This is a genomic window from Nitrosococcus wardiae (assembly GCF_004421105.1).
GTDB lineage: Bacteria > Pseudomonadota > Gammaproteobacteria > Nitrosococcales > Nitrosococcaceae > Nitrosococcus > Nitrosococcus wardiae.
The window spans coordinates 1,890,001-1,945,170 of the sequence record NZ_CP038033.1 but is presented as its reverse complement, the minus strand read 5'-3'; the positions used below and the strand labels follow the sequence as shown (position 1 = coordinate 1,945,170).

At 50.7% G+C, this 55,170-nt stretch carries 70 protein-coding genes (2 of these 70 cut by a window edge); 8 read left to right on the top strand and 62 right to left on the bottom strand.

Annotated features, from left to right (window positions below; genetic code table 11):
- Window positions 1-152, top strand: partial view of a [protein-PII] uridylyltransferase gene (glnD, locus tag E3U44_RS09495; protein ID WP_134357907.1) — the 3' portion only. The gene continues 2,536 nt to the left of window position 1, outside the view; only the last 152 of its 2,688 coding nucleotides appear in the window; its start codon lies beyond the left edge, outside the window; the stop codon is at window positions 150-152.
- Window positions 153-221: 69 nt separating this feature from the next.
- Here the strand turns inward: glnD and E3U44_RS09490 are convergent, their stop codons facing one another.
- The 25 genes from E3U44_RS09490 to E3U44_RS09370 all read right to left on the bottom strand — a co-directional run bounded on the left by E3U44_RS09490 (window position 222) and on the right by E3U44_RS09370 (window position 26,683).
- Window positions 222-713, bottom strand: coding sequence for a phosphatidylglycerophosphatase A family protein (locus E3U44_RS09490; protein WP_134357906.1), 492 nt, complete (start codon window positions 711-713; stop codon window positions 222-224).
- A 2-nt stretch (window positions 714-715) separates the two neighbouring features.
- The gene (thiL, locus tag E3U44_RS09485; RefSeq protein ID WP_134357905.1) at window positions 716-1,675 is read right to left on the bottom strand and encodes a thiamine-phosphate kinase; all 960 of its coding nucleotides are present in this window, start codon (window positions 1,673-1,675) and stop codon (window positions 716-718) included.
- Between the two features lie 49 nt (window positions 1,676-1,724).
- Window positions 1,725-2,177 carry a transcription antitermination factor NusB gene (gene nusB / locus E3U44_RS09480; RefSeq protein WP_134357904.1) on the bottom strand — a complete coding sequence of 151 codons (453 nt, stop codon included), beginning with the start codon at window positions 2,175-2,177 and terminating at the stop codon, window positions 1,725-1,727.
- Window positions 2,174-2,671: a 6,7-dimethyl-8-ribityllumazine synthase gene (gene ribH, locus E3U44_RS09475; RefSeq protein ID WP_134357903.1), complete on the bottom strand. Its 498-nt coding sequence runs from the start codon at window positions 2,669-2,671 to the stop codon at window positions 2,174-2,176. Before ribH ends, nusB begins: the two co-directional genes overlap by 4 nt.
- A gap of 61 nt (window positions 2,672-2,732) precedes the next feature.
- Window positions 2,733-4,073 (bottom strand): 23S rRNA (uracil(1939)-C(5))-methyltransferase RlmD, encoded by a 1,341-nt coding sequence (gene rlmD / locus E3U44_RS09470; RefSeq protein WP_134359753.1) that lies wholly within the window; start codon window positions 4,071-4,073, stop codon window positions 2,733-2,735.
- 79 nt (window positions 4,074-4,152) lie between these two features.
- Window positions 4,153-4,923, bottom strand: coding sequence for a 3'-5' exonuclease (locus E3U44_RS09465; RefSeq protein WP_134357902.1), 771 nt, complete (start codon window positions 4,921-4,923; stop codon window positions 4,153-4,155).
- A gap of 11 nt (window positions 4,924-4,934) precedes the next feature.
- Window positions 4,935-5,543 carry a YdbL family probable chaperone protein gene (locus E3U44_RS09460; protein WP_134357901.1) on the bottom strand — a complete coding sequence of 203 codons (609 nt, stop codon included), beginning with the start codon at window positions 5,541-5,543 and terminating at the stop codon, window positions 4,935-4,937.
- Between the two features lie 14 nt (window positions 5,544-5,557).
- Window positions 5,558-7,561, bottom strand: coding sequence for a translocation/assembly module TamB domain-containing protein (locus E3U44_RS09455; protein WP_134357900.1), 2,004 nt, complete (start codon window positions 7,559-7,561; stop codon window positions 5,558-5,560).
- 121 nt (window positions 7,562-7,682) lie between these two features.
- Window positions 7,683-8,591, bottom strand: coding sequence for a cysteine synthase CysM (cysM, locus tag E3U44_RS09450; RefSeq protein ID WP_240761790.1), 909 nt, complete (start codon window positions 8,589-8,591; stop codon window positions 7,683-7,685).
- A 116-nt stretch (window positions 8,592-8,707) separates the two neighbouring features.
- Entirely contained in the window at window positions 8,708-9,127 is a 420-nt protein-coding gene (acpS, locus tag E3U44_RS09445; RefSeq protein WP_134357899.1) for a holo-ACP synthase, read from the bottom strand.
- Window positions 9,124-9,864: a pyridoxine 5'-phosphate synthase gene (gene pdxJ / locus E3U44_RS09440; protein ID WP_134357898.1), complete on the bottom strand. Its 741-nt coding sequence runs from the start codon at window positions 9,862-9,864 to the stop codon at window positions 9,124-9,126. Before pdxJ ends, acpS begins: the two co-directional genes overlap by 4 nt.
- A complete protein-coding gene (recO, locus tag E3U44_RS09435; protein WP_134357897.1) occupies window positions 9,851-10,600 on the bottom strand; it encodes a DNA repair protein RecO in 750 nt (249 codons plus the stop codon). Before recO ends, pdxJ begins: the two co-directional genes overlap by 14 nt.
- Window positions 10,601-10,607: 7 nt before the next feature.
- On the bottom strand, window positions 10,608-12,110 hold the full coding sequence (gene lysS / locus E3U44_RS09430) for a lysine--tRNA ligase (protein ID WP_134357896.1): 1,503 nt from the start codon (window positions 12,108-12,110) through the stop codon (window positions 10,608-10,610).
- Between the two features lie 75 nt (window positions 12,111-12,185).
- A protein-coding gene (gene prfB / locus E3U44_RS09425) for a peptide chain release factor 2 (protein WP_134357895.1) occupies window positions 12,186-13,284 on the bottom strand; the annotation gives its coding sequence in 2 pieces (ribosomal slippage) (window positions 12,186-13,208 and window positions 13,210-13,284; 1,098 coding nt in all).
- A gap of 124 nt (window positions 13,285-13,408) precedes the next feature.
- Window positions 13,409-14,125, bottom strand: a complete 717-nt coding sequence (locus E3U44_RS09420; protein ID WP_134357894.1) for a peptidoglycan DD-metalloendopeptidase family protein — start codon at window positions 14,123-14,125, stop codon at window positions 13,409-13,411.
- Between the two features lie 159 nt (window positions 14,126-14,284).
- Window positions 14,285-14,863, bottom strand: coding sequence for a YqaA family protein (locus E3U44_RS09415; RefSeq protein ID WP_134357893.1), 579 nt, complete (start codon window positions 14,861-14,863; stop codon window positions 14,285-14,287).
- The gene (locus E3U44_RS09410; RefSeq protein WP_134357892.1) at window positions 14,863-15,522 is read right to left on the bottom strand and encodes a protein-L-isoaspartate(D-aspartate) O-methyltransferase; all 660 of its coding nucleotides are present in this window, start codon (window positions 15,520-15,522) and stop codon (window positions 14,863-14,865) included. The genes E3U44_RS09415 and E3U44_RS09410 overlap by 1 nt, the downstream gene beginning before the upstream one ends.
- Window positions 15,519-16,280, bottom strand: a complete 762-nt coding sequence (gene surE, locus E3U44_RS09405) for a 5'/3'-nucleotidase SurE (protein WP_134357891.1) — start codon at window positions 16,278-16,280, stop codon at window positions 15,519-15,521. Before surE ends, E3U44_RS09410 begins: the two co-directional genes overlap by 4 nt.
- A gap of 539 nt (window positions 16,281-16,819) precedes the next feature.
- Window positions 16,820-17,890 (bottom strand): molybdopterin oxidoreductase family protein, encoded by a 1,071-nt coding sequence (locus tag E3U44_RS09400; protein ID WP_338040796.1) that lies wholly within the window; start codon window positions 17,888-17,890, stop codon window positions 16,820-16,822.
- Window positions 17,891-17,895: 5 nt separating this feature from the next.
- Window positions 17,896-18,936: an NAD(P)H-dependent oxidoreductase subunit E gene (locus E3U44_RS09395; RefSeq protein WP_240761789.1), complete on the bottom strand. Its 1,041-nt coding sequence runs from the start codon at window positions 18,934-18,936 to the stop codon at window positions 17,896-17,898.
- 344 nt (window positions 18,937-19,280) lie between these two features.
- Window positions 19,281-20,168, bottom strand: a complete 888-nt coding sequence (galU, locus tag E3U44_RS09390) for a UTP--glucose-1-phosphate uridylyltransferase GalU (protein ID WP_134359750.1) — start codon at window positions 20,166-20,168, stop codon at window positions 19,281-19,283.
- Window positions 20,168-22,069, bottom strand: a complete 1,902-nt coding sequence (locus E3U44_RS09385) for a polysaccharide biosynthesis protein (protein ID WP_134357890.1) — start codon at window positions 22,067-22,069, stop codon at window positions 20,168-20,170. The genes galU and E3U44_RS09385 overlap by 1 nt, the downstream gene beginning before the upstream one ends.
- 34 nt (window positions 22,070-22,103) lie before the next feature.
- On the bottom strand, window positions 22,104-24,347 hold the full coding sequence (gene parC / locus E3U44_RS09380) for a DNA topoisomerase IV subunit A (protein ID WP_134357889.1): 2,244 nt from the start codon (window positions 24,345-24,347) through the stop codon (window positions 22,104-22,106).
- Window positions 24,344-26,230 (bottom strand): DNA topoisomerase IV subunit B, encoded by a 1,887-nt coding sequence (parE, locus tag E3U44_RS09375; protein ID WP_134357888.1) that lies wholly within the window; start codon window positions 26,228-26,230, stop codon window positions 24,344-24,346. Before parE ends, parC begins: the two co-directional genes overlap by 4 nt.
- Window positions 26,231-26,425: 195 nt before the next feature.
- On the bottom strand, window positions 26,426-26,683 hold the full coding sequence (locus tag E3U44_RS09370) for a DUF190 domain-containing protein (protein ID WP_276321986.1): 258 nt from the start codon (window positions 26,681-26,683) through the stop codon (window positions 26,426-26,428).
- A gap of 160 nt (window positions 26,684-26,843) precedes the next feature.
- Here E3U44_RS09370 and crcB point away from each other — a divergent pair, with 160 nt between their 5' ends.
- The 4 genes from crcB to E3U44_RS09350 all read left to right on the top strand — a co-directional run bounded on the left by crcB (window position 26,844) and on the right by E3U44_RS09350 (window position 30,694).
- Window positions 26,844-27,554, top strand: coding sequence for a fluoride efflux transporter CrcB (gene crcB / locus E3U44_RS09365; protein ID WP_240761788.1), 711 nt, complete (start codon window positions 26,844-26,846; stop codon window positions 27,552-27,554).
- On the top strand, window positions 27,530-27,844 hold the full coding sequence (locus E3U44_RS09360; protein ID WP_134357887.1) for a DUF190 domain-containing protein: 315 nt from the start codon (window positions 27,530-27,532) through the stop codon (window positions 27,842-27,844). The genes crcB and E3U44_RS09360 overlap by 25 nt, the downstream gene beginning before the upstream one ends.
- A 376-nt stretch (window positions 27,845-28,220) precedes the next feature.
- Window positions 28,221-29,651 (top strand): glutamate-cysteine ligase family protein, encoded by a 1,431-nt coding sequence (locus tag E3U44_RS09355; RefSeq protein WP_134357886.1) that lies wholly within the window; start codon window positions 28,221-28,223, stop codon window positions 29,649-29,651.
- 35 nt (window positions 29,652-29,686) lie between these two features.
- Entirely contained in the window at window positions 29,687-30,694 is a 1,008-nt protein-coding gene (locus E3U44_RS09350; protein WP_134357885.1) for a M14 family metallopeptidase, read from the top strand.
- A 50-nt stretch (window positions 30,695-30,744) separates the two neighbouring features.
- Here the strand turns inward: E3U44_RS09350 and cysN are convergent, their stop codons facing one another.
- From cysN to E3U44_RS09330, 4 genes are all read right to left on the bottom strand, one after another.
- Window positions 30,745-32,007 (bottom strand): sulfate adenylyltransferase subunit CysN, encoded by a 1,263-nt coding sequence (gene cysN, locus E3U44_RS09345; RefSeq protein WP_240761787.1) that lies wholly within the window; start codon window positions 32,005-32,007, stop codon window positions 30,745-30,747.
- 25 nt (window positions 32,008-32,032) lie between these two features.
- A complete protein-coding gene (cysD, locus tag E3U44_RS09340; protein WP_134357883.1) occupies window positions 32,033-32,938 on the bottom strand; it encodes a sulfate adenylyltransferase subunit CysD in 906 nt (301 codons plus the stop codon).
- A gap of 67 nt (window positions 32,939-33,005) precedes the next feature.
- Window positions 33,006-33,719, bottom strand: a complete 714-nt coding sequence (locus E3U44_RS09335) for a phosphoadenylyl-sulfate reductase (protein WP_134357882.1) — start codon at window positions 33,717-33,719, stop codon at window positions 33,006-33,008.
- Window positions 33,720-33,743: 24 nt separating this feature from the next.
- Window positions 33,744-34,544, bottom strand: coding sequence for a sulfite exporter TauE/SafE family protein (locus E3U44_RS09330; protein WP_134357881.1), 801 nt, complete (start codon window positions 34,542-34,544; stop codon window positions 33,744-33,746).
- A 108-nt stretch (window positions 34,545-34,652) separates the two neighbouring features.
- Here E3U44_RS09330 and cysB point away from each other — a divergent pair, with 108 nt between their 5' ends.
- Window positions 34,653-35,573 carry an HTH-type transcriptional regulator CysB gene (cysB, locus tag E3U44_RS09325; RefSeq protein ID WP_134357880.1) on the top strand — a complete coding sequence of 307 codons (921 nt, stop codon included), beginning with the start codon at window positions 34,653-34,655 and terminating at the stop codon, window positions 35,571-35,573.
- On the opposite strand, the gene mtnA is transcribed toward cysB, so the two are convergent.
- The gene (gene mtnA, locus E3U44_RS09320; RefSeq protein WP_420812611.1) at window positions 35,570-36,619 is read right to left on the bottom strand and encodes an S-methyl-5-thioribose-1-phosphate isomerase; all 1,050 of its coding nucleotides are present in this window, start codon (window positions 36,617-36,619) and stop codon (window positions 35,570-35,572) included. The genes cysB and mtnA overlap by 4 nt on opposite strands.
- Window positions 36,620-36,687: 68 nt before the next feature.
- Entirely contained in the window at window positions 36,688-37,173 is a 486-nt protein-coding gene (locus E3U44_RS09315; RefSeq protein WP_134357879.1) for a hypothetical protein, read from the bottom strand.
- A 60-nt stretch (window positions 37,174-37,233) separates the two neighbouring features.
- Here E3U44_RS09315 and E3U44_RS09310 point away from each other — a divergent pair, with 60 nt between their 5' ends.
- A complete protein-coding gene (locus E3U44_RS09310; protein WP_134357878.1) occupies window positions 37,234-38,562 on the top strand; it encodes a TRZ/ATZ family hydrolase in 1,329 nt (442 codons plus the stop codon).
- Window positions 38,559-39,269 (top strand): bifunctional 2-polyprenyl-6-hydroxyphenol methylase/3-demethylubiquinol 3-O-methyltransferase UbiG, encoded by a 711-nt coding sequence (ubiG, locus tag E3U44_RS09305; protein WP_134357877.1) that lies wholly within the window; start codon window positions 38,559-38,561, stop codon window positions 39,267-39,269. The genes E3U44_RS09310 and ubiG overlap by 4 nt, the downstream gene beginning before the upstream one ends.
- Window positions 39,270-39,291: 22 nt before the next feature.
- On the opposite strand, the gene E3U44_RS09300 is transcribed toward ubiG, so the two are convergent.
- The 31 genes from E3U44_RS09300 to fusA form a co-directional block, all read right to left on the bottom strand.
- Entirely contained in the window at window positions 39,292-40,044 is a 753-nt protein-coding gene (locus tag E3U44_RS09300) for an SAM hydrolase/SAM-dependent halogenase family protein (protein WP_240761816.1), read from the bottom strand.
- A 182-nt stretch (window positions 40,045-40,226) separates the two neighbouring features.
- Window positions 40,227-40,604: a 50S ribosomal protein L17 gene (rplQ, locus tag E3U44_RS09295; RefSeq protein ID WP_134357876.1), complete on the bottom strand. Its 378-nt coding sequence runs from the start codon at window positions 40,602-40,604 to the stop codon at window positions 40,227-40,229.
- A gap of 36 nt (window positions 40,605-40,640) precedes the next feature.
- Complete coding sequence (locus E3U44_RS09290) at window positions 40,641-41,639, bottom strand: DNA-directed RNA polymerase subunit alpha (RefSeq protein WP_134359743.1); 999 nt, start codon at window positions 41,637-41,639, stop codon at window positions 40,641-40,643.
- Between the two features lie 93 nt (window positions 41,640-41,732).
- Window positions 41,733-42,359 carry a 30S ribosomal protein S4 gene (rpsD, locus tag E3U44_RS09285; RefSeq protein ID WP_134357875.1) on the bottom strand — a complete coding sequence of 209 codons (627 nt, stop codon included), beginning with the start codon at window positions 42,357-42,359 and terminating at the stop codon, window positions 41,733-41,735.
- Window positions 42,360-42,374: 15 nt separating this feature from the next.
- The gene (rpsK, locus tag E3U44_RS09280; RefSeq protein ID WP_134357874.1) at window positions 42,375-42,758 is read right to left on the bottom strand and encodes a 30S ribosomal protein S11; all 384 of its coding nucleotides are present in this window, start codon (window positions 42,756-42,758) and stop codon (window positions 42,375-42,377) included.
- Window positions 42,759-42,778: 20 nt separating this feature from the next.
- Window positions 42,779-43,135: a 30S ribosomal protein S13 gene (gene rpsM / locus E3U44_RS09275; RefSeq protein WP_134357873.1), complete on the bottom strand. Its 357-nt coding sequence runs from the start codon at window positions 43,133-43,135 to the stop codon at window positions 42,779-42,781.
- 105 nt (window positions 43,136-43,240) lie between these two features.
- A complete protein-coding gene (gene rpmJ / locus E3U44_RS09270) occupies window positions 43,241-43,354 on the bottom strand; it encodes a 50S ribosomal protein L36 (protein WP_013033354.1) in 114 nt (37 codons plus the stop codon).
- A gap of 25 nt (window positions 43,355-43,379) precedes the next feature.
- Window positions 43,380-44,741 carry a preprotein translocase subunit SecY gene (secY, locus tag E3U44_RS09265; protein WP_134357872.1) on the bottom strand — a complete coding sequence of 454 codons (1,362 nt, stop codon included), beginning with the start codon at window positions 44,739-44,741 and terminating at the stop codon, window positions 43,380-43,382.
- Window positions 44,742-44,743: 2 nt separating this feature from the next.
- The gene (gene rplO, locus E3U44_RS09260; protein ID WP_134357871.1) at window positions 44,744-45,178 is read right to left on the bottom strand and encodes a 50S ribosomal protein L15; all 435 of its coding nucleotides are present in this window, start codon (window positions 45,176-45,178) and stop codon (window positions 44,744-44,746) included.
- A 1-nt stretch (window position 45,179) separates the two neighbouring features.
- Window positions 45,180-45,371, bottom strand: a complete 192-nt coding sequence (rpmD, locus tag E3U44_RS09255; RefSeq protein ID WP_134357870.1) for a 50S ribosomal protein L30 — start codon at window positions 45,369-45,371, stop codon at window positions 45,180-45,182.
- Window positions 45,371-45,880 carry a 30S ribosomal protein S5 gene (rpsE, locus tag E3U44_RS09250; protein ID WP_134357869.1) on the bottom strand — a complete coding sequence of 170 codons (510 nt, stop codon included), beginning with the start codon at window positions 45,878-45,880 and terminating at the stop codon, window positions 45,371-45,373. The genes rpmD and rpsE overlap by 1 nt, the downstream gene beginning before the upstream one ends.
- 12 nt (window positions 45,881-45,892) lie before the next feature.
- Window positions 45,893-46,246, bottom strand: a complete 354-nt coding sequence (rplR, locus tag E3U44_RS09245; RefSeq protein ID WP_134357868.1) for a 50S ribosomal protein L18 — start codon at window positions 46,244-46,246, stop codon at window positions 45,893-45,895.
- Between the two features lie 21 nt (window positions 46,247-46,267).
- Entirely contained in the window at window positions 46,268-46,801 is a 534-nt protein-coding gene (gene rplF / locus E3U44_RS09240; protein WP_134357867.1) for a 50S ribosomal protein L6, read from the bottom strand.
- A gap of 14 nt (window positions 46,802-46,815) precedes the next feature.
- A complete protein-coding gene (gene rpsH / locus E3U44_RS09235) occupies window positions 46,816-47,208 on the bottom strand; it encodes a 30S ribosomal protein S8 (protein ID WP_134357866.1) in 393 nt (130 codons plus the stop codon).
- 42 nt (window positions 47,209-47,250) lie between these two features.
- The gene (gene rpsN / locus E3U44_RS09230) at window positions 47,251-47,556 is read right to left on the bottom strand and encodes a 30S ribosomal protein S14 (RefSeq protein ID WP_134357865.1); all 306 of its coding nucleotides are present in this window, start codon (window positions 47,554-47,556) and stop codon (window positions 47,251-47,253) included.
- Between the two features lie 24 nt (window positions 47,557-47,580).
- On the bottom strand, window positions 47,581-48,120 hold the full coding sequence (gene rplE / locus E3U44_RS09225) for a 50S ribosomal protein L5 (protein ID WP_134357864.1): 540 nt from the start codon (window positions 48,118-48,120) through the stop codon (window positions 47,581-47,583).
- A 58-nt stretch (window positions 48,121-48,178) separates the two neighbouring features.
- Window positions 48,179-48,499 (bottom strand): 50S ribosomal protein L24, encoded by a 321-nt coding sequence (gene rplX / locus E3U44_RS09220; protein WP_134359742.1) that lies wholly within the window; start codon window positions 48,497-48,499, stop codon window positions 48,179-48,181.
- 11 nt (window positions 48,500-48,510) lie between these two features.
- Entirely contained in the window at window positions 48,511-48,879 is a 369-nt protein-coding gene (gene rplN, locus E3U44_RS09215) for a 50S ribosomal protein L14 (protein ID WP_013033343.1), read from the bottom strand.
- 41 nt (window positions 48,880-48,920) lie between these two features.
- Window positions 48,921-49,187, bottom strand: coding sequence for a 30S ribosomal protein S17 (gene rpsQ, locus E3U44_RS09210; RefSeq protein WP_206054938.1), 267 nt, complete (start codon window positions 49,185-49,187; stop codon window positions 48,921-48,923).
- Between the two features lie 2 nt (window positions 49,188-49,189).
- Window positions 49,190-49,384: a 50S ribosomal protein L29 gene (gene rpmC, locus E3U44_RS09205; protein ID WP_134357862.1), complete on the bottom strand. Its 195-nt coding sequence runs from the start codon at window positions 49,382-49,384 to the stop codon at window positions 49,190-49,192.
- Window positions 49,384-49,797: a 50S ribosomal protein L16 gene (gene rplP, locus E3U44_RS09200; protein WP_134359740.1), complete on the bottom strand. Its 414-nt coding sequence runs from the start codon at window positions 49,795-49,797 to the stop codon at window positions 49,384-49,386. Before rplP ends, rpmC begins: the two co-directional genes overlap by 1 nt.
- An 11-nt stretch (window positions 49,798-49,808) precedes the next feature.
- Window positions 49,809-50,480, bottom strand: a complete 672-nt coding sequence (gene rpsC, locus E3U44_RS09195; protein WP_134357861.1) for a 30S ribosomal protein S3 — start codon at window positions 50,478-50,480, stop codon at window positions 49,809-49,811.
- Between the two features lie 12 nt (window positions 50,481-50,492).
- Window positions 50,493-50,825 carry a 50S ribosomal protein L22 gene (gene rplV, locus E3U44_RS09190; RefSeq protein WP_134357860.1) on the bottom strand — a complete coding sequence of 111 codons (333 nt, stop codon included), beginning with the start codon at window positions 50,823-50,825 and terminating at the stop codon, window positions 50,493-50,495.
- Window positions 50,826-50,842: 17 nt separating this feature from the next.
- Entirely contained in the window at window positions 50,843-51,115 is a 273-nt protein-coding gene (rpsS, locus tag E3U44_RS09185; RefSeq protein ID WP_134357859.1) for a 30S ribosomal protein S19, read from the bottom strand.
- A gap of 21 nt (window positions 51,116-51,136) precedes the next feature.
- Window positions 51,137-51,958 (bottom strand): 50S ribosomal protein L2, encoded by an 822-nt coding sequence (gene rplB, locus E3U44_RS09180; protein ID WP_134357858.1) that lies wholly within the window; start codon window positions 51,956-51,958, stop codon window positions 51,137-51,139.
- Between the two features lie 39 nt (window positions 51,959-51,997).
- Window positions 51,998-52,294: a 50S ribosomal protein L23 gene (gene rplW, locus E3U44_RS09175; RefSeq protein ID WP_134357857.1), complete on the bottom strand. Its 297-nt coding sequence runs from the start codon at window positions 52,292-52,294 to the stop codon at window positions 51,998-52,000.
- Entirely contained in the window at window positions 52,291-52,911 is a 621-nt protein-coding gene (gene rplD, locus E3U44_RS09170; RefSeq protein WP_134357856.1) for a 50S ribosomal protein L4, read from the bottom strand. Before rplD ends, rplW begins: the two co-directional genes overlap by 4 nt.
- 17 nt (window positions 52,912-52,928) lie before the next feature.
- Entirely contained in the window at window positions 52,929-53,579 is a 651-nt protein-coding gene (gene rplC / locus E3U44_RS09165) for a 50S ribosomal protein L3 (RefSeq protein WP_134357855.1), read from the bottom strand.
- Between the two features lie 35 nt (window positions 53,580-53,614).
- Window positions 53,615-53,929 (bottom strand): 30S ribosomal protein S10, encoded by a 315-nt coding sequence (gene rpsJ / locus E3U44_RS09160; RefSeq protein ID WP_134357854.1) that lies wholly within the window; start codon window positions 53,927-53,929, stop codon window positions 53,615-53,617.
- A gap of 4 nt (window positions 53,930-53,933) precedes the next feature.
- The gene (gene tuf, locus E3U44_RS09155) at window positions 53,934-55,124 is read right to left on the bottom strand and encodes an elongation factor Tu (protein WP_134357843.1); all 1,191 of its coding nucleotides are present in this window, start codon (window positions 55,122-55,124) and stop codon (window positions 53,934-53,936) included.
- 32 nt (window positions 55,125-55,156) lie between these two features.
- Window positions 55,157-55,170, bottom strand: the final stretch of a protein-coding gene (gene fusA / locus E3U44_RS09150) for an elongation factor G (RefSeq protein ID WP_134357853.1). Its footprint extends 2,080 nt past the window's final position; the window shows 14 of its 2,094 coding nt (coding positions 2,081-2,094); its start codon lies off the right edge, out of view — the gene reads right to left on this strand; its stop codon occupies window positions 55,157-55,159.

Genomic DNA, 55,170 nt, shown 5'->3' with positions numbered 1-55,170 from the left:
ACTGCCAGGTGCAACTGGTGAACGCCAAAATCACTACCCTAGGAACCCAAGTCGTTGATGTCTTTTTTATTTGCAACCAGCAAGATCAACCTTTAACCCCGCAACAGCAACAACAGCTAGAGAACACCATACACACCTATCTAGAGCGCTAGCTTCAAACGACCACCCCCTTAGGATAGGAAGGAAGGAGAGAATGGAGAGGGCCTATACAGCATAGGGAGCTAGCCCATCCAAACCTTGAAACCCGCCAGCACCAGGGCAGCGAAGATACCCGCCACTACGTCATCCAACATGATCCCTAACCCCCCTGAAAGTCGACGGTCAAGTACTCGAATCGGCCAAGGCTTCCAAATGTCAAACAAACGAAACAAGATAAATCCCCCGAGCACCCAGCCCCAGCCGCTAGGGGCTGCCGTCATGGTGACCAAGAAGCCCACGAATTCATCCCAAACAACACCTGAGGGGTCTTTAATCCCCAAATCCCTCGCCGTCACCTGGCAGATCCAAACCCCCACTAGAAACAAAGCCAGCACCAATAACAGATACTCCATCAGGGGCCAATCTTGAATCCACCAATAAAGAGGTAACGCCGGTAAAGTCCCTAGAGTGCCAGGAGCACGGGGAGCAAGGCCAAAACCAAAGCCAAAAGCAAGAAAATGGACAGGATTGGCCAATAAGTGACGTAAGTCAATTTTTGAAATATTTTGAGCCATAATCAAAAGTGACGATACCCTTGATGTTTGGGAATAAATGGAGCGCCATCCTGGAGACGGCAGCGTAACCCCAGCTTCTCCTCAATAGTCCCAATCAAGGTACAAGGGCAACCTAGGACAGACAATGCTGCTTGGAGCGGGCCATGGGATTCGGCAGGTGCGGTCACACACAACTCGTAGTCATCCCCTGCTCCAAGGGCTAAGTTCCAGGCTTGAGTTGGCTCAAGAGAGGATTGAAGAGATTCTGAAAGCGGTAAAGACTCCATTTCAAGCACTGCGCCGACACCACTGCGTTCTAGGATATGCCCCAGATCCGCTGCGAGACCATCTGAAATATCAATGGCCGCCCGGGCTAAAGGGCGCAAAGCCAAGGCTTCCCGTACCCGAGGTTGTGGCCAATCCAATCGATGCTCGGCGTAGCGCAAAGCCTCCTGTGCTAACCGGATCTCACCCGATCGTGCCTGAAGAGCAAGCCCAGAATCGCCCAAAGTCCCAGTCACATAAATCCTATCTCCTGGACGTGCCCCATCACGCCTTAAGGCTTTGCCTTGAGAAACAAAACCATGCAGCTGCAGAGTGACTGTTAGCGGTCCCCGAGTGGTATCCCCCCCCACCAATTGCACTCCATAGCTTCCAGCAAGTCCGCTTAACCCCTGAACAAACCGTGCCAGCCAGGTTCTGTCGACCTCCGGGAGAGTCAGCGCCAAAGTTGCCCAGGCCGGCTCTGCCCCCATAGCCGCTAGATCGCTTAATCCCACCGCCAGAGCCTTATGCCCCAGGGCCGCTGGATCCACTTCAGCAGCAAAATGCACCCCGGCCACCAAAGTATCTATAGAAACCGCAAGTTCATAGCCTGGCGGAACAGTCAACAGGGCACAATCGTCACCCACCGCCAGAATGACATCCGCCCGTTGCCGAGTACAATCGGCGAAGAATTCCTTGATTAGGGAAAACTCATTCACAGCCTGAGGTTATCAGGAAATCTAAATGCGCGCATCGGCACAATCCAAATTATCGGTGGGTTTGTAGCCGTCGCCTAGACGCTTGAGTTTGAAACTCAATCACACGGACTTTGCGGGCTACTTTATCAAGAATGCCGTTGACATAACGATGGCCATGCTCAGCCCCAAAGCGCTTAGCCAGTTCAATAGCTTCATTTAACACAACCCGATAGGGAATATCAGAGCGAAAAAGTAATTCAAAAGCCCCTATTCTCAAAATAGCGCATTCTACTGGATCCACTTCGTTAATAGGTCGATCCAGAAACGGTCCGAGACACTCATCTAGCGCCTGTTGCTGTTGGGGCACTCCTTGGAGCAACTCTTGGAAATAGACTTGATCAATACTCCGCATGCCCTGGATAATGAATTCAGTATCGATCGTGTCCACATCCTGTCCCGTCAGCTGCCATTGATAAAGACCCTGCAGTGCCGCTGCCCGAGCCTTAGAACGATTATTACTCACACTATTTCGCCCTTCGAGCTATGAATTTGCCGCAATACATTGACCATCTCAATCACCGAAAGTGCGGCCTCTACCCCCTTGTTCCCCGCTTTAGTGCCTGCCCGTTCGATGGCCTGCTCAATGGTGTCGACAGTTAACACGCCAAAGCCGACAGGTAAGCCATGTTGCAGTGAAACCGATCCCAGCCCCTTGCTGCACTCCCCCGCAACATAGTCAAAATGGGGGGTCGCCCCTCGGATGACTGTCCCCAAAGCCACTAAAGCATCAAATCCACCTCGCTGGGCCATGGCCTGTATGGCCAACGGCAACTCAAATGCTCCCGGAACCCGAACGATTTCAATATCTTTAGAGGTCACCCCGTGTCGCAGTAGGGTATCTATGGTTCCCTCCAGCAAACTGGCAACGATAAATTCATTAAATCGGGCAGCAGCAATACCGACCCGCAGATTCTGGGTAGCATAATCTCCAGTAATGGTTTTAATGTTACTCTTCATGCCGTTCTCTGCTCCCCTCTACTATTGTACTGGTCACTTTCTCTAAGGACATCATATTTACTCAGTTCTTCCTTGCCTGTTCAAACAGAGCAATGGTTTCCACATGGGGAGTATGAGGGAACATCTCCATCACCCCCGCACAGCGCAAGTGATAGCCTTGCCGGTTCACCAACTCACCCGCATCCCGGGCAAGCGTAGCAGGATTGCAGGAAACATAGACAATTCGTTGCACCTTTAGGGTCGACATTTGCTGGACTGCGGTCAGTGCTCCACTTCGCGGCGGATCTAACACCGCTTTAGAAAAACCGTTTTGGGCCCAAACATTATGAAGCCAATCCCGTTCATTGAGATCAGCCACTTCAAAATGGACATTTCCCAACCGATTACGTTTTGCATTGGCCACTGCCCGAGCAACTAGCCCCGCGCTGCCCTCTATCCCCACCACCTCAGCCCCTGAACTTGCCAATGGCAGGGTAAAGTTACCCACTCCACAGAATAGGTCTAACACTCGATCATGGGACTCCAGCTCCAGTAGCTTCAGGGCCTGCTGAACCATTTTGATATTTACCTCCCTGTTCACTTGCATAAAATCAGTGGGCAAAAATACCATTTCTAGATTCCCGCACTGGGAGTAATTTAGCTCCGCACTTTCAGGCCATAGCAGGTACAGCGTCTCTACCCCTCCTCCTTGGAGATAGATCTGCAAGCCATGGGCCCGGCCAAAGCCCACGAGTTGCTCCGTATCCGCTGCTGTCAGGGGCACTAGATGGCGAAATACCAAAGCTGTAGCATTATCACCCACCGCTACCTCGATCTGGGGAATACGATCATAGCAACTTAAAGAGGCGATGAGTTCCCCCAATTCTGGCAACAGCAATCCAACCGACGGGTGCAACACTTCACAACACTCAAGCGCGGCAATCAAACGCCCCCCTTTTTCCCGAAAACCAACGAGCACGCGCTCCTTCTTTTTGACGAACTTGACCCCTAGCCGTGCCTTCCGGCGATATCCCCAGTCAGTTCCCGTCAACGGAGTTAGCCACTGCTCGGGCTCAACCCTCCCAAAGTGGCGAAATTGTGCTCTTAAGGTCTCTTGCTTGAGCTGCAACTGGGCCCCTGGGCTTAAATGTTGCAAGCTACAACCACCACAAACTCCAAAGTGGCGACAGCGCGGTTCCGCCCGAGTTGGTGCCGGCTGCAATACTTTTAGCAAGCGGCCTTCATCGAATTTACTGCGCTGACGCACATAATGAAACAGAACTTCTTCACCCGGTAACCCCCCCTCAATAAAAACTGTCTTACCGCCGATGCGGGCGACACCGCGACCTTCATGGGTCAAAGCTTCGATGGAACCAACCTGGGGCTCTTGGGAGAGCCTTTTCCGTTTAGGATGCTGTACCATTGCAGAGATGGAAAAAGAAAAAATCCAGAGACCTAGGGGATGAAACCGTTTTCCGGTCACCTATCAGTTTATAGGAGATTTAGTTCCAGAGGCGCAAAAATTCCGAGAAATGAGCTTTGCTCTCAGCCCCGATCACATCCCGTACCAATTGACATTCCTGCTGATAGGCAACTGGGTCAAGGCGTCCTCGTATGAGTTCAAAACGCAAGAAAATAAGATAAGTATTCAGGACATCAGTTTCGCAATAGTTACGAATAGCTTCCAGCTCCCCCCTTTGAAACAAATCCCATACCTTCGTACCACTCATCCCCATTTTGCCGGAAAAACCAAGCAACGTTGCAATTTCATCCAAAGGGGCTGCAGCCCGGCTTTGATAGCCAGATAGCACATCCATCAGATCCAAGTGACGCTGGTGGTAACGGCTGAGATAGTTATTCCAACGAAAACTTTGGTCCTCATCACCAATTTGCCAATAGCGAGGCCCCGCAATGCCATGGAATAGGGCGCGATAATGTATCACGGGGAGATCAAAAGCGCTCCCATTCCAAGACACCAAGGTGGGCACAAATTTTTCAACGCCATCAAAGAAGCGCTGTACCAGTTCTTCCTCAGGGGAAGAAGGATCACCCAATGACCAAACCTTAAACCTGTCCTGGGAGCGGAGTGCTACGGAAATAGCGACAATGCGGTGCAGATGTAAACGCAAAAAATCCACGCCCCCCGTCTCCTGACGGCGCTTAGAAAACATGATTTCAGCCACAGCAGCCGCATCTAGATCCTCTAGAGCATAGAGGCGGCGTGCACCTTCCACATCTGGGACTGTCTCAATATCAAAAACAAAAACATTCATCACTTATCTTGCTAGCGCTTTTGTACCCATTGTCCCTGGGCATTCTGATACCACCATCCTGGAGGTGCTTTTTGAATCCAACGACGGGCAAAAGTACCTCGAAGTTGGGCTTCCCACTCAGGATGGCCATTAGCCCGGGCGATCTCTCGATAAAGGGCATTGCGATCGTTGTTTTCAGCGGCAATCAATTGGTTGACTCTCGTTCGGTCTTTAAGGGGGATCCCTTGAGCTTCCCGTATCGCCACCAAACCATCATGGGTCAGCCCAATAACACCACTTTGGAAATAAGGCCTAAGCTGATGGTGGCGCCGCTCCATAGAAACAGTCAGGCGTTCAATGGCGGGACTTGAAATATCCAGATTCAGTTCAGCCGCCGCCGCCGGAGTTAACAAAAAATCAAGTATCTGGCTCCAGGCAAAAGGTGGGGGGAACATCGTGCTCTCTTGCTCAGCAGGGGGAGACGGTGCTGCTGGCGTGGTGGCATCCTGCTCCCACACATCCTCAATGATCTTATCCGCTGCCTTTTCTGCCGCGGCTGCAGGAAAATAAATATTAATAGTGACGCAGGCAGCCAGTTCAACGACCATCACCAAACTCCACCAACGTAGCAGTTTAATCATTCCGTTCTCACTTTTTATTCCGTAACCGAACCACTTGCCGAAGTCACTCTTTTCAACCGCTTGACTAGCACCGGCCAATCCACCTGACGGGTATAACCGATAACATCAATACGGGGAAGGCCGCCGCCGCGTACAATGTAATAGCCCCCATTGGCAGGCCCCAGGCCTCCCATCCTACAAATCTGGCGAAGCAGGCGGCAACTCAGGCCAATCTTGTCATAGGAAAAATCTTTAAAAAACTTTAGAAAACCTCGGGAAACTAGACCACTGGCACCTCCACCTAGACGCGAGAGGCTATCCACCGCTTGCTGACTGATACGATGTCGCGAGGGATCATTTTCCGGAGTTGCAAATTTTGCGTCGAACTGGACTGGCTGCCAGTTCGCCAGGCGAAGTCCTCGTATCTGACCGCTGAGCCGACCTTCAATTTTACCAAAGGCAAAAGTTTGGGTCATGGTTTCCAAATCTAAGCGATTAATATCAATATCAGCTTCAAGCTGCGGCACTACTCCCAAGGGATCTTCTAAGCGCAGATTCTGAGCCACAACCGTACCGTCAAATAGCCGCACCAGCAAAGCACCCTCCACCTCGATGACTCCCTTCCGGTAACGAACTCGGGGAATGACTCCAGATAATTTTCCGGCAAGGACCGGCCAATCCAGGGCCTGGCTGAGTTTTCTCATGGAGAGGGGGCTTAAAACCCCCTCCAACTCCCAATGGGCTAAGGAGGTACCCGGATTTTTTAGGACAAAATCATCCATCAGCAAATAGCCATCAAGCACGGGTAACCTCAACGGCTGTTTTAGCCCTAACTCGTTCTTTTTGCTTTCGGCAATTAGCTGCGCCTTACCCAGCTTCAAAGCGTAGAGATGACCTTTCTGCCATCCCAGCTCTGTCATTAAAGGAGTGGTGCGGGTACTCCAGCCAAATTGCCCTTCAAGGCCCTCAATGCTGAACCGCCCCTGTTGATCAGCCATATCTACCCCATGAAAAAAGACCTTCAGCAGCCACTGATCAGGTAAGCGATATTCCAAAGCAAAAGCCAAGCTGCCATCGCTTTCCAGATTCCCCAAGGCCGTCCCCACTAAAAAAGGTTCCAACCAGTGCTGATATAAAGCGAACATGGGGGCCTGCTCTACCTGAACCCGAGCTTTAGTAACTCTTTGCTGGACAAACTGGAGGGATCCTTTGGCCTCCATGACCCCGGCTTGCTTCAGACTGAATCGGGGAATATCCCAATGTCCGTCAACCTCTCCCTGCCCTAGTGCCATATCGACATGGAGGGGGGTTTCCGAAAAAGCGAAATACAAGGGATGAAAATAGGCCTCACCGCCATTGAGCACCACCTCGGTGGTAATCTCCCAACCCCTTCCGGCATGTTTCCCCCTAAGCTGGATTCCGCCGGCCACCGCCTCCCCCACCTGGAGGGCCTTTGCATCAGAAAAACCAAAGCCATCAAATTGGACTCCAAGATTGACCCTCCGTGGAAATTTGCCTTGCCCAGCTAGTTTCATCTCTAACCCCAATGTCCCCCTTAGGGAGAATGCTGCGGGCCAGGCCCCAGGCTGCAATCCCAATGAAGCCATGAACTCAAGCACATGGGCTAGGTTGAGAGACTGTCCAGTAAGGGATAACTGCCACCGTCCCTCCTTAAAGCGTCCAGAGATAACTGCAGATCCGCCGGCCAATCTCAGTGCCTTCAACTCAAAGGAAAGCGCCTCAGTCCCCCAATAATAACTCAAATTAAATGGGCTATTTCGAGCGGAGAATTGTTCACTAACGAAACTGACAACTCCCTCTTGGCACTGAAAATGGGAAGAGGTCCATTCAATACGTCCACAGCGGATGTCCACTTGGTCCAGAATATCTAGGGGAGATGGAACTAACAGGTAGTCGATATGAAGCTGAAGCGAGCGCCCAGTAGCCGCTTGGAACTGAAAATTAGCCCCAACCTGTTCTGCCCACCAGCCGGTCTCGCCAAGATGGCCAATCGGGATTGTCAGTTTATCAACCGCCACAGCACCCACGGCGAAGAATAAACCAAGACCTAATAGAGTCCACCGCCAAGGGGTGTGGAGGCCTACAAGCCTAGCGGAGAAAAGCACACTAGGAAATACGAAGAAGTGCTAACCTCTCTCTTTAGTGAGGAAACACCGGGGTAGAAAGATATCGATCGCCCCGATCACAAATAATCACCACAATCGTACTATGGCTGACTTCTTGGTCCAGACGAAGGGCTGCTGCCACGGCTCCCCCGGAAGAAATGCCAGCAAAAATCCCTTCCTTCTCGGCCAACCGCCGAGTGGTTTCTTCTGCCTCCTGCTGAGAAACATCAATAATCCGGTCTACTGCCTTGGGATCGTAGATCTTAGGCAAGTAAGCCTCTGGCCAACGACGGATCCCGGGAATACTCGCCCCTTCCATAGGCTGGACACCAATAATTTGGATTGCCGGATTTTGGCCCTTGAGATAACTAGAAACTCCCATAATGGTGCCGGTGGTGCCCATGGAACTGACAAAGTGGGTGACCGTGCCGCCGGTCTCTTCCCAAATCTCGGGACCCGTTCCCTCATAATGGGCGCGGGGATTATCGAGATTAGCAAATTGGTCCAACACCCGGCCCTTCCCTTCAGCTTGCATAGCTAAAGCCAAGTCCCGGGCTCCTTCCATCCCTTCCTGTGACGACACCAAGATGATCTCGGCCCCAAAGGCCTTCATCACTGCTCGCCGCTCTACACTCATGTTCTCTGGCATAATCAAGCGCATCCGGTAGTCCTTGGTGGCAGCAATCATGGCAAGGGCAATACCAGTGTTCCCGCTGGTCGCTTCCACCAGAGTATCTCCTGGCTTAATTTCCCCCCGCTCTTCCGCATGCTGGATCATACTCAGGGCTGGTCGGTCCTTCACTGAGCCGGCAGGATTGTTCCCTTCGAGTTTCACTAAAAGAGTATTGCTGGTCTTACCTGTCTTACCTGGTAGGCGTTGCAACCTTACCAAGGGGGTACGCCCAACAAAGTCTTCAATAGTAGGATAATTTATCCTCGCCATATGCACTCCCATATAAGCTGGCGACGAACCCCAATGGTGCCCAGAGGGGAGACTGGGGATTGCTCATCCCTATTCCTCTCACCCATAGCTACATCACGATTACTCGAGCATTTGATTTAATCTTTGCCCGGATTTGGAATCGGCTCCACATTGCCTCCCGCTACCAGCAATGTGACAAAGGCCACCGCATAATCCTTTTCATCGGCAAGGCTGAGCAGCGCACGACCGATGCCTAAGATCTGAATCAGCTCATGAGCTCGGCCCTGCCATATTAAAAAGGGCTGTCCCCGCTCAGTATGGCCCACCCCAATATGGCAAGGCCGCAAACCACTCCCAAAACCAATGCCTAGGGCTTTGGCCGCGGCTTCCTTAGCCGCAAAATGCTTGGCCAGAAAATATACAGGCTGCTTACTTATACCAAATTCTTTAAACTCATCCCCGGTAAGGATACGCTGGGGAAATCGCTCACCATGGCGCTCAAGCAAGGCGACTATCCGGGAAACCTGCACAATGTCAGTGCCAATCCCAAAAATCACCCGCGGGCCTCTCTCATTAGGTGTTTCATCTCCCTGACCGCCGTCTGCATTCCTGTAAACAGAGCACGAGCAATAATGGCATGACCAATATTGAGTTCGACAATTTCCGGAATCGCCGCAATAGCAGTCACATTCTGGTAGTTCAGTCCATGCCCCGCATTAACCTGGAGACCGGCTTCTTGCCCTTGTCTCACCACCTCGGCAATCCGCTGAAATTCTTTTTGCCGACTCCGTTCATCCCCGGCATCAGCAAAATGCCCCGTATGGATCTCAATGACCGGCGCTGCAGCTTGGACGGCAGCCTCCACTTGACGAGGATCGGCATCAATAAACAAGGAGACCCTGATTCCCGCCTCCTTCAAGCGGGCACAGGCCTCGGCGATACGCCCTAATTGGCCGGCCACATCTAATCCCCCCTCCGTGGTCAACTCCTCCCGCCGTTCCGGGACCAAACAACAGTCTTTAGGGCCATATTTCTCAGCAATCGCCAACATCTCTTCGGTAACCGCCATCTCTAGATTCATCTTGCTAAGCAAAATATCCCTTAACAAGGCCACATCTCGCTCCTGAATATGGCGGCGATCCTCCCGCAGGTGGAGGGTAATCCCCTCCGCCCCCGCCTGTTCAGCTTCGATGGCGGCCTGGATCGGATCGGGATAACGGGTTCCCCGAGCCTGGCGCAGGGTAGCCACGTGGTCAATATTGACCCCGAGCAAAATAGCGTTACTTGCACTCATGGGCTTTCATCTTTCTGCTTGCTTTACCTAATTGCCGTAATTCCTCCAACAGGTCCCGGCTTTTGAGGGGCTTATCCCCAAGCTGAAAGGCTAGCAACCACCGTAATAACTGCTTAGCCTCACGTAGACTCACAGGATCTGCCAACTCTCCCCGGGCCAAAGCTTGCAAAGTACGTCCTCGGACCTTCATTCCCCCCCCATCTTCCGATTGAAGTCGCTGGGGGCCTTTCTCTTGTTGATAACTATACCATTGCTCCGCTTCTATCGGCCGATAGGTATCGGCTTCATGTGTTAAGGTTAGCCCATATCCCAAGTAGGCCAGCAAGTCTCGTTCAAACAAGCGCAAAGATTGCTGCCGCTGTTGGGGATTAGCCAACGGCGGTAGTGAATGGGCATACACCGAGAATAGGGCTTCAATAGGATCATGGCAGGGTAGCAGGCGCAACAACAGCTCGTTAAGGTAAAAGGCGCAGACCAATCCTTCTCCCGTCAAGGCGGATCCCCTCCCCATTGCTTCCGCGCCAGTCAAAGTCACCAAGTCACTCCGACCTACCCAAGAAAGCAATAAAGGACAAAATGGTTGTAATAAACCAATGGCTTTGGAACGCCGTTGCCTCACGCCCTTGGCAACCAGGCCCACCCGCCCATAATCCTGAGTGAAAATTTCGACTAAGGCGCTGGTCTCCCGATAAGGACGTAGATGAAGAACATAAGCAGGCTGAAGGTCAACCCTCATCCTCAATCTAGGACTTTGCTAACTTCTCCCGCGGCCGCATATGAGGAAATAACAAGACATCACGGATAGAAGGAGAGTCGGTCAATAACATCACCAGGCGGTCGATACCAATACCCTCTCCCGCCGTGGGCGGCATACCATATTCCAAGGCCTGAATATAATCCATATCAAAATGCATCGCCTCCTGGTCGCCGGCCTCCCGGTCTTGTAATTGGGCCCGGAAACGCTCGGCCTGGTCTTCGGCATCATTCAACTCAGAAAAGCCATTGGCGATTTCCCACCCGCCAACAAAAAATTCGAATCGATCGGCTACCAAGGGATCCGTTTCATTGCGCCGCGCCAAAGGCGAAACCTCTGTAGGATAAGCAGTGATAAAAGTTGGGTTTTTAAGTCTAGACTCCACGGTCTTCTCAAAGATCTCAAGCTGTATCTTGCCCAAGCCATAACTTTCTCGAAGGGGAATGTCAAGATGCTCGGCTATGCGACGGGCCAGGGGAAGGGTTTCCAAATCCGCGGGGGGAATATCGGGATTGAAATAGAGAATGGACTCTTTGAGACTCATCCGGGTAAAAGGGCTGCCAAAATCATAGGTTTCGCCCTGATAGGTAATTTCGGTCGAGCCGAGTACCGTCTGCGCCAAATCCCTCATCATAGCCTCGGTGAGATCCATCAGATCCTCATAGGTGGCATAGGCCTGATAGAACTCCAGCATCGTAAATTCCGGATTATGGCGGGCGGAAAGCCCCTCGTTCCGAAAATTACGATTAATCTCAAACACCTTTTCAAAGCCCCCTACCACGAGGCGCTTAAGATAGAGTTCTGGAGCGATCCGTAAAAACAGCTCCATATCCAGCGTATTGTGATAGGTAATAAAAGGCCGAGCCACAGCGCCACCGGGAATAGCCTGCATCATAGGCGTTTCCACTTCGAGAAACCCCCTATCCCCTAAATAACGCCGAATCCGATCGATAATATAACTACGCCGACGAAAAGTTTCTCGGGTCACCTCATTCATGATGAGATCAAGATAACGCTGTCGATAACGGGTTTCTTGGTCCGCCAAGCCATGAAATTTCTCAGGCAAAGGACGTAAGGATTTGGTTAACAACCGCAACCCATCGACCCGGACGGAAAGCTCACCGCTATTGGTCTTCATGAGCACACCTTCGGCTCCCACAATATCCCCAATATCCCAACGTTTGAATTCCCGATAACCTTCTTCCGGTAGGTGATCGCGACGGATATAAAGCTGAATTCGCCCCGACATGTCCTGAATATGGGCAAAGCTTGCCTTCCCCATAATCCGCTGGGTCATCATGCGGCCAGCCACTTTGACTCGCAAGGGCCGTTTCTCTAGTTCCTCTGCACTTCTATGGTGATATTCCGCCTGCAGTTCACCGGCCATCACATTGCGCCGAAAATTATTGGGAAAGGGATTCTCCCGCGCACGAAGTTCAGCCAATTTTGCCCGCCGCTGGGCAATCAGCTCGCTCTCTTCCTGTTTAACCATCTTGTCTCTGTACAGAATATTTTCTTGTTTCAACTCGGCTCAACACCCTATTTAGACGATTATCTTGACAAGCAACTAGAGCCCACTTTTGAGACTTGCCTCGATAAATAGATCCAAATCCCCATCCAAAACCGCTTGAGTATTCCCCATTTCAACCCCGGTGCGTAGGTCCTTGATTCGGGACTGATCTAATACATAGCTCCGAATCTGGCTACCCCAACCAATATCCGCCTTAGCTTCCTCCGCTGCTTGCTTCTCCGCTTGGCGCTTGCGCATTTCCAACTCATATAGCTTGGCGCGAAGCTGAGCCATCCCATGGGCCTTATTCTGATGCTGGGACCGTTCGCTTTGACACTGAACGACAATATTGGTGGGTAAGTGGGTAATCCTCACCGCCGAGTCAGTCCGGTTAACATGCTGTCCACCGGCACCGGCAGCCCGGTAGGTATCAATGCGCAAATCCGCCGGATTGATCTCAATGTCTATCCTTTCATCCACTTCAGGATAAACAAACACCGAGGCAAACGAAGTGTGCCGGCGATTACCAGAGTCAAAGGGGGATTTGCGCACTAACCGGTGTACCCCGGTTTCGGTTCGCAACCAACCAAAGGCGTATTCTCCCTCAAAACGAATAGTGGCACTTTTGATCCCGGCAACCTCGCCCGCAGAGACTTCGGTAAGCTCAGTTTTAAAGCCATGCTTTTCCCCCCAACGCAGATACATTCTTAGCAGCATATTGGCCCAATCTTGAGCCTCAGTACCTCCGGAGCCGGCTTGAATATCCAGGTAAGCATCGTTAGGGTCCATTTCACCCGCAAACATGCGCTGAAATTCCAACTTTTCCAAACGCTGCTCCATCGTCTCTAGCTCGGCGATTACTTCCTGGGCAGTGTCTTCATCCCCTTCTTCTACCGCAAGTTCAAACAATTCCTTAACCTGGCCAATTTCCTCACCCAGCGCTGCTAAGGGACCCACCACGGCCTGCAACTGCGCACGCTCTTGGCCAAGCCGTTGGGCCCGCTCCGGGTCATTCCAAACGGAAGGGATGGCTAGCTCCCTCTCGACTTCCACTAACCGTTCTTGCTTTGCTGCGAAGTCAAAGATACCCCCTTAGGGCCTCCAAACGCCCTTTGAGGTTACTGGCCCGCTGCATTACAGCACCCTGTTCTATCATGGCTGACACCCTTTAATTACGGATTAAACACAGAAAAGCCGCTCATTATTTTCAAATTATACCTGAAACAGGAAGCTTCGCCCGAATAGGGCTTCTAGCAAGATGAAGTAAGATTTCAGAATGCCTATTTAGGCAAATAGCGCAAGGGATCTACGGGCCGGCCTTGATGGCGAATCTCAAAATGGAGCTTAACTCGGTCAGTCCCGCTACGTCCCATTTCAGCGATCTTCTGCCCACCTTTTACTAACTCACCCTCCTGGCTGATTAATAGTTGATTATGGGCATAGGCGCTAAGGAAATTAGCATCGTGTTTAACGATAATCAGCTTTCCATAACGTGGCAACCCCATTCCGCTATAAACCACCTTGCCATCCGCCGCCGCAACGATAGGCTGGCCTAACTGGCCCCCAATATCCACTCCCTTGCGCCCGGATTCGGTATGGGAAAACTGCCGAATGACTTCCCCCTCAGTAGGCCAATACCAACGAATACCTTGAACTGTCTTCGCGATTCTCTCAGATGTTGATGCCTTCGCCTCAACCAATGGAGGCGAAGCTGCTAATTTAACCTTGGCCTTTTTGTCATCAACTGGCTGTTTCAACTTAGAGGTTGAAACAGCGGATTGACTCTTAGAAGCCCCCCTAGAAGGGGAGGTCAAACGTAATTTCTGTCCCACATAGATAGTGTAGGGGGGACGGATTTTATTCCAATGGGCTAATGTACGGTAGTGCACCCCATATCTCCAGCCAATGGAATACAGCGTATCTCCTTTCCTGACAATATAATAGGATGGACGAGGCCCCAAGTGGGGAACAGCGCCAAGATGATGGACAGGAGCCATTCTCCCATTACTACTACAGGCCGCAAGAAAAATAGTTATTATCAAGGCCAGTAAAAAACGCACAGAAACAGACCCACAGTGGTCAAGGTTTCAAGAACAAAAGCGAAAACCTCTTCTGCAGCACAATAGCGTACTACTTTTTATCTCATTGGCTACAGATTACCTCGACCAAAGCAAATAACCTACAATTGCAATCACCACGGCCACCCAGCCCATAATATCAACATATTTCTGAAGTGCGGCTTCCATCCGGACCCCTCCCCAGCGCATTAAGGCTGCCACTAGAAAAAACCGAGCTCCCCGACCTGCGAGAGAAGCTAAAGTAAAAGGAAGGAGTGGCATAGCCACTACTCCAGCGGCAATCGTGAATACTTTGTAAGGGACAGGAGAAAAACCGGCCAGAAGCACGGCCCATCCCCCCCAATTTTCAAACCATAGGCGAGCCTTCAAATAGGCATCCCAGTAGTCTAATTGATGCAATAAAGGCTCCACTAGGCTAAAAGCTAAGGCCCCAATACCATACCCTAGCACTCCCCCAAGCACCGATGCCACAGTCGTGAGCAGCGCATAACGCCAAGCCCGATTGGGACACGCTAAAGACATAGGTGCCAACATGACATCGGGAGGGACCACGAAAAAGGAAGATTCGGTAAAACTGACTAAAACCAACCAACGAGAGGCATGGCGATGCCGCGACCATCCCATGGCCTTGTCATACAATACAGAAAAAAATCGCATCAAATTTGCTCTCCTACGAGAGGCACAAAACTGACCCGCTCCAAGGTTTCTATTTCGAAATCGTCAGAGGTTCTAGTTACTAATATTAAGGATTGGGCCCCCTGCGCCCCTACCGGAATCACCATTCTTCCCCCTATAGCCAATTGTTTGAGTAATGACTTGGGTACCTCCATAGGCGCAGCGGTCACCAGTATCCCTTGATAAGGCCCACAGGCCGGCCACCCCCAAAAACCATCGGCACATTTAAGTCGGATATTAGTGATCCCAAGACTATTAAAGCGCCTTTGAGCCTGCATCAGTAGAGGCTTGATTCGTTCTACCGTATACACGATCCCCGCTAAGTTTGCTAGCACAGCTGTCTGATAGCCAGAACCCGTACCCACCTCTAATACCTTCTGGAGCGGTCCTCCGGCAAGGAGCGACTCTGTCATACGCGCCACAATATAGGGTTGGGAAAGCGTTTGCCCAAAACCAATCGGGAGGGCTGTATCTTCATAGGCTCGGCTTGAAAGCGCCTCATCAACAAAAATATGGCGAGGCGTCTCTTGTATTGCCTTGAGCACGGCAGGATCCCGGACACCCTCCTCGCGTAACCGCTGGACCAGCCGGTCTCGGCTACGCTGAGAAGTCATCCCGGTACCAAGCAAATTTTTTTTCATGGATTAGGGATTGGGATTCGCCGTAGCCATCCGGCTACCTTGTCTAGGGCTTCATAACGAGTCAGATCCACTTGAATAGGGGTAATGGAAACGGCACCCCGAGCAATGGCATGAAAATCAGTACCCGGTCCCGCATCCTGACTCTCACCTGCCGGCCCTACCCAATAAATAGGGCGCCCCCGGGGGTCGGCATCTTTAATCACTGGCTCAGCCCGGTGCCGATGGCCTAAGCGTGTCGCTTCAAAACCGGTAATTTGCCTTCTAGGCAAGTTGGGCACATTAACATTTAAAATGGTATCGGCAGGTAATGGATCTTCCATGAGCCTTGTGACCAGACGACGTGCCACCCAAGCCGCAGTCTCGAAATGCCCAGGCTCAGCAGCGGCCAAAGATACCGCAATGGCCGGCAACCCCAGGAACCGTCCTTCCATGGCCGCAGCCACTGTGCCCGAATAAATAACATCATCACCGAGGTTAGCGCCCCCATTGACACCTGAAACGACCATGTCAGGCTCTTCTTCTAATAACCCTGTAATCCCGAGATGTACACAATCAGTCGGAGTTCCTTCCACGCGATAAAAACCGTTCTCCCCAAGGGTTGCACGCAGCGGAGCATCTAAGGTGAGGGAATTGCTCGCACCACTCCGATCCCGGTCCGGTGCCACCACGATAACTTCTGCAATTTCGGCTAAACTGTCGGCAAGTACCCGGATTCCAGGAGCTAGGTAACCATCATCATTGCTAACGAGTATCCTCATTTTATTAGGCACATTATGTTTTAGTTGTTAACCACTAAAGCACTCACTGCCAGTCTTTTATAGCATTTCTCGTTTAAATGAGACCTAAGACGCTTGGGGCAGGCGTGACCAGACACGCTGTCAATTCCTTCCTGGAAGTTCGACGTCGGCTTGCCACCCCAGCCTTTCCTGCCGGCAGGCAAGTCCTGCCCGCCCCTTCCTGGGACGGGCGTTCACCGGTCTGCGTGGGTCCACCGGACCCACGGTCCCGGCTTATCTCTGCCGCCGACGCTCTAGTCATGCCGACCCCAAGCTCAATGAAGTTCCATCTAAACGGGAACCGCTATAATCATGGGCGGATGAACCTCACCCAAGATAATACTGGCCCAAACGAAACAGCTGGATTTTATCTCTCCTTAACCAAGGACACCATATCTCCGCGACCAAGCGGTGCGTCGAGAAATGACTTACCCTTGCCCCCTATTCAGCACTAGCAGACATTGAAAATAAGCGAGGCGCCTGCAGGCGCCTCATCGTCAATTTCCCCCTGTTAACCACTTCTAGAGAGGAATACTTTGCCCTGTCTGACCGCCACCGTAACTGCAAAGACGGGGCGCTTGCCCACCTGCAGAGACCTTAATAGCACAGTATTTGAACTCTGGTATTTTAGCCACGGGATCCAGTGCAGGATTGGAAAGCAGGTTGGCGGCTGCCTCATAGTAACAAAAGGCCATGAAGACCGCGTGCCTAGGTACCGCATCATCGGCCCTAGCTTCAAGAGTCACCTGACCCCGCCGGGAGGCAATCGTCACTCGTTCCCCAGGCTTCACCCTTAATTCTTCTAAATCCAGGGGATGAAGAGAGGCTACCGCTTCCGGTTCAATCGCATCAAGCACCGCAGCCCGGCGAGTCATACTCCCCGTATGCCAATGCTCCAACTGCCGCCCGGTAATAAGGACCCAAGGATATTCCTTATCAGGACGCTCATCAGGGGGTAAGATATCGGCAGGCACAAATTTACCCCGTCCACTGGGAGTCGGGAAGTTGTCAATAAAAACCACCGGCTCGCCAGGATCGCCTTCTTGGCGGCAAGGATAGACTACAGCGCTTTCCCTTTCTAGTCGCTCCCAGGTGATGCCTGCAATGCTTGGCATCGCCCGCCGCATTTCTGCAAATACCGCAGCCGGACCTGAATAATTCCACTCAAGCCCTAGACGACGGGCTATCTCTTGGATAATCCAGAGATCCTGACGCGCCTCTCCCGGAGGAGTAATGGCCTGGCGCCCAAGCTGCACCAATCGATCCGTATTGGTAAAAGTTCCCGTCTTTTCTGGATAGGCCGAAGCGGGTAACACCACATCGGCAAGGTAAGCCGTTTCGGTAAGGAAAATATCCTGCACCACCAAGTGCTCCAGCTTAGCCAAGGCTTCTCGGGCATGGTGGGCATCGGGATCGGACATGGCCGGATTCTCACCTTCTATATACATCCCATGGAGTTTTCCTTCTGCAATAGCCTGCATCACTTCCACTACCGTCAGACCTGGCTGAGTATCCAGTGACGAGCCCCAAAGAGCTTCAAACTTAGCCTGGGCCTCGGCGTTATCCACTCGCTGATAATCCGGAAACACCATGGGGATCAAACCCGCATCAGAGGCTCCTTGAACATTGTTTTGACCTCGCAGGGGGTGCAGACCAGTCCCCCGCCGCCCAAAAGGTGCAGCTGCGGGAGTTGGCAGGGGGGATTGGCACGCACTAAGGCCAACTCCCGCTCTAACAATTGCCGACATCCCGCGTACTCATCCCGTAAATAAAGAAAAATTTCATCAATTCCTACCGCCCAAGCCGCAATGAAGGTTCCTTCCAGGAACCGGTGGGGATCTCGCTCCAGATAGTAACGGTCCTTAAAGGTTCCTGGCTCGCCTTCATCAATATTCACCGCCATCAACCGGGGAGCCGGCTGCTGGCGGACGATTCGCCACTTGCGCCCCGCAGGAAAACCGGCTCCGCCTAATCCCCGCAACCCCGACTCCTCCAGCATGGAAATAATGAATTCCGGATCCCGGTGACCGGCCATACAATCTCGCCACAGTTGGTAACCCCCTTGCTGGCAATACTCAGCATAGCTAAGAGAAGGGGACTGATCGGGACTTCGGTCATCGGCTGCTACCGCAGCGGTCACCTTATCGACACTGGCGCGACCGATGGAATGCATGCCGACTACGGCCACAGGCGCTTGATCGCAACGCCCCACACAAGGGACTTTCTGGACCCGCACGCCTTCACCCAAGACTGCTTCCAGTTCGGCAATCAAAGTCTTGGCCCCCCACATTTCACAGGTCACAGAATCGCAAACCCGAACAGTGAGGGGAGGAGGTGGAGATTCATCTTCTTTAGTCACATCAAAATGGTGATAAAAAGTCGCCACTTCATAGACTTGAGTTTGGGAAAGCTTTAATTCACTGGCGAGAGCAGCAATATGAGCTGCAGAGATATGATGATAGGCATCTTGAATTTGATGGAGAAATTCAATTAAAAGATCGGCTTGACGGGGGCTCTCGCCAAGTAAAGCCCTTATTTCCTCAAGCGTTTTAAAATTAACCTGCCGTCCCTTAGGGATAGGCCGTGCTTTACGAAGCGCTCGACCTTTTCTGGGGACGCTTACACTTTTTTTGCTCATGGGCCATGTCCCTTTGGACAGGATAACCTTTGCCCCTTAGACTCACCATTTTAGGGTTATGTTCCTAATACTCGCCTACTCCCGCTTCTTAGTACCTCAGTGAAAGTTTTGCAGTATTCCTGGAGCGAGCCGGTGGCGTGGAGCCAGGGGACAGGGAAATCCCCGCACCGATTCGCCGGGAGCGAATCGGGACATCCGCAGGAGGCCCTTCAGGGGGGCGCGCCAGTGAGGGCGCGCATCAAACCCTTTCTTCAGTGAGGAAAAACGGGTTTGCGGAACACCACCGGCTTGCTTCTAAAACACCTCATATTTTATTTTTTATTCATAGATACTTTAACGCAAGCTTAAAGTTCCCCATGAGCAAGCAGGTGGCCCAAATAGTCTCTAAAAGAGTCCCCTAACTCAGCGTGTTTAAGGCCATATTCCACGGTAGCCTGAAGATAACCTAATTTACTGCCGCAGTCATAACGCTTGCCTTTAAAGCGATAAGCGAACATATATTCCTGGCTCAACAAGGTAGCCAGTGCATCAGTCAATTGAATCTCGCCGCCAACCCCCCGGGGAGTCGCCTCCAATAGGTTGAAGATACGGGGCGTCAAGATATAACGACCCACGACTGCCAGTGAAGAAGGAGCCTCTACCGGCTTAGGTTTTTCCACAATCCCTTCCACCTTGTACTCTCGCCCCTCAGCCAAACCGGGCTGGATAATACCATATTGATCGGTACTTTCCGGATCCACTTCCTCTACCCCTACTAAGCTGCAGCGGTGCTTACTAAATTGCTTTGTCATTTGGGACAGGCACCCTTCCTCTTCCGCATTAATCAAATCATCGGCAAGAATTACTGCAAAGGGTTGTCCATCCACGACTGGCGCCGCACAGAGAACCGCGTGCCCTAACCCTAGGGTTTCCTCTTGACGGATATAGACACAGGTCACACCCTTGGGAACAATGCCCCGTACCAATTCGAGTAGCTTGCTTTTGCCACGCCTTTCCAATTCCACTTCTAGCTCGTAAGCCTTATCGAAATGATCAGGGATTGGCCGCTTATTTCGCCCGGTGACAAAAACCATAACTTTAATACCTGCCTCAATAGCCTCTTCAACTGCATACTGAATCAAAGGCTTATCGACAATGGGCAGCATCTCTTTCGGGCTTGCTTTGGTCGCAGGAAGAAAACGGGTACCTAGACCCGCTACAGGAAATACGGCCTTAGTAATTGGTTGTGTCATCATTGACTCCTGTTGATTGCTATCACCTTGGAATCCGCCGGTTGAAATTCAACTTCTGCTTCTGCGCCCACTTTCGACAATATGCGCCCTAATACTTGCTTCACCTGCAGCTCATCTCCTAACCGCCAAACCCCTTCTAACTCCTCTAACCCCCGCTCCAAACGCTCCCAATCAACCCCCCCATGCTGTGCCAGCAAAATTTTGGGCGTTTCAGTAGGCAAAGGGGCTTCATGATCATAAAATAATTCCTCATGGAGTTTTTCCCCTGGCCGAAGCCCCGTATAAACGATCTCCACCTCCGACTCCTGGCCAGAGAGACGGATCATTTGCTCAGCAAGCTCTGTAATCTTAATGGACTCCCCCATATCCAGGACAAATATCTCCCCCCCTTTGCCAATCACGGCCGCTTGGGTAATCAGATGACAGGCCTCGGGAATGGTCATAAAATAGCGGGTCATGTCAGGGTGAGTCACTGTGACGGGTCCGCCGGCGGCAATTTGGGCTTGAAATAATGGAACCACGCTCCCTGCCGACCCGAGTACATTGCCAAAACGAACCACAATAAATCGGGTGCGACTGTGCCGGTTAAGGTCCTGACAAAGAAGTTCAGCGACCCGTTTGCTTGCCCCCATAACGCTGGTCGGATTAACCGCTTTGTCAGTCGAAATTAAAATAAAAGCTCCACAACCTATTTGCTGTGCTGCCTCCGCCAAGCAACGAGTTCCCAAAATATTGTTTCCCACCGCCTGCCGTGCTTGCCGTTCAAGGAGAGGCACATGCTTATAAGCCGCCGCGTGAAACACTACCTCTGGAAGATGGCGGGTGAGAATTTCCTTCACACTGCTTTTATCGCCGATATCACACAAATAAGTATAGAGATTAAGCGCTAAAAACCCCTGCCGTAATTCCTGCTCAATACGATAGAGTCTATACTCATTGTTATCAATGACAATTAGAGCAGCCGGCCCCAGGCGGGCCAACTGCCGGCAAAGCTCGGAACCAATTGATCCTCCCCCGCCACTGACCAGGAGGGATTTGCCCGCCAGATCTTGGCGAATGCTATCCCAATCTAAAAATATTTCGTCCCGCCCGAGCAAATCATCAATGGCGACTTCACGAAGTTCCTTAATACTTGACCGGCCCGAGACCAAGTCTTGCAAACGGGGTAAAGTGCGGTAGGGGATGCCGGCCTGTTCGCACAGGGAAACAGCACGGCGCATCTGTCGGCTATTGGCGGAAGGCATGGCAATGACGGCCACATCTGCAGCCATTTCACCTACCTTGGCAGGCAACTGCTCCAACACCCCGACCACGGGGATCCGCCGCACCTGCCGTCCGACCAGATCAGGCCGGTCATCCAGAAACGCCACCGGCAAGTAGTTCCCCTCACCTAACATATCGCGGGCCAGCAAGTCACCAGCCCGTCCCGCCCCTAAGATCAGCACTCGTTTTCGACGAGCACCCGCAGCCAGGGTAAGGCGGCGATCTTTCCACATCCGATATGCAAGCCGGGGACCTGCCAGTAGCAGCAGTGAAAAGATAGGATAAAGCAGCAGTACGCTTCGGGGCACCCCGTGCAAACGATTGATAAGAAAAAGTGTGAGCGCAACTAAAAGGGCCCCATAGCCCACTGCGCGAATAATATTAAGTAAATCGGGAATACTGGCAAAACGCCACAAACCTCGATAAAGCCCTGTCCAGATCAAAACTACACTCTGAACCACGACGATCACCGGCAAAGCACTGAGGCAAGATTCCCAATCCACCCCATAGGGTGACAGATTGTAACGGGTAAGATAGCCAAGCACCCAAGCTAAGCAGACCGTCAGGATATCGTGGGCAATTACCACCGTCCGCCGCTTTTGGGCTCTCAAAAAAGGGCCGATTCCGTTCTTTGGCACGGCTTGGTCTTTCACCTCCTTCGTCGCGGCAAATTTACGCCACTGGGACTATTCGCTCCACCTGTTGAAAGCCTCGCGGCAAAGTATGGCCGCGCCGGGCCCGCTCCCCCCGATAGAGCTCCAAATCCTCTGACTTGAGCGTTAGGTGGCGTCGCCCCGCAAAGATTTGCAGTGCTCCCCCCGGCGGCACGACCGCCACAGCACGCACCGCCTCTTGACGCTGGGCAGAACGGGGCGAAGAGATATGAATAAGTTTCACCCCTTTGCCTCGGGTCATAATAGGAAGTTCACTTAGAGGGAACAGTAGCAACCGACCGGTATTGGTCGCAATCGCTATCTGCTCCACTTCTCTATCAGCCACTGGTACTGGGGGAAGAGCCCTCGCCCCTACAGATAAATTCAATACTGCCTTACCGGCTCGATTCTTGGCGTATAAGTGCCTTGCCTGGCAGAGGAAGCCATAACCCGCGTCACTTACCATCAGGTAGAAAATCTCTGGCTCAGCCAGCAATACGGCCACAAATTCTGCCCCCGGAACAACTTGGAGGTGTCCACTCAAGGGTTCCCCCTGTCCTCGGGCCGAAGGCAGACTATAGGCTGGCAAAGTATAGCTACGTCCAGTGGAATCTAAGAATATTGCCGGCTGGTTGCTGCGGCCACGGGCGGAAGCCCGATAACTATCACCCGTACGGTAGCTAAGCGTTGCAGGATCCACGTCATGGCTTTTCGCTGCCCGTACCCAGCCTTTCTCAGACAAAACCACGGTAATGGGCTCCGCCGGCAGTAGGGTTTGCTCGTCTAGCGCGGTTGCTGGCGACCGTTCCACTATTGGTGAACGGCGAGCATCGCCAAATTTCTCAGCATCTGCAACCAATTCCTTACGCAATAAACCTTTGATCTGACGCTCTGAACTGAGGATCTTCTCAAGCCGTTTCCGCTCCGCCGCCAGGGCCTTATCTTCAGCCCGAATCTTAGTCTCCTCCAAGCGCATGAGGTGGCGTAATTTTAGCTCTAAAATAGCCTCAGCTTGACGATCCGAAAGCTCAAATCGTGCCATCAAAACAGGCTTGGGCTCCTCTTCCTTGCGGATAATGGCAATCACTTCATCAATGTTTAAATAGGCAATCAACAGACCCGCTAAAATTTGGAGACGATCCCGCACTTTCTCCAAGCGATACTGGAGGCGGCTACGTATAATCTCGACTCGAAAATGAAGCCACTCCGCCAACAGATCACGAAGGTTTTTTACCTGGGGCCGCCCATCTAGACCGATAACATTGAGGTTGATTCGGTAACTACGTTCTAGATCTGTGGTAGCAAACAGGTGGGACATCACCGTCTCCACCTCCACTCGCCGGGTACGGGGTACTAAAACCAAGCGAGTGGGATTTTCATGATCAGACTCGTCCCGAAGGTCCACCAGCATAGGTAGCTTTTTAGCCTGTATTTGCTGGGCAATTTGCTCCAGAATACGTGCTCCCGAGACCTGATAAGGCAAGGCATTGATAACGATATCACCCTTCTCCAGGGTATAGCAGGCGCGCATCCGCACAGTTCCTTGTCCCGTCTGATAGATCTTGAGTAGCTCCGCCGACGGTGTAATGATTTCAGCTTTGGTGGGATAATCCGGCCCTGGAAGACAATCACAGAGTTCAGCCACGGTCGCCTTGGACCGTTCCAACAATCGCAGACAGGCGGCAACCACTTCCCTCAGGTTGTGGGGCGGAATATCCGTGGCCATCCCCACCGCAATCCCCGTAGCCCCGTTGAGCAGCACATGGGGGACCCGCGCCGGAAGCAGGCTCGCCTCCCGCAAGGTACCATCGAAATTCGGCACCCATTCCACAGTCCCTTGCCCAATTTCCGATAGCAATAGCTCGGCAAAAGGCGCCAAACGGGCCTCAGTGTACCGCATGGCAGCAAAGGATTTGGGATCATCGGGGGATCCCCAATTTCCCTGCCCTTCAATTAAGGGATAACGGTAGGAGAACTGCTGCGCCATGAGCACCATGGCTTCATAGCAAGCACTATCTCCATGGGGATGATATTTTCCAAGGACATCGCCGACAGTGCGGGCCGATTTTTTATATTTGGCGCTGGCCGACAGCCCCAATTCAGACATGGCGTAAATAATACGCCGTTGCACCGGCTTCAACCCGTCCGCCAGGTGGGGAAGCGCCCGGTCCAAAATGACATACATGGAATAATCCAGGTACGCCTTCTCCGCAAAATCCCCCAGGGACCGCTCTTCAATATCGGTATTCGTGGATATGTTCATAGCTCGGCCAAATTACCCTTTTCCTCCAGCCAGCGCCGCCGATCAGCGGCCCGTCGCTTGGATAGAAGCCGATCCAGCAACTGGTCCGTGTCATCATTGGGAGCCACCGTCAAACGCACTAATCGTCGTGTCTCTGGCGCCATGGTCGTCTCCCGTAGTTGCATGGGATTCATCTCCCCCAGACCTTTAAAACGCTGAATATTTATTTTTCCCTTAATCTTTTCCGCGGCAATCCGGTCGAGAAGCCCTTGTTGCTCAGCCTCATCAAGAGCGTAGAAAACATGCTTGCCCACATCGATGCGATAAAGGGGCGGCATGGCCACATAGACATGGCCGGCTTCAACTAAGGGGCGGAAATGGCGTAAAAACAGTCCCGAAATTAAGGTAGCAATATGGGCGCCATCAGAATCAGCATCGGCAAGAATACAGATTTTACCGTAGCGCAAGCCGTCAAGATTAGCAGAGCCTGGGTCCACACCTACCGCAATCGCAATATTGTGCACTTCTTGAGAACCTAACACCTGGGCCGGATCCACCTCCCAAGTATTTAGAATCTTGCCCCGGAGGGGCATGATAGCTTGGAATTCTCGGTCCCGACCCTGCTTGGCACTACCACCGGCCGAGTCTCCTTCCACCAAGAAAAGCTCGGTAAGGTTCACATCCTGACTGGTGCAGTCAGCCAACTTTCCAGGGAGTGCGGGACCCGTCTGGATTCGCTTGCGCACCACCTTTTTAGCATGGCGCAAACGCCGTTGAGCGTTGCCAATCGCCAGCTCCGCAATCGCTTCCCCAGTGACCACATGCTGGTTAAGCCAAAGGCTAAAAGCGTCTTTAACAACACCCGAAACAAAACTCGCACATTCCCGGGAGGATAAGCGTTCTTTTGTCTGCCCTGAAAACTGAGGGTCAAGGAGTTTAACCGAGAGCACGTAGCTCACTCGATCCCAAACATCATCCGGGGCCAACTTGACCCCCCTTGGCAATAGATTCCGAAACTCACAGAACTCCCGAATAGCCTCCAGCAATCCCGCCCGCAAGCCATTGACATGGGTTCCACCCTGGGGCGTCGGAATCAGGTTAACGTAACTCTCTGTTACCATCTCGCCACCTTCTGGCAACCAAGCTAGAGCCCAGCAGACCTCTTCGGTATTGCCCTGCATTTCCCCGGTAAAGGGTTGTTCAGGCAACCGCGGAACCTCACCTAACTCATCCCTGAGATAAGCCAAGAGGCCTTCTTGATAGCACCAATTGACCGTCTCACCTGTGGCAGCATCCTTAAAGATCACATTAAGACCTGGACAGAGTACCGCTTTCGCGCGCAAAACATGCTTAAGCCGTGCTACGGAAAACTTAGGGGTATCGAAAAATACCGGATCCGGCCAAAAATGCAGGAGAGTGCCCCTATTGCGCTTTCCTACCTTATTAACCGCCCTTAAAGCGGAAACTCGCTCGCCGCTGGCAAAAGCCATGTGATATTCGCAGCCATCGCGTCGAATCCAAACCTCTAAGCGGGAAGAAAGGGCATTGACTACTGAAACCCCCACCCCATGCAATCCTCCCGCGAAGCGATAGCTTTTGGAGGAAAATTTACCCCCTGCATGAAGCCGAGTGAGGATCACCTCTACCCCTGGCAACTGTTCTTCTGGATGGAGATCAACCGGCATCCCCCTTCCGTCATCACGCACCGACAAGGAGCCATCGGGATGGAGAACAACTTCGATCTGGGTGGCAAAACCAGCAATGGCCTCATCAACACTATTATCGATAACTTCCTGGGCCAAATGGTTAGGTCGTTGGGTGTCGGTATACATACCCGGCCGCTTACGCACCGGTTCCAAACCAGTGAGTACTTCAATTGCGGCGGCGTTGTAGTTTCCACTCATATTTTTTGCATGCAAGTACCCCTATCCCTAGACGAGAAACGCTAAAGACAGAGGAATCCTAATGGGATACGTTAAGTTGTTTATTAATCTTCATCTACCCTAGAGGGCAGATACTCTCCTCGCTGGCTCAACGCGTCTTATGAGACTCAGTTTCTGTGGGCCAGGGATCACAATCAGCGACTTTGTTACCTTACCTCATTTTGAGTGGCTGTGACGATAGGTAATCACGCGCACCCGTTCTAGGGTTACCAGACCTTCCCCAATCAGGGTATCTAATTCAGGCAGAAACTGAGCAATCCGCTCCGGCTGATCCACGATTTCCACCACCATGGGCAAGTCTTCTGAAAGGCGGAGGATCTTGGCTGTATGAATGCGGCTGTTGGCCCCAAAACCTAAGGTGCCACGAAGGACAGTGGCACCCGCCAGGCCGCGACGGCGAGCTTCTTCTACGATAACTGCCTAACATAGGGCATATTCACTTATATGCCTCCAACTTGACAAGTGTGCCTCTTAGCGTACGATTTTCTTCCCTATTTCCCCTAAGTTACCAAAACAAGAGTTTTGCTCGAGGATTTACCCAATGGTACCATCCATGCAAGCGCTGGGCTAAATTATGATGGGAAATCTCTTTGCTATTGCGTTAGGTGGTTCGATCGGAGCTGTGTCGCGTTACTTGGTTGCTACCGGCATTTACGCTTGGTTAGGCCAAGCCTTTCCCCACGGCACCCTGTTTGTTAACGTGTCCGGCTCGTTTTTAATGGGATTTCTGAACGAGTTCATGCTGCACCGAATTTCGCTGGATGCCGAATACCGGGCGGCGATTCTGGTGGGATTCTTAGGTGCCTATACCACCTTTTCGACCTTTGCCTTGGAAACACTGTACCTGTTTGAAGAAGGTAATCTCTCAAAAGCCGCATTGAATATTTTATTAAGCATCATTTTGTGTCTCGCAGCAGTCTGGATCGGGCTGGTATTGGGGCGGCAGATCTTTGCCGCCGACCTTTACCCGTGGCTAGGGTACGGATTTCCATACGGTGGCTTGGCGCTTGTCCCGCTGGTTGCCTTCGCCTTGGCTACAGTGGCCGGATTCTTCTTTCATTACTTTGATCTGCCTGCTGTAGATCGGGTGCTTATTTTGATCAGTTTGCTCGGTGTCATAACCCTAGCGGCGACCTTGGGACTCACGCTCCTCTTACCCGAAATCCGGCTGGAATTTCAGAGTCTATTAAGCATCTTCGCCGTGAATGCCCTACTCGGTGTCGCGGCGGTTTGGTTGGGCACACTTATGGGAAACTGGTTATGGCGCATCAGCAAGTTACCGTAGCGCGGATTTATCTCCGCGAAGGCGAACACCTTCTGTCCAAGCTCATGAAGTTCCTGCACGACGAGGAAAGAGTGGCTGGTGTCACCGTGCTGCGGGGTATGAGCGGGTTCGGCAAGGATGGAAAAATCCACACCGCCTCTTTGGTTGATCTATCTTTGGATTTGCCCCTCGTGGTGGAATTTTACGACGAACCGGATCGAGTGGACGCCGTGATCCACAAACTGGTACAGCAGATGGATCTAGGCCATATCCTCACCCTGTCCGCAGTTCGCCACCGGAAAGATGAGTGACCTCAATTTCCTCAGTCAGCTTAGTGCCGTTAAACTACCTCTCCCGGGATATTTGCGGTAGGTGTTAGGCACTTTAAGTACCTATGAATAAAATATGAGGTGTTTTAGGAGCGAGCTGGTGGTGTTCCGTAAATCCGTTTTTCCTCCCTGAAAAAAGGGTTTACGGGGACTTCCCTGTCCCCTGGCTCCACGCCACCGGCCCACTCCAGGAATACTTCAAAACTTTTACTGAGATACTTAACCAACCAACTAAAAGGCAATATTTATCCCCCCTCAAGCAACCCCATCATAAACCCAGGTCTATTAGGATGATTCCCGGTTAACTTTAAGCTAGAGTTAGCTTACTTCTTAATTATCTCATGGGCAACGATATATTATGGGCCGTGAAATCCCTTCCAGCCATTTTAGTCCAGAGGACTTTAAAGCATTCACCAAGCGCCTCAACGCAGAAACACAACTTGTCGGTCAGTGGCTGAAGCAAGACCATTTCGCCTATAAAAAGCGGGTCGGATATGAGCTTGAGGCCTGGCTGGTTGATAATAACTTCCGGCCTGCTTCCATCAATGAACGTTTCCTACAGGCACTAGATAACCCCTTGGTCGTGCCGGAGTTAGCCAATTTCAATATAGAGTTAAATAGCCCTCCTGAATATTTATCCGGAGATGTTTTTAAACGCATGGAAGAGGGTTTAGAGCAAACCTGCCGTCAGTGCCGCACCCGAGCCCATTTACTCGGCTGTGAATTGGTAACCATCGGGATACTACCTAGCCTTAGAGAAGCAGACCTTTCCCTTGAACATATGTCCAACCTATCCCGCTACCGGGCCCTCAATGAGCAGGTCCTGCGCCTGCGACACGGCCGCCCACTCCGCATCAATATTAAGGGACAAGAACATCTCCGCACTACCCATAATAACGTAATGTTGGAGGCCGCAACCACTTCTTTCCAGCTGCACCTCCAGGTGCCCACTCGCAGCGCTGCTCGTTATTTCAACGCTGCCATCCTTCTTTCAGGCCCCATGGTTGCCGTCTCCAGTAATTCCCCTTTCTTATTTGGCAAAGATCTTTGGGAAGAGACCCGAATTCCTCTATTTGAGCAGTCTGTCTCCGTGGGGGGACACAAAAACTCCAAGGAAGGAGACCTCAAGAGAGTCTCTTTCGGTGCCGGGTATGTTAAAGAGTCCCTGCTAGAGTGTTTTCAGGAAAACCAAAGCCACTTCCCAGTGCTCCTGCCCGTTTTATTCGACGAACCTCCGGAAAACCTCGCTCACCTGCGCCTTCATAATGGGACCATCTGGCGCTGGAATCGGCCGCTCATAGGATTTAATGCTCGGGGAGAACCCCACCTGCGAATTGAACACCGGGTCATCCCCGCAGGCCCCAGCATCACAGACACCATTGCCAACGCGGCCTTATTCATAGGGATGGTGGAGGCCCTGATAGAGGAGGAAGAGCCCCCTGAAGAAAATCTTCCCTTTCACTTGGCACGGCACAATTTCTATGCCTCTGCGCGGCAGGGTCTAGAGGCGGAACTCTACTGGTTAGATGGTAATCGGGGAAAAGCTTCTGTCCTGTTCATGGAACGCTTGCTTCCCCTGGCTCGAACAGGGCTTGAACATCTTGAGCTTAATCAGCATGATATTCAATATTTCCTGGGGATCATACAACAGCGTATCGCCACAGGCCAAACAGGAGCCCGCTGGCAACGACGCTATGTGGCCACCCATGGCCATGACATGGATGCCCTCACTGCCGCCTATACAGAATGGCAACACCGGGGAAATCCCGTCCATGATTGGACAGTTTAAAGACAGCGCCAAATCCAAGCGCTAAAAGCCTGCTTATGTTAACGATACGACATGAACTGCCCAAAGGGTTACTGGACTTGGAAGCCCATGAGCTTTATAAAAAATTAGAAGGACCGACGCTATTTCACCTGGAAGGACGGCGTAAACCGCCCCTATTTGTCTCTGTCCTACTTCATGGCAATGAGCCTGTCGGCTGGGAGGCGGTACGCAGTCTCTTAGGTCAATATCAGAATCGGCCATTACCACGGGCGTTATCTCTTTTCGTGGGCAATATTGCCGCCGCTCGCTATCGCCTCCGGCGTCTCGATAGCCAACCCGATCATAACCGGATTTGGACTCCAGGCCCCACACAGGAACATGCCATGGCGGCCCAGGTTTACGAAGAGATGTCTAAATCCGGCTTGTTTGCCAGTATCGACATCCATAATAATACCGGCCTTAATCCCCACTACGCCTGCGTCAACAAGCTAGCTTCCCCCTTTCTCCACTTAGCAGCCCTCTTCAGCCGGACCGTGATTTACTTTGTGCGCCCCCAAGGTGTGCAGTCCCTGTCCTTTGCGGAACTAGGGCCGGCGGTTACCCTTGAATGTGGCCAGCCCGATTGTCCCCAAGGCGTAACTCACGCCCGCGAATACCTCACCGCTTGTTTGCACCTGGCTGAATTTCCCTCCCATTCCATCGCAAAACGGGATATTGAACTCTTCCATACGGTAGCCGTAGTCCGAATCCCTTCCGAACTGCGAGTCGGTTTCCACGGGGAAGACTTGGACTTACGCTTGGTGGATGATCTTGATCAACTCAATTTCCAAGAATTACCCGCCAACACCCTCTTGGGTTGGCAACCCTCAGATCCCAATATTCTGCTTACCGTTACTGACGAGCAAGATCTGGAAATCAGTGAGCGTTATTTTTATCTTGAAGACAACGAGCTTCGGACTCGCCGCCCCGTAATGCCCTCAATGCTGACTCGTGATGTCCGTGTCATTCGCCAGGATTGCCTCTGTTATCTAATGGAGCGGATGCAACTGCCCGGTACTCCCTAACCCCTCTTTGCCAAATTTAGGAGACTTGAAGGGCTAACCCTTAGCTAGGGTTAGAGAATCATTCCCGCACCTACGGTTTCATTAGTAAATTCGTTGATAAGAATTAAGCTGCCCGTCCCCCGATTCTTGCGGTAGCTATCAAAAAACAGCGGACTCGTGGTCCTGATCTTGATTCGACCAATATCATTGAGTGCTAACATCGCCCCATCCTCAAGTCGACTTAAAGAAGTAATATCCAATTTATAACGCACTTCCTTGACGACGCAGCGGGCCTCCTTGGTAGTATGCTTAAGGGCATACTTAGCGCCAGGAGCCAACGGAGTTTCATTGAGCCAGCAAACCATCAATTCAATATCCTGAGCGACCTGAGGTTGGTTAGTGGGTTTGACAATCATATCCCCCCGGCTGATATCAATGTCGTCTTCCAGGGTAAAAGTGACTGACATCGGCGCAAAGGCCTCCTCTACGGGACCATCCATGGCATCAATGGACTTGATGCGAGTAGAAAACCCTGAAGGCAGAGCAATGACTTCATCCCCTGGCCGAAAAATCCCCCCTTCTACCCGTCCAGCATAGCCACGATAATCAGGGTATTGATCCGACTGGGGACGAATCACGTACTGCACAGGAAAGCGACTATCGATGTGGTTGTAATCGCTGCCAATGTGTACATTTTCCAGGGTATAGAGCAAGGTCCCTCCCTGATACCAAGGCATGTTTTCGGACTTTTCTACAACATTATCTCCCCGTAAGGCGCTAATGGGAATATAATGGATATCGGGAATATCTAACTTGGCTGCAAAATTCTCAAATTCTTTCTTGATATTCTCAAACACCTCTTCTTGGTAATCCACCAGATCCATCTTGTTAATACACAACACCAGATGGGGAAGCTCCAAGAGGGAGGCTATGGAGGCATGGCGGCAAGTCTGCTCAATAATCCCATGACGGGCGTCAACCAGCACAATGGCCAAATTAGCAGTGGAAGCCCCGGTGACCATATTCCGGGTATATTGCACATGGCCGGGGGTATCCGAAATAATGAACTTGCGTTTAGGTGTTGCAAAATAGCGGTAAGCCACATCGATAGTAATGCCTTGCTCCCGCTCTGCCCGCAAGCCATCGGTGAGTAATGCTAAATTAATTTGACCGTCACCACGCTGCTGGCTACTCCTTTGGATAGACTCCAGTTGATCTTCGAAGATAGATTTCGAATCATAGAGCAAACGACCAATGAGGGTGCTCTTCCCATCGTCCACGCTGCCAGCGGTGGTGAGCCGCAACAAATCCATCTCTAAATATTGTGACTGCAAAGATCCACTCATAGTTTTTAAAATATCAGAAATAACCTTGCTTTTTACGATCTTCCATCGCCGCTTCCGACCGCCTGTCATCAGCCCGACCGCCGCGCTCAGTTACCCTAGCCGCAGCCACTTCCTGAATGATGTCCTCAATCGTAGCAGCCTCAGACTCCACTACCCCGGTACAGGTCATATCCCCCACCGTCCGACAACGAACCCGCCGTCGCTCAGTGGCTTCTCCAGCCATCAAGCTAATATAGGAGGAATTGGCTAATAACATCCCATCCCGTTGGACAACTTCCCGTTCATGGCTAAAATAGATACTGGGAATAGCCAAATTCTCTCGGGCAATATATTGCCAAACATCCATTTCTGTCCAATTACTCAGAGGAAAAACCCGGAAGTGCTCGCCCATATGCTTGCGGCCATTGAACAAACTCCATAGCTCCGGGCGCTGATTTTTTGGATCCCATTGGCCAAACTCATCCCGGTGAGAGAAGATTCTTTCCTTGGCCCGGGCCTTTTCTTCATCACGGCGGCCGCCCCCGAAGGCCGCATCGATTTTAAGTTCCTCAATAGCATCAAGCAAGGTGATGGTTTGTAGCATATTACGGCTAGCATTAGGGCCTTTCTCTTCCACGGCACGCCCCTTGTCAATAGAATCCTGTACTGTCCGAATTATCAATCGTGCCCCTACCTGTTCCACAAGGCTGTCCCTAAACTCCAGGGTTTCAGGGAAATTATGTCCTGTATCGATATGGAGTAAAGGAAACGGCAATTTGGCGGGCCAAAAAGCTTTCTGGGCTAGCCGCACCATAACGATAGAATCCTTGCCCCCAGAAAACAGCAGCGCAGGCCGCTCAAAAGTGGCGGCAACCTCACGCATGATAAAGATGGATTCCGCCTCAAGCTGTTTCAGATGAGTCAGACTGTACGACTTCATGATATCTTACTCATTAAACAAATATCGGGGGCCTCTATAGGCCAACTCAATTCGGTCATGGGTAAACTTACCCAGTAGATAACCGCTTTAGATGCAAACCGCATTCTTTGGTACTATCGTCTTCCCACCACCACCTTCCAGCACGGATATCTTCACCCACAGTGATCGCCCGAGTGCATGGGGCGCAGCCAATGCTGGCGTAACCTTGGTCGTGTAAAGCATTATAGGGAAGCTCAAACCGGCGGATGTAATCCCAAATATCATCTTCACTCCAGTCAATAAGCGGATTGAACTTCTGTAGCTCATGTTCAGCATCCCATTCAGAAAGCGGCAAATTCTTGCGGGTTAAGGATTGTTCTCGACGCACCCCCGTAATCCAAGCTCTCTTCCCTGTAAGAGCCCGTTTCAAAGGCTCCACCTTGCGAATTCTGCAACATTCTTTACGGAGCGCGACGGCCTCATAAAAACCATTTGGCCCATGCTCCCCCACATAAGCCTCCACTGCCTGAGTTTCAGGAAAATAAATCTTCACTTGACAGGCATAGCGCTCCTTAACTTTTTGCATCACATCATAGGTTTCCTGGGGCAGGCGGCCCGTATCCAGGGTAAATATCTCAATCCCCGGCGCATGCTTGCAAATAAGATCAACCAGCACCATATCCTCTACCCCAAAGCTGCAAGCAAAACAAGCAGGGGCATAGCTACGCTCAATTGAGGTCAATAAAGAAAAGGTTGCCTCAACTTTATCTGCCAATGAATCTTCTCTCACCGACGTATCCATTACCATACTTTCTGCACTTTCTGCTTAGAAAATAAACTTGATCCCCACTACCATCAGCAAGGTTGCCAAGGCTGCCTGCATCGCCCGCTCCGGAATATTCACCCCCACATGGCTACCCACATAAATTCCAGGTAAAGACCCCAAAAGCAGGCTCCCCAAAAGGGCCAAATCCACCGAGCCCAAGTGCCAATGCCCAACCCCTGCAATAGCGGTCAAAGGCACCGCATGCGCAATATCAGTAGCCACAACCTGCACCGTCCGCAAGCCCGGATAAAGATATAACAACACTATGGCTCCTAAAGCCCCCGCCCCAATGGAGGATAGCGTCACCAGGAAACCTAGCACCGCCCCCATTATAACGGTGCTTACCGTAGTAAAACGCCGCTCCCAGCGCAAGGAATAAATGGGCTGCAGTAATCGAGGCAATCCCTCCCTTGCCACCACTCGCTGTAGCCAACTCTTCATGGGCAATGCCAGCGCCGTTAAGACTAATGCAATTCCTAAAGCGGTATTGATAAGACCTTCTAGTTGTACGCCACGAATCTGAAGCAGTTTTAATATTTGTAGGGCAATCACAGTGGCAGGGATACTCCCGAGAGCGAGTAGGCCCACCACCCGCCACTGGATAGTATGGTGACGCCAGTGGGCCCAAATGCCACCTACTTTGGTGAGCGCCGCAAAGAGCAAATCAGTCCCTACCGCTGTTAGGGGAGGAATACCAAAGCCAAAAATCAAAAGCGGCGTCATTAGCGAGCCGCCACCGACCCCCGTCAGCCCCACCATAAAACCGACCCCCAGCCCGGCGAGTATATATCCCAACTCCATCCGCTTCGAACCTATATAGAAGTAGATGGAAATTGTAGCGTTCGGTGAATATTATATCAAAATATATTATTATTTATTGATATAAAATTTTTTTATATCTAAGCGATTATGAAGCTACAACAACTGCAATTCGTCCGTGAAGTTACACGACGAGGATACAACGTGTCCGCAGCCGCCGAGGCGCTTCACGCCACACAACCTGGAGTTAGCAACCAAATTCATCAATTGGAACAGGAATTAGGGGTACCTATCTTTGAGCGTCACGGTAAGCGACTCACCGGGATGACTCCTGCCGGAAGTGCTATCCTCGAGATGGTTGAACGCATCCTAGGCGAAGTGGAAAATATCAAACAAGTCGGTGCAGAGGCCACCGACGAGCATCGAGGAATGCTCTCCATTGCCACAACCCATACTCAAGCCCGCTATATCCTGCCACCGGTAATCAAAGCTTTTAGGGATCGCTATCCCAATGTGCGCCTGAGGATGTTCCAGGGGACCCCCCATCAAATTGCCGAAATGGCAGCTACCGGCACGGTAGACCTTGCCATTGCCACCGAGGCCATTGAGTTATTTGAAGATCTAGCCATGCTACCCTGCTATGATTGGAACCGAAGCGTGGTCGTTCCCCCCAATCACCCCCTGTTATCATGCCGTCCCCTCACCTTGGAGGCCGTAGCCAAATACCCTATCGTCACCTATGTCTTCGGCTTTACAGGCCGTTCTAAACTTGATAAGGCGTTTGCCAGTAAAGAACTTGTTCCTAACGTCATTCTCACAGCCACCGACGCCGATGTTATCAAAACCTACCTCCATCTAGGATTGGGAATCGGAATTATCGCCAGCATGGCCTTTGATCCTGAACAGGACGCCCCTCTCAAAGCTATTGATGCCAGTCATCTATTTGAGCCCAGTACGACCCACATCGGCATCCGCCGTGGCACTTACCTGCGGAGGTATATTTACGCCTTCATAGAATTATTTGCTCCCCAGCTTACCCGCCCCGTGGTCGATACGGCTGTCCATGCCTAAACTTGAAGAACTTTCATGCGCTCACTGTTAGGCTGGCGAACTACCCCCTTTTCCGTCACAACCACATCGATGAGATGAGCAGGGGTAACATCAAAAGCGGGGTTATAAGCTTTAGTGCCTGACATGGCGATGTCTTTGCCCGCCAGAGTCAAAACTTCTTCCGGAGGCCGTTGCTCAATTGGAATCTCCATCCCATCAGGTAAACTCCAGTCGATGGTTGAAGTAGGAGCCACCACCATAAAACGCACGCCGTGATAACGGGCAGCCACTGCCAAACCGTAGGAACCAATCTTATTGGCAATGTCACCGTTAGCCGCGATTCGATCGGCGCCAATAATCACCCACTGGATTTGCCCCTGCCCCAGTAAATAAGGCGCCACGCTATCGGCAATAAGCACCACAGGTATTTTGTCCTGTAGCAGCTCCCAAGCGGTAAGGCGTGCCCCCTGCAACCAAGGCCGGGTTTCATCAGCGAACACTTTATTAATTCGTCCCTCACTATAGGCATAGCGAATAACCCCCAGAGCGGTCCCAAAACCCCCGGTTGCCAAAGAGCCGGTGTTGCAATGGGTCAATACCTTTGCTGGCCCGTCAATAAAGGCTGCGCCTAACTCACCCATACGGCGATTAGCCGCAATATCCTCTTCATGGATACGCTGGGCTTCAGCAAGCAGAGCAGTTTCTGGATTGACATCACTGGGAAGCGCATTAATCAGCGATCCCATCCGTTGCAACGCCCAAGCAAGATTGACAGCAGTAGGTCGGGCAGCCTCTAAAACTTGCAAATCAGCCTTAATCTGTGCCTTCCAACGAAAATTCGCCTCGGCAAAATGCGCTCTTGCGGCAAGCACTACCCCATAGGCGGCAGCGATTCCAATAGCAGGTGCGCCCCGCACCACCATTTTGGTAATGGCCTCAGCTATCTCAAAGGCACAAGTTGCAGTCCAGTAGGTTTCTTCCTGGGGGAGGCGACGCTGATCCAGCAACCGTATCCCCCCCCCAGTCCAGACCACCGCCCGGATCCTATCGTGTTTATCGTTCAGCATTCTATTGACACGTCCAGCTTAAAAAGCCAAAGGAAACAGCTGCTTTGAGTCATTAATCTTTATCCCCATCAATGGGGCCAGTGGAGAATATATTCTTGAGGTAGCTTTAGCAAAATGATCACCAATATCACAATCGCCAATTGCCGCTTATCTTCAAATAACTCAGGCAACCCCAATTTCTTCGCCGCCAAATAGCCAATAAAAAAATAAAAAAAGATATTAGGGAAAAAGAAAAACATGACCCTTAACTCAGTAAATAAATAAAGCGCATACCCTAATAACCTATACCCATAAAAGAATAATGCGATGTTACGGATAGTTTTATTTTCCCATCGGCTCGCCACTATGGCTTGAATAGTAATCTGATAGACATCGAGAGGTTTGTCATAAGAAGTATAATCTATATCTGTTGCTCCCATCTCCGCCCAAATCAGAATATCGATGGCGTCAAATATATATTCTGAGACAATACTGCCCAAAAGAGGCCACTGAAATATCATCAACGGTCCCAACAGCCTCATTGCTAATACGATTATTATTCCAGCATCAAACATGATTAAGCCACACCACCATTACCGCTTGTTTTCTTGTTAAAGGTTATAATTATCTTCGCCATGCAAAACTTTAATACTTTAATTTATGCCCCCTGGATCATTCCCGTTATTCCAGAAAATCAAATACTGGAAAATCATTGTCTTGCCATCCACCAAGGCCGTATCGTGGATTGCCTCCCTAGGGCTCACGCAGAAGTCCGTTACCAGAATGCACACCTAATCGAGCTAACACAGCATGCGCTCATCCCCGGCCTTGTCAATACCCACACCCATAGTCCTATGTCTCTCCTGCGTGGCCTTGCTGATGATCTCCCCCTTATGGAATGGCTTGAGGGATATATCTGGCCAGCAGAATCCAAGTGGGTCAGTGAAACTTTTGTTCGCGACGGTGCACTCCTGGCGATTGCTGAAATGCTCCGCGGAGGGATTACCTGCTTTAATGATATGTATTTCTTTCCCGAAATAGTGGCGCAGGTAGCGGCCAAAGTGGGCATGCGAGCTGTTATCGGCATGATTGTCATTGATTTCCCCAGCAGTTGGGCAAAAACATCTGAGGATTATATTCGCAAAGGGCTTGAGTTAAATGATCAGTATCGGGCTCATCCTCTTATCAAGACAGCCTTTGCCCCCCATGCCCCCTATACTGTCAGCGACGGACCTTTAAAGCAAGTTGCTACTTTAGCTAAAGAACTGAATATTCCAGTTCACATGCATCTTCATGAAACAGCAGAGGAGGTCAATAGGGGTTTGGCCCAATACGGCGTTAGGCCCTTAGAGCGGTTGCAGCGCCTAGGATTGCTCTCTTCGCAACTGTTAGCTGTCCATATGACCCAGCTTACCGATCAGGAAATTCAGACCTTAGCAGCAAGCAGTGCTCATGTCATCCATTGTCCAGAATCTAACCTCAAACTGGCTAGCGGTTTTTGTCCCGTCGCAAAGCTCTATCAGGCGGGGGTTAATATTGCTTTGGGCACTGATGGCGCGGCAAGCAATAATGATTTAGACATGTTTGTTGAAATGCGTCTTGCAGCTTTGTTAGCCAAAGCATTAGCCGGCGATGCCAGCGCCATTCCTGCAAACCAGGCACTCCGCATGGCCACCCTAAATGGTGCTAAGGCACTGGGCTTGGAACAAGAGATTGGCTCTCTGGAAATTGGCAAGGTGGCGGACATTGTTGCCGTTAATCTTGGCGAACTAGAAACACAACCCCTTTATGACCCCACCTCCCAGTTAGTCTATACCGCAGGCCGGGATAGGGTCAGCGATGTTTGGATAGCAGGTCAACAGGTACTTAAGAAGCGCCAATTTACAACTTTGGACGAATCACTCATTCTGTCCCAAACCCAAGCATGGGCAGAAAGAATACAAGAAGCAAGGAAACCCATATGAGCGAGAAACAAATCAATGTCGACCCTGGTGAAATCGCCAAGTTTGAGCAGTTGGCGCACCGCTGGTGGGACCAGAAAGGTGAATTTAAACCTCTCCACGACATCAATCCATTGCGCCTTGAGTACATTCGCAGTCGCTGTTCCCTGGCTGGCAAACGGGTGCTAGATGTCGGTTGCGGCGGCGGTATCCTTACAGAGGAGCTGGCTCGACTCGGGGCCAAAGTGACAGGCATTGATCTCAGCGAAGCCCCTTTAACAGTGGCACGCTTGCATGCCTTAGAAGGGAATTTAAAAATTGATTACCGGCAGATAAGCGTGGAGCAACTTACAGAAGCAGAAGCTGAATCCTTTGATGTTGTCACCAACCTGGAAATGCTGGAACATGTTCCTGATCCGGCTAGCATTATTGCCGCCTGTGGGCGACTGCTTAAGCCCCATGGGAAAGTCTTTTTCTCTACCCTTAACCGTACCCTAAAAGCTTATTTATTCGCTATTATTGGCGCTGAGTATACGCTTCAGTTGCTCCCTAAAGGCACCCACGACTACCAGCGGTTTATCCAGCCCGCTGAACTAGAGGCTTGGTGCCGAGCAGCGGGCTTGGAGCTCCAGGATTTAACAGGCCTTCACTACAATCCTCTAACTCACCGTTATTGGCTCGGCCATGATATCAATGTAAATTACCTCGCCTATGGAATTAAAATGGAATAACTGTATTGGTGTAGCAAACAAATTAGCCTTTAAGTTCAATGGGAGTTCCCACCTCTAGCTTGAAATGCTTGGCAGCACACCCCTGATTAATCGCAATCTCTATAAGACCGAGGGAATTGACATACCAGAAACCTTCCCCCGGAGCCACGTCATGAAAAGTCCGCGCCCCGGAGACCCAATCTCCGCTCGGCAATCGAATTCGTTGACACTGCCCGGCCTTGATAGCTCGAATCCCTGCCATCGCGTTTCCATAGTGATCAATATAGATGATTTCTGCAAGATCCCCTGGATCTTTAGTCACCAATGCCTCATTCCAGCGCTTACCTAGTAATTCCTTGTCTTGGAGATTTTTGCTTCGAGCCAGCTTGGCCACAATCGGTGCAAACAAATCCCGCCCATGGAAAGTTGCAGAAAGGGAAGAAGGCCGCCAAGTGATACGCCACAGAATTGCGCTTACAGCCCGTCCCATCACCACATCGAATAATCCATTTCCTGGACCGACATACCAGCGATCATCTGCACAAACCATGACCGGCTCTCGAGCACTGGAACCTACACCAGGATCGACGACGGCAAAAACTACAGTACCGGGAAGTAAATACTGACCTAAAGCTGCCAGCAAATGAGACGATGCAAGAGGGGAAAAGGGGGGGGCATCCGCCATCAAATTAATAATTGGGATACCCGGCGCCTGCTGTCGCAGCACAATCTCTACTTGGCCAAGGTAGGGACCCTGCACTCCGAAGTCAGTAAAAAGGGCAATCATTTCAAGCACACGGAGCAAGATTTAGGTACTTCTAGCACAACGCCAGTCCCTACAAGGAAAACCGCAAACCCCTGCTTCATAGCAAATTTCAGAGTTTGCGGAATTCTCACCGCCCGTCACCATAGCAGAGGACGGAATTTAATCCAGAAAAATAGCGCTCAAAAACGAGGTTAGCTTAAAGAAGATTTTTACTATTCCTGCGCTTCAGGGAGAGGACGATCAAGCAATTCCACGATTGCCATCGGTGCATTGTCTCCAGCCCGAAACCCCCTCTTGAGTATCCGAAGGTATCCACCGGGACGTGTTTGATAGCGAGGACCTAATTCATTAAATAATTTAGTTACCGCCTCCCTATCTCTCAAACGAGAAAACGCTAGCCGTCGATTAGCCACAGAATCTTCTTTAGCCAAGGTAATCAATGGTTCCGCGATACGACGAAACTCCTTTGCTTTTGGTAAGGTGGTATTGATCATTTCATGTTCAATCAGAGACACAGCCATATTACGGAACATTGCCCTTCTATGGGAACTAGTCCGGTTTAGCTTCCTCCCACTATAGCGATGGCGCATGGAATTATCCTTCTCTTCGTTTTCCAGCGAATTGCTTCAAACAGAAGCTTTAGTTTCTTCCTCATGTAGCCCCGCGGGTGGCCAATTTTCCAAACGCATACCTAAGGACAATCCCCGCGATGCTAATACATCTTTTATTTCCGTCAATGATTTCTTACCTAGATTAGGAGTCTTTAGCAACTCAACTTCCGTCCTCTGAATAAGATCACCGATATAATAAATATTCTCCGCCTTAAGGCAGTTTGCTGATCGCACCGTCAATTCCAAATCATCTATAGGTTGAAGCAGTACAGGATCGATCTCAGCTGCCTTTTTCTCCTTGGCAGTTTCTATTTTACCTTCTAATTCGACAAAGGCTGTGAGTTGATCTTGTAAAATCGTCGCAGCTTTGCGTACCGCTTCATCTGAAGCTATAGTACCATTTGTTTCGATCTCTATAATCAATTTATCTAAATCAGTTCGCTGTTCAACCCGGGCACTATCCACTTCATAAGTGACCCGCCGAATAGGACTAAAGGATGCATCCAGAATTAAATATCCAATAGGACGCTCCTCCTCCTCTTTAGGTATCCGCACGGACGCTGGCTGATAACCGCGACCACGAGCCACCTTCATCGTAATATTGAGTTCACCAGACTTGGTGAGATGAGCTATCACATGCTCTGGATTAATAATCTCCACATCATGTTCAAGCTGTATCTCCCCTGCTGTTACTGCCCCCGGCCCTTTGCTGTTCAGAGTTAAGGTCACCTCATCACGGCCATGTAACTGAATCGCAACCCCTTTGAGATTCAGCAGGATTTCCGTCATATCCTCCTGCACACCTTCCTTGGTGGTGTACTCATGTAATACGCCGTCAATTTGTGCTTCCACAACAGCGCAACCGGGCATTGAAGATAATAAAATTCGACGCAGGGCATTTCCAAGGGTATGCCCAAAGCCGCGCTCTAGCGGTTCCAGCGTAACTTTAGCTGTATAATCATTGATGCGTTGGACATCCACTATCCTGGGCTTAAGAAAATTAGATACTGACATGGGCAGCACACTTCCCCTCTATAGAGTTAATATTACGCCGGAAGTATGTCAGGGTACGAGCGCACCCTTTATGGAACAAAGTATTTTATTCCCTTACTTTGAATAAAGCTCGACGACTAAGTTTTCCTGAATATCAGGGGCGAGTTCGCTACGCTCCGGCATCCTCTTATAGGTACCCTCTAGCTTACCCACATTCATTTCTATCCAATCGAGTTCAGGGCGAGCCTGGGCTAGCTCAAGTGCAAATTTTATCCGATCTTGCTTCTTAGCCTTTTCCCTAACAGCAACCATATCTTCAACTCGCACCTGGTAGGAAGGAACATTAATCACCTTTCCATTAACCAGGATTCCCTTATGATTAATAAGCTGCCGTGCTTCAGCGCGGGTACTGCCAAACCCCATCCTGTAAACCACATTATCAAGACGTGACTCAAGCAGCTTAAGTAGATTCTCACCCGTAGAACCCTTACGCCGAGCAGCCTCCTTATAGTAGCGTCGAAACTGCCTCTCTAATACACCATACATACGGCGTAGCTTCTGCTTCTCCCGTAGCTGCAGCGCATAATCCGACATGCGGGCACGCCTAGCTCCAGCTCCATGCTGTCCAGGTACTTGTTCGATCTTGCACTTGGAATCAATGGGGCGAACACCACTTTTTAGAAACAGATCCGTGCCTTCACGCCGTGCCTGCTTAAGCTTAGGACCTGTATATTTAGCCAACGTTAATTCTCCTTCTCAAACTCTTCGCTTTTTAGGGGGACGGCATCCATTATGGGGGATGGGTGTAACATCCGCGATATTGGTAATCTTAAATCCTACATTATTCAGAGCTCGGGCAGCGGATTCGCGCCCGGGTCCTGGCCCTTTAACATGCACTTCCAAATTCTTCATGCCCATCTCTTGAACTACTCGTCCAGCTCTCTCAGCAGCTACCTGGGCAGCAAATGGCGTACTCTTACGTGAACCTCGGAAACCACTACCTCCGGATGTCGCCCATGCGAGGGTGTTCCCCTGGCGGTCAGTAATCGTCACAATCGTATTATTAAAAGAGGCATGAATATGGGCAATACCGTCAACGACGACCCGTTTTACCCGTTTTTTTGCACTCGCTTTCGCCATCTATCCTACTCGACTTTGCCTTACTTCCTAACTAACCGCCGCGGGCCCTTACGTGTCCTTGCATTCGTCTGGGTACGCTGCCCCCGCACTGGGAGCCCCCTACGATGGCGAAGCCCACGGTAACAACCCAGGTCCATCAATCGTTTAATATCCATGCTTATTTCACGCCGCAAGTCACCTTCGACAGGATACTTCGCAACCTCAGCGCGCAACCCTTCTAGCTCACTTTCAGAAAGATCTTTAACTTTCTTATTAGAGGCGATACCAGCTGCCTCACAGATCTTCTTAGCCCGGGTCGGGCCTACTCCATAAATGGAAGTAAGCGCAATTACCGTGTGCTTGTGCACCGGGATATTAATTCCAGCAATACGGGCCATTCACCTCATCTCCATAAGGCTGTCAATTGTGTTTCGCGAAACCGCGCATTTTACTCTATCAGTTAACACACTGGCAACCATCTTAGTTAATCCAACTAAAAACTTTTACCCCTGGCGCTGCTTATGGCGGGCATCTTTACATATAATTCGCACAACGCCTTTCCGACGCACAACCTTGCAATGGCGGCAAACTTTCTTTACTGAAGCACGAACTTTCATTAACCCACTCCTGCCCCTTTACCAATCAATGTAGTAGACTTCCAGTGGTCGCCCCACTTCCCTTCAATTGCGATTTCTTCAACAAACTCTCGTACTGATGAGACATTAGATGGGCCTGCACCTGGGCAACAAAATCCATAACCACAACCACAATGATCAGTAATGAGGTGCCTCCAAAATAAAACGGAACGTTCCAATATAAAATTAAAAACTCTGGTAGAAGACATACCGCAGTGACATAAATCGCACCACCCAAGGTAAGCCGTCCCATTACTGTATCGATATACCGAGTAGTCTGTGCTCCTGGCCGTATTCCTGGAATAAATGCTCCTGATTTTTTCAGATTATCCGCTGTCTCTTTCGGATTAAATACCAATGCTGTATAGAAAAAACAAAAGAAAATAATAGCTACGGCATATAGCAGTACGTAAATAGGCTGCCCTGGTGAAAGAGTAGCTGCGAGATCCCGGAGCCACCCCATGCCTTCACTGGAGCCAAACCAACTTGCTACCGTTGCAGGAAATAAAATAATGCTTGATGCAAAAATAGGGGGAATAACACCCGCCATATTTACTTTTAATGGCAGATGGCTCACCTGGCCCCCATAGACTCTTCTTCCATGTTGCTGCTTAGCATAGTGTACCGGGATACGGCGTTGGGCCCGCTCCATAAACACCACAAAAGCAGTCACCAACACAGCCAGCGTCAAAAGCACCAATACTGTAAAAGTATGCAGCTCGCCAGTTCGTGCTAGTTCCAACGTTCCACCTAGCGCCGAAGGCAACCCAGCGACAATACCCGCAAAGATAATTAATGAAATTCCATTTCCTATACCGCGCTCAGTGATTTGCTCCCCTAACCACATTAGGAATAAAGTCCCGGTAACCAATGTCACCACGGCTGTTACCCTAAAAACCAGGCCTGCTTCAATAACCACCGACGCCCCCCCCACCTGTTGGGACTCCAAAGCAATCGCTACGCCGATCGCCTGTATTGTAGCTAGTACCAGCGTACCATAGCGCGTATATTGGGTAATTTTCCGCCGCCCCGAAGCACCCTCTTTCCTTAGCTGCTCCAACTTAGGGTGGACGACCGTTAGTAATTGCATAATGATAGAGGCCGAGATATACGGCATAATCCCCAATGCAAAGACTGATAAGCGCTCTAACGCACCTCCAGAAAACATGTTAAACATGTCTAAAATGGTACCACGCTGCTGCTCAAACAAAGCAGCTAAAGTCACCGGATCAATCCCTGGAACGGGGATAAAGGTACCGATCCGATAAACCAACAAGGCGCCCAGAACAAAGAGTAGCCTTTGGCGCAACTCCGTTAATTTACCAAAAGTGCCCTGGTCTAATGACTTTTTGGAGGCGCGTTTCGCCACAGTTATTCTCCGATGCGGCCGCCTGCCGCTTCAATAGCTTTACGTGCGCCTGCAGATGCTCCAATGCCCTGCAGATTTACTAGTTTATCAATCTTACCCGAGGCAATTACTTTAACGCGCTTGGCTCGCTTTGGAACCAAACCAGCCTCGATAAGGACAGACAGATCTATTGTATCAACTTCCAGCTTCGCAAGCTGATCTAGGCGTACCTCGGCCGAAAAGCGGGCCTTGCGAGAATGGAAACCAATTTTAGGGACACGCCTTTGCAAAGGCATCTGCCCACCCTCAAAGCCAACCTTATGGAATCCCCCTGAGCGGGATTTTTGACCCTTGTGGCCACGACCGCAAGTTTTACCCAAACCAGACCCAATACCGCGCCCAGCACGTTTTCCTGTCTGTTTAGCACCAGGGGCTGAAGAGATCATATTTAATCGCATTCTAGCCTGCCTCTAACCTTAGAAGGTAAGACACTTTTTGAATCATCCCTCGATTCTCTGGAGTGTCAATGACCTCAACTGTTTGCCCAATACGACGAAGTCCTAAGCCAGCTACACATGCTTTATGTTTCGCTAACCGTCCAATAGTGCTTTTCACCAATGTAACCTTGAGTGTTGTCTTTTGCGTTGCCATCACTCACCCATAATATCTTCGAGGGTCTTGCCCCGTTTAGCGGCAATGCCTTCTGGGTTTGACATCTCTACAAGCCCCTTAACCGTAGCTCGTACCACGTTTACAGGATTTGCCGAACCTATGCATTTTGCTAAAACATTATGCACACCCACAACCTCAAAAACAGCGCGCATCGCGCCTCCGGCAATGATCCCTGTTCCCTCAGAGGCAGGCTGCATATGGACCTTGGCAGCACCATGGCGGACGGTAATAGGATGTTGCAGCGTATCCCCTTTTAGGGGAACAAAAATCATATTTTTCCTCGCGTTTTCCATAGCTTTCTGAATGGCAACGGGAACCTCGCGAGCCTTACCTCGACCAAATCCAACACGGCCCTTACCATCACCTACCACTGTCAAAGCCGAAAAACCAAATTGGCGCCCACCCTTTACCACCTTGGCAACGCGTCTTACGCCAACCAATTTTTCCAGCAATGCATCTCCTGTTACCCGCCGATCTGTCTGTGACATCAACTCCAACCCTTAAAACTGTAATCCACCTTCACGGGCCGCGTCTGCTAATGCCTTTACCCGGCCATGATATTTGTAACCAGAGCGGTCAAAGGCAACCTTCGCAATACCCTGCGCCTTAGCCCGTTCAGCAATTACCTTGCCAACAGTGATGGCTGCTTCTTTATTACCAGTATTCTTCAACTGTTGCTTTAACGCTGGCTCTAGTGTTGAGGCACTGGCAACGACATCCCCGCCTATCGGTTTGATTATCTGCACATAAATATGCTTAGGAGTGCGATGAACTGTTAATCGCGCTACTCCCTGCTCACGGATTTTGTGTCGCACTTTAGTCGCACGTCGTAACCTTGCTACTTTTTTATCCACGCTACTACATTCCTACCTTTGCTATTTCTTCTTCGCTTCCTTGCGCACAACTATCTCGTCTGCATAGCGCACACCTTTTCCCTTATAAGGTTCAGGCGGCCTAAATCCGCGAATATTTGCCGCAACTTGTCCAACTTGCTGCTTATCAGCCCCTTTGATAACTATTTCTGTCGGACTCGGCACCTCAATAGTCAGATTCGCTGGCGCGGTAAATTCGATAGGATGAGAGTAACCTAAATTAAGCACAAGCTTTTGCCCTTGCATCTGTGCTCGGTAACCTACCCCCACTAGTTGCAAACGTCGCTCGAACCCTTGGCTAACGCCCTGTACCATATTATTTACTAAAGCGCGGGTAGTTCCACTAAGCGCTTCTGCCTGTTTCTCTGCCCCCTTTGGCGCAAAAGACAGGACTTCCCCTTCCTGGGTTACTTGTACGAAGGGATGAATGGCAAGTCCAAGAGAACCCTTTGCTCCCTTTACCTCAATATTGTTGCCAGCAAATGTGACTTCGACACCCTTCGGGATCGTCACTGGGTTATTCGCAATTCTTGACATCTTTCCCTACCTCTTTAGGCAACGTAGCACAATACTTCGCCGCCTTCACCAGCAGATCGTGCAGCTTTATCGGTCATAACACCGCGAGACGTAGAGACGATGGCAATACCTAACCCACCACGGATCCTAGGCAACCTATCCTTGCCTTTATATATACGCAGCCCGGGGCGGCTTACCCGTTGAATTTCGTCGATCACGGGCTTACCTTCATGATACTTTAAGCGCACGACCAAGACGGGCTTGGTATCATCCTCCACCCTATAATCCTCAATATAACCTTCTTCTTTCAGCACGCGAGCAATACTTTCCTTCAATTTTGACGAAGGCATACTGACTTCTAACTTGCCCGCACTTTGACCGTTACGCACCCGCGTCAGCATGTCCGAGATTGGATCGGTCATACTCATGGTATTTCTAGCCCCTTTGCGCTCTTACACTTTTATAGATGGTTACCAACTGGCCTTAACCAGCCCTGGAACATCCCCACGCATCGCCACTTCACGCAGTTTGTTACGGGATAAACCGAATTTGCGTACATAACCACGAGGTCTTCCGGTTAAACGACAACGCCTCCGTTGGCGCACAGGCGAAGAATCCCTTGGCAGGCTATGGAATTTAAGCATTGCCTTTTCCCGCTCCTCTGGGCTGAGACTTTCATCCTGCATCCGTGTTTTTAATTCTGCTCGCTTGGCCGCATATTTACGCGCCGTGCGTACCCGCTTCAACTCTCGATTAATCATGCACTTTTTTGACATCCCTAACTTCTAGCCCTGCTACGTCTATGTCCTAAAAGGAAAATTAAATGCCCTAAGCAACACACGACCTTCTTCATCCGTCTTGGCTGTGGTCGCTATGGTAATGTTCATTCCCCGTATAGTATCGATCTGGTCATAGTCGATCTCCGGGAAGATAATCTGTTCACGAATCCCCATATTATAATTACCCCTTCCGTCAAAAGACTTGGGACCCAGTCCACGGAAGTCTCGGATGCGAGGAATCGCGATGTTAATGAAGCGATCTAAAAATTCATACATCCGATCGCGGCGCAAGGTAACTTTACACCCAATGGGCCAGCCCTTACGGATCTTAAACCCTGCTACCGAATTCCGCGCACGAGTGGCTACTGGTTTTTGGCCAGATATTTTAGCCATGTCATCCATCGCATGCTCTAGAATTTTTTTATCCCCAACGGCTTCCCCCACCCCCATATTCAAGGTGATCTTTTCGATACGAGGCACTGCCATCACTGACTGATAACCAAATTGTTCCCGCAACTGATTAATAACGGTGTCCCGGTAATATTCTTGTAACCTTACCATACTAATCTACCACTGAGCCTTGTATTAAGCCCGAGTAACTTCGGATATTCTGCCTAAACTAAGAAGCGTCAACAACTTCACCGTTTGACTTGAAATAGCGTACCTTACGGCCATCTTCCAATCTCCTAAAACCAACTCGATCACCTTTCTCGGTAACCGGGTTGTAAAGCATGACATTGGAAATATGCACCGGCGCTTCCTGCTCGACAATTCCTCCTGGCTTATTAGCGGCCGGATTAGGCCGAGTGTGGCGCTTCACCATATTGACTTCTTCTACAATCACGCGGTCACCGCTCAATACGCGTAAAACTTTTCCTCGCTTCCCTCTACTTCTACCAGCGGTAACGACAACCTCATCGCCTATCCGTACTCTGCGCATCATCACCCTCCCTACAACACTTCCGGGGCCAAAGAAACTATCCTCATGAAATTTTCAACCCGCAGTTCCCGCGTTACAGGACCAAAAATTCGAGTACCTATAGGTTGTAGCTGGTTATTTAATAATACCGCGGCATTATTATCAAACCGGATAAGTGATCCGTCTGCACGACGGACGCCTTTTTTGGTCCGCACAATTACTGCGTTATAAACTTCACCTTTCTTGACCTTGCCCCGCGGAATGGCCTCCTTAACTGCAACCTTAATAACGTCACCAATTCCTGCATAGCGACGCTGCGATCCACCTAATACTTTGATACAAACAAGTCGTCGAGCACCGCTGTTATCTGCCGCCTCTAAGCTGGTCTGCATTTGAATCATTATTGCTCTCCACCTAATATCATCGGGAAAACGACCATTATTCAGCGTGTGCGTTCAAGGACATTAACTAATTTCCAAGTTTTAGTCTTGGATAGCGGGCGTGTTGCTGTGATTGCTACCACATCACCCACTCGGCACTCATTCTTTTCATCATGAGCATGTAACTTTGTGAAACGCTTTACATATTTTTTGTAGAGAGGGTGCGCAACTCTACGTTCGACCAGCACCGTGATTGTTTTATCCATTTTATCACTCACTACACGACCAATAACGGTGCGTAAAGATTTCTCCTGATCACTCACACTCATATCTACTGCGCCCGCTCTCTTTCCGTTAGTACTGTCTTAACCCGAGCAATACTGCGTTGAACTCGTTTCAGCTCGCTATTTCGCGCCAATTGCCCGGTACCCTTTTGCATGCGCAGTTTAAATTGCTCTCGAGAAAGTTCCAGGAGTTCCTTCTGCAACTCATCCACTGTCTTTGTTCGCAACTCTTGAGCTTTCATTACATGACCGCCCGTGTAACAAATACTGTTTTAACAGGCAACTTAGCTGCTGCCAACTCGAAAGCCCTTCGTGCTACTTCTTCCGGCACCCCCTCCATCTCATAAAGGACACGTCCAGGCTGTACATTGGCAGCCCAATACTCTACATTACCCTTTCCTTTTCCTTGGCGTACTTCAAGGGGCTTTTGAGTAATGGGTTTATCTGGGAAAATCCTGATCCAAATTTTTCCACCCCGCTTAATGTACCTTGTCATAGCACGACGCGCAGCCTCAATTTGGCGTGCTGTAATCTTCCCTCGGCCAATGGCTTTCAATCCATACTCACCAAAATCTACTTGGCTACCCCGGAGCGATTGCCCACGGTTTCTGCCTTTTTGTTGCTTACGGAACTTGGTTCTTTTCGGCTGTAACATCATCTATTACCTTAGCTTGTCGCCGAGTTCCCTGCGGTAACTTGCTGATCCGGCTGTTCAAATACTTCGCCCTTGAATATCCACACCTTGACACCAAGGACTCCATAGGTGGTTTTCGCCTCAGCAAAACCATAGTCAATATTAGCGCGCAGCGTATGCAATGGCACTCGGCCCTCTCGATACCACTCATTACGCGCAATCTCTGCCCCATTTAAGCGTCCAGAGACTTTTATTCGAATGCCTTGGGCACCTACACGCATAGCATTAGTAACAGCACGCTTCATGGCTCGACGAAACATGATTCGCCGCTCAAGCTGCTGCGCTACATTTCCAGCAACGAGCGTAGCATCTAGCTCAGGCTTGCGGATCTCTTGGATGTTAATATGAACAGGTATGCCCATCATCTCTGAGACTTCTTGCCGCAAGTTATTGATGTCTTCGCCTTTTTTCCCAATGACAATTCCTGGGCGCGCCGTATGTATAGTAATCCGAGCATTACGTGCCGGTCGGTCAATTTGAATATTACTCACTAACGCATGGGCTAGCTTTTTGGTAAGATGGCTGCGAACCCCCAAATCATTATTGAGCAAATCACTAAATTGGCTGCTATCTGCATACCACTTAGAATTCCAGTCCTTGACGATACCCAGGCGAATCCCGGTAGGATGTACTTTCTGCCCCATTCCTATGCTCTCCTAATCCTCTGCAACTATCACCCTGATATGGCAAGAACGTTTAAAAATCCGACTAGCACGGCCTCTAGCCCTTGCACGGATTCGCTTCATGGTAGGCCCTTCGTTGACCATAATAGCAGCAACCCGCAGCTCATCGATATCAGCCCCATCGTTATGTTCAGCATTCGCAACTGCTGATTCCAACACCTTCTTAATGATCTCTGCTGCCTTCTTGGGGCTAAAGTTTAAAATATCTAACGCCTTATCCACAGGTAGCCCACGAATTTGGTCGGCAACTAGCCGACCTTTTTGTGCCGACAGCCGCGCATATTTTAGTGTTGCTGTAGTTGCCATCTTTCTCTTCCGCTCCGTTACCTTGACTTTTTGTCAGCCACATGGCCTTTAAAAGTCCGAGTCGGGGCAAATTCACCCAACTTATGACCGACCATGTTCTCCGTGACAAAAATAGGGACATGCTGCCGACCATTATGCACGGCAATTGTCAATCCAATCATCTCCGGAACGATCATTGAGCGACGTGACCACGTCTTAATCGGACGTCGGCTCTGGGTCGCGCTTGCCTCCGCCACCTTCTTTATTAGGTGGGGGTCCACAAACGGGCCTTTTTTAATCGAACGCGGCATGCTTCATCCTCACTGAGTTATTTACTTACGTCGACGCACAATAAGTTTCCCGGTACGCTTATTACGGCGGGTCTTATATCCTTTGGTAGGGACTCCCCAAGGGCTTACCGGGTGACGGCCACCTGAGGTTCGACCCTCGCCACCTCCATGGGGATGGTCCACAGGATTCATTGCAACTCCACGCACAGTGGGGCGCTTCCCCCGCCAACGCTTGGCTCCCGCTTTGCCTAGGGAACCCAGGCCATGGCCATCATTGCCAACTTCTCCAATCGTTGCACGACATTCAAGCGGCACTCTTCGTATCTCACCTGAGCGTAGGCGCAACATTGCATAACGACCTTCACGAGCCACCAACTGGCAGGAGGCGCCAGCGCTCCGCGCCAATTGAGCTCCTTTACCTGGTTTTAGCTCGACACAATGCACGAGTGTACCCACGGGAATATTTCGTAGCGGAAGGCAATTCCCATCACGAATTGGCGCATCCTGACCAGAGATTACTGAAGTCCCAACCTGGATTGCCTTGGGTGCAATAATATACCGCTTTTCGCCATCAGAATAACTAATTAATGCAATATGAGCACTACGGTTAGGATCGTACTCTATCCTTTCCACACGCCCGGGGACACCAATTTTATTGCGTTTAAAATCAATAGTTCGATAAAGCCGCTTATGTCCACCACCGGAGTGGCGAACAGTAATTCTACCCTGATTGTTCCGGCCTCCGCTCTTGCTCAACTTCTCAGTCAAAGCCGGATAAGGCCTCCCCTTATATAATTCAGGAGAAGTGATCTGTATCACAAACCGGCGACCAGCGGATGTAGGTTTAGCTTTTACAATCGGCATAGCCGTTTTCCTTAATTTATTTAAGCAATAATCCCGCGTTTACTCGGCACCCATAAAGTCAATCTCATGGCCTGCCTGTAGCGACACATAAGCCTTTTTCCAATCACTACGGCGACCGGTGTAACGGCCAAAACGCTTGTTCTTTCCCTTAATACGTGCTGTGCGCACCCTAGCGACTTTGACATCAAACAAAAGCTCAACTGCCTGTTTAACCTCTCGCTTGTTAGCGTCGGGCAACACTTTCAGCACCACCTGGTTATGTTTTTCCCCTACCAGGGTGCTTTTTTCTGAAATCACTGGCGCCAAAATAACTTTAGTTAAACGCTCCTCGTTCATGCGAGGCTCTCCTCAAAACAACGGATTGCAGCATCTGTTGCTAGAACCCCATCAAACCGGATCAGGTTAACAGGACTGACACTATTCGCGTTATTCACGGCAACCGCCGGGATATTCCTAGCAGATAATTCAAGATTAGGATTATCTTCAGCAATCACCACCAACACGCTATGCCAATCATAAGTCCTTAATATTTTAACTAGTTCCTTTGTCTTAGGTTCAGGAAATACAATTTCATTGACCACCCGCAACCTATCTTGACGCGCAAGTTCCGAGAGGATCGAGCGCATAGCAGCTCGATACATTTTTTTGTTTACCTTCTGCGAGTAATCCCTCGGCTTAGCAGCAAAAACCTTACCGCCTCCCCGCCATAGGGGACTCCGAATAGTACCTGCTCGAGCACGCCCCGTCCCTTTCTGGCGAAAAGGCTTAGCACCACCGCCTCGAACTTCTGAGCGTGTTTTTTGAGCACGCGTGCCCGCTCGATCCTTCGCCAAATAAGCAGTCACCACTTGATGGATAAGAGGCTCGTTAAAGTATTGAGCAAACACAACATCGGATACTTGTATCATACCCGTTTCAGCGTTTTCTGCGAGCGATTGCACTGCGAGCTCCACCGCTTCCTCCTTATTATCTACTTACTTACCGCGACCTTGGCTGCAGGCTTCACTACCACATCCCCCCCTGGCGCACCAGGTATGGCCCCTTTCACCAATAGCAAATGGCGCTCCTCGTCAACCCGCACTAATTCAAGGTTTTGAACAGTGCGTTGTACATTTCCCATCTGCCCGGCCATTTTTTTTCCTTTAAATACCCGACCTGGAGTCTGGCATTGGCCGATAGAACCTGGGGCACGGTGGGATAATGAATTACCATGGCTAGCATCTCCACCACCAAAACGATAACGGCGAACCACACCAGCAAAGCCACGCCCACGGGTGATACCCGTAACATCAACCTTCTGCCCAACTTCGAACAAGCTGACCTTTAATTCGTTGCCAGCCTCAATATTTGCTCCTTCCCCCTCTACAAGGCGAAACTCGTGCAATTTTCGACCAGGCTCTACCCCAGCCTTTGCAAAGTGCCCCTTTAAAGGTTTGGTGACTCGGGAAGGTCGCATCTTCCCTACCGTCACTTGTAATGCCCGATAGCTATCCCGCTCCAGAGACTTAATCTGGGAAACCCGATTGGGAGTTGCCTCAATGACCGTTACCGGTATTGATGTTCCCTCCTCCGTAAAGACCCGGGTCATCCCCAACTTCCGGCCGACTAATCCGATTGTCATTCGCCTATCCTCGTGTCTACCGTCGCATTATTTTGTCAAGTTAACTTGATCTGGACATCAACACCCGCAGCTAAGTCTAGCTTCATCAAGGCGTCGACAGTCTTTTCTGTGGGATCAACAATATCCATCAACCGCTTGTGGGTACGGATCTCATACTGATCTCGAGCATCCTTGTTAACATGGGGCGATATCAAAATCGTAAACCGCTCCTTCCGGGTGGGCAAAGGGATTGGCCCCCGTACGTGCGCACCTGTGCGCTTGGCGGTATCTACAATTTCCCGTGCGGACTGGTCAATCAGGCGGTGATCAAATGCCTTTAACCGAATCCTAATAACTTGTTGCTTGGCCATGCCGCTACTCGATAACTTTACTGACGACGCCGGCCCCTACCGTACGCCCTCCTTCACGGACGGCAAAACGCAAGCCCTCCTCCATGGCAATAGGCGCAATCAAACTGACCGTCATCTGAATATTATCCCCCGGCATCACCATCTCCACCCCCTCAGGCAAATCAATGGCACCGGTCACATCCGTGGTCCGAAAATAAAACTGCGGACGATACCCCGTAAAAAACGGCGTGTGACGGCCCCCCTCCTCCTTGGAAAGCACATACACCTCCGCATTAAACTTCGTGTGCGGCGTAATCGAGCCCGGCTTCGCAAGTACCTGCCCTCGCTCCACATCCTCGCGCTTGGTCCCCCGCAACAATACCCCCACGTTGTCACCCGCTCGACCCTCATCCAAGAGCTTGCGAAACATCTCCACTCCCGTACAGGTCGTCTTCTGCGTCTCCCGCATCCCTACGATCTCTATCTCCTCACCAACCTTGATAATCCCTCGCTCCACACGTCCCGTCACCACCGTCCCGCGGCCCGAAATCGAAAACACATCCTCTATCGGCATCAAAAACGGTTGGTCCACCGCACGCTGAGGCTCCGGTATGTACGCATCCATCGCCTCCACTAACTTCAATATCGACGGGATCCCTATCTCGCTCGTGTCCCCCTCCAAGGCCTTCAACGCACTGCCCACCACTATCGGTGTGTCATCCCCAGGAAACTGGTAGCTGTCCAACAGCTCCCGAACTTCCATCTCCACCAACTCCAGCAGCTCCGCATCGTCCACCATGTCCGCCTTGTTCAAATACACTAGTATGAACGGCACCCCCACCTGACGCGCCAACAAAATATGCTCCCGCGTCTGCGGCATCGGTCCATCCGCCGCCGATACCACCAATATCGCTCCGTCCATCTGCGCCGCACCCGTAATCATGTTCTTCACATAATCCGCATGCCCAGGACAGTCCACGTGCGCATAGTGCCGCGCCTCCGTCTCATACTCCACATGCGCTGTCGCTATCGTAATCCCTCGCTCCCGCTCCTCCGGCGCATTGTCAATCTGGTCGTAGGCCCTAAACTCCCCCCCATATTGCTCCGATAACACCCTCGTCAACGCCGCCGTTAACGTCGTCTTTCCATGGTCTACGTGACCAATCGTGCCTACGTTGATATGCGGCTTCTTCCGCTCAAATTTCGCCTTGGACACAGTCGCTCACCTCACAAAAATAACTGTCTATCTTATTGAGACTTTT

What these genes read in the sequence shown, in the direction of transcription:
- E3U44_RS09490 (WP_134357906.1), bottom strand. Translation starts at nt 713, where the DNA reads ATGGCTCAAAATATTTCAAAAATTGACTTACGTCACTTATTGGCCAAT.
- ribH (WP_134357903.1), bottom strand. Translation starts at nt 2,671, where the DNA reads ATGAAGAGTAACATTAAAACCATTACTGGAGATTATGCTACCCAGAAT.
- rlmD (WP_134359753.1), bottom strand. Translation starts at nt 4,073, where the DNA reads ATGGTACAGCATCCTAAACGGAAAAGGCTCTCCCAAGAGCCCCAGGTT.
- E3U44_RS09465 (WP_134357902.1), bottom strand. Translation starts at nt 4,923, where the DNA reads ATGAATGTTTTTGTTTTTGATATTGAGACAGTCCCAGATGTGGAAGGT.
- E3U44_RS09460 (WP_134357901.1), bottom strand. Translation starts at nt 5,543, where the DNA reads ATGATTAAACTGCTACGTTGGTGGAGTTTGGTGATGGTCGTTGAACTG.
- cysM (WP_240761790.1), bottom strand. Translation starts at nt 8,591, where the DNA reads ATGGCGAGGATAAATTATCCTACTATTGAAGACTTTGTTGGGCGTACC.
- pdxJ (WP_134357898.1), bottom strand. Translation starts at nt 9,864, where the DNA reads ATGAGTGCAAGTAACGCTATTTTGCTCGGGGTCAATATTGACCACGTG.
- recO (WP_134357897.1), bottom strand. Translation starts at nt 10,600, where the DNA reads ATGAGGGTTGACCTTCAGCCTGCTTATGTTCTTCATCTACGTCCTTAT.
- lysS (WP_134357896.1), bottom strand. Translation starts at nt 12,110, where the DNA reads ATGGTTAAACAGGAAGAGAGCGAGCTGATTGCCCAGCGGCGGGCAAAA.
- E3U44_RS09420 (WP_134357894.1), bottom strand. Translation starts at nt 14,125, where the DNA reads ATGGCTCCTGTCCATCATCTTGGCGCTGTTCCCCACTTGGGGCCTCGT.
- E3U44_RS09415 (WP_134357893.1), bottom strand. Translation starts at nt 14,863, where the DNA reads ATGCGATTTTTTTCTGTATTGTATGACAAGGCCATGGGATGGTCGCGG.
- E3U44_RS09410 (WP_134357892.1), bottom strand. Translation starts at nt 15,522, where the DNA reads ATGAAAAAAAATTTGCTTGGTACCGGGATGACTTCTCAGCGTAGCCGA.
- surE (WP_134357891.1), bottom strand. Translation starts at nt 16,280, where the DNA reads ATGAGGATACTCGTTAGCAATGATGATGGTTACCTAGCTCCTGGAATC.
- E3U44_RS09400 (WP_338040796.1), bottom strand. Translation starts at nt 17,890, where the DNA reads ATGGTGTTTCCGGATTATCAGCGAGTGGATAACGCCGAGGCCCAGGCT.
- E3U44_RS09395 (WP_240761789.1), bottom strand. Translation starts at nt 18,936, where the DNA reads ATGAGCAAAAAAAGTGTAAGCGTCCCCAGAAAAGGTCGAGCGCTTCGT.
- galU (WP_134359750.1), bottom strand. Translation starts at nt 20,168, where the DNA reads ATGACACAACCAATTACTAAGGCCGTATTTCCTGTAGCGGGTCTAGGT.
- parC (WP_134357889.1), bottom strand. Translation starts at nt 24,347, where the DNA reads ATGAACATATCCACGAATACCGATATTGAAGAGCGGTCCCTGGGGGAT.
- parE (WP_134357888.1), bottom strand. Translation starts at nt 26,230, where the DNA reads ATGAGTGGAAACTACAACGCCGCCGCAATTGAAGTACTCACTGGTTTG.
- crcB (WP_240761788.1), top strand. Translation starts at nt 26,844, where the DNA reads ATGATGGGAAATCTCTTTGCTATTGCGTTAGGTGGTTCGATCGGAGCT.
- E3U44_RS09360 (WP_134357887.1), top strand. Translation starts at nt 27,530, where the DNA reads ATGGCGCATCAGCAAGTTACCGTAGCGCGGATTTATCTCCGCGAAGGC.
- E3U44_RS09355 (WP_134357886.1), top strand. Translation starts at nt 28,221, where the DNA reads ATGGGCCGTGAAATCCCTTCCAGCCATTTTAGTCCAGAGGACTTTAAA.
- E3U44_RS09350 (WP_134357885.1), top strand. Translation starts at nt 29,687, where the DNA reads ATGTTAACGATACGACATGAACTGCCCAAAGGGTTACTGGACTTGGAA.
- cysD (WP_134357883.1), bottom strand. Translation starts at nt 32,938, where the DNA reads ATGAAGTCGTACAGTCTGACTCATCTGAAACAGCTTGAGGCGGAATCC.
- E3U44_RS09335 (WP_134357882.1), bottom strand. Translation starts at nt 33,719, where the DNA reads ATGGATACGTCGGTGAGAGAAGATTCATTGGCAGATAAAGTTGAGGCA.
- E3U44_RS09330 (WP_134357881.1), bottom strand. Translation starts at nt 34,544, where the DNA reads ATGGAGTTGGGATATATACTCGCCGGGCTGGGGGTCGGTTTTATGGTG.
- cysB (WP_134357880.1), top strand. Translation starts at nt 34,653, where the DNA reads ATGAAGCTACAACAACTGCAATTCGTCCGTGAAGTTACACGACGAGGA.
- mtnA (WP_420812611.1), bottom strand. Translation starts at nt 36,619, where the DNA reads ATGCTGAACGATAAACACGATAGGATCCGGGCGGTGGTCTGGACTGGG.
- E3U44_RS09315 (WP_134357879.1), bottom strand. Translation starts at nt 37,173, where the DNA reads ATGTTTGATGCTGGAATAATAATCGTATTAGCAATGAGGCTGTTGGGA.
- E3U44_RS09310 (WP_134357878.1), top strand. Translation starts at nt 37,234, where the DNA reads ATGCAAAACTTTAATACTTTAATTTATGCCCCCTGGATCATTCCCGTT.
- ubiG (WP_134357877.1), top strand. Translation starts at nt 38,559, where the DNA reads ATGAGCGAGAAACAAATCAATGTCGACCCTGGTGAAATCGCCAAGTTT.
- rplQ (WP_134357876.1), bottom strand. Translation starts at nt 40,604, where the DNA reads ATGCGCCATCGCTATAGTGGGAGGAAGCTAAACCGGACTAGTTCCCAT.
- E3U44_RS09290 (WP_134359743.1), bottom strand. Translation starts at nt 41,639, where the DNA reads ATGTCAGTATCTAATTTTCTTAAGCCCAGGATAGTGGATGTCCAACGC.
- rpsK (WP_134357874.1), bottom strand. Translation starts at nt 42,758, where the DNA reads ATGGCGAAAGCGAGTGCAAAAAAACGGGTAAAACGGGTCGTCGTTGAC.
- rpsM (WP_134357873.1), bottom strand. Translation starts at nt 43,135, where the DNA reads ATGGCCCGTATTGCTGGAATTAATATCCCGGTGCACAAGCACACGGTA.
- rpmJ (WP_013033354.1), bottom strand. Translation starts at nt 43,354, where the DNA reads ATGAAAGTTCGTGCTTCAGTAAAGAAAGTTTGCCGCCATTGCAAGGTT.
- rplO (WP_134357871.1), bottom strand. Translation starts at nt 45,178, where the DNA reads ATGCGATTAAATATGATCTCTTCAGCCCCTGGTGCTAAACAGACAGGA.
- rpmD (WP_134357870.1), bottom strand. Translation starts at nt 45,371, where the DNA reads ATGGCAACGCAAAAGACAACACTCAAGGTTACATTGGTGAAAAGCACT.
- rpsE (WP_134357869.1), bottom strand. Translation starts at nt 45,880, where the DNA reads ATGTCACAGACAGATCGGCGGGTAACAGGAGATGCATTGCTGGAAAAA.
- rplF (WP_134357867.1), bottom strand. Translation starts at nt 46,801, where the DNA reads ATGTCAAGAATTGCGAATAACCCAGTGACGATCCCGAAGGGTGTCGAA.
- rpsH (WP_134357866.1), bottom strand. Translation starts at nt 47,208, where the DNA reads ATGAGTATGACCGATCCAATCTCGGACATGCTGACGCGGGTGCGTAAC.
- rpsN (WP_134357865.1), bottom strand. Translation starts at nt 47,556, where the DNA reads ATGTCAAAAAAGTGCATGATTAATCGAGAGTTGAAGCGGGTACGCACG.
- rplE (WP_134357864.1), bottom strand. Translation starts at nt 48,120, where the DNA reads ATGGTAAGGTTACAAGAATATTACCGGGACACCGTTATTAATCAGTTG.
- rplX (WP_134359742.1), bottom strand. Translation starts at nt 48,499, where the DNA reads ATGCGCAGAGTACGGATAGGCGATGAGGTTGTCGTTACCGCTGGTAGA.
- rplN (WP_013033343.1), bottom strand. Translation starts at nt 48,879, where the DNA reads ATGATTCAAATGCAGACCAGCTTAGAGGCGGCAGATAACAGCGGTGCT.
- rpsQ (WP_206054938.1), bottom strand. Translation starts at nt 49,187, where the DNA reads ATGAGTGTGAGTGATCAGGAGAAATCTTTACGCACCGTTATTGGTCGT.
- rpmC (WP_134357862.1), bottom strand. Translation starts at nt 49,384, where the DNA reads ATGAAAGCTCAAGAGTTGCGAACAAAGACAGTGGATGAGTTGCAGAAG.
- rplP (WP_134359740.1), bottom strand. Translation starts at nt 49,797, where the DNA reads ATGTTACAGCCGAAAAGAACCAAGTTCCGTAAGCAACAAAAAGGCAGA.
- rpsC (WP_134357861.1), bottom strand. Translation starts at nt 50,480, where the DNA reads ATGGGGCAGAAAGTACATCCTACCGGGATTCGCCTGGGTATCGTCAAG.
- rplV (WP_134357860.1), bottom strand. Translation starts at nt 50,825, where the DNA reads ATGGCAACTACAGCAACACTAAAATATGCGCGGCTGTCGGCACAAAAA.
- rpsS (WP_134357859.1), bottom strand. Translation starts at nt 51,115, where the DNA reads ATGCCGCGTTCGATTAAAAAAGGCCCGTTTGTGGACCCCCACCTAATA.
- rplB (WP_134357858.1), bottom strand. Translation starts at nt 51,958, where the DNA reads ATGCCGATTGTAAAAGCTAAACCTACATCCGCTGGTCGCCGGTTTGTG.
- rplW (WP_134357857.1), bottom strand. Translation starts at nt 52,294, where the DNA reads ATGAACGAGGAGCGTTTAACTAAAGTTATTTTGGCGCCAGTGATTTCA.
- rplC (WP_134357855.1), bottom strand. Translation starts at nt 53,579, where the DNA reads ATGACAATCGGATTAGTCGGCCGGAAGTTGGGGATGACCCGGGTCTTT.
- rpsJ (WP_134357854.1), bottom strand. Translation starts at nt 53,929, where the DNA reads ATGGCCAAGCAACAAGTTATTAGGATTCGGTTAAAGGCATTTGATCAC.